General features: G+C 56.7%; 64 protein-coding genes and 1 other annotated feature (1 of these 65 cut by a window edge). Of the genes, 30 read left to right on the top strand and 34 right to left on the bottom strand.

The window, feature by feature from the left end; all coding sequences use genetic code 11:
* The first annotated feature begins 69 nt into the window (after positions 1-69).
* Positions 70-414: a hypothetical protein gene (locus tag PYL13_RS09635; RefSeq protein WP_275641144.1), complete on the top strand. Its 345-nt coding sequence runs from the start codon at positions 70-72 to the stop codon at positions 412-414.
* Positions 415-417: 3 nt separating this feature from the next.
* On the opposite strand, the gene PYL13_RS09630 is transcribed toward PYL13_RS09635, so the two are convergent.
* Positions 418-1677 carry a sensor domain-containing diguanylate cyclase gene (locus PYL13_RS09630; RefSeq protein ID WP_275641143.1) on the bottom strand — a complete coding sequence of 420 codons (1260 nt, stop codon included), beginning with the start codon at positions 1675-1677 and terminating at the stop codon, positions 418-420.
* A 586-nt stretch (positions 1678-2263) separates the two neighbouring features.
* On the opposite strand from PYL13_RS09630, the gene PYL13_RS09625 reads away from it, so the two are divergent.
* Together PYL13_RS09625 and PYL13_RS09620 are read left to right on the top strand one after the other, a co-directional pair.
* Positions 2264-2491, top strand: a complete 228-nt coding sequence (locus PYL13_RS09625; RefSeq protein WP_275641402.1) for a type II toxin-antitoxin system RelE/ParE family toxin — start codon at positions 2264-2266, stop codon at positions 2489-2491.
* Positions 2481-2810, top strand: a complete 330-nt coding sequence (locus PYL13_RS09620; protein WP_275641142.1) for a helix-turn-helix domain-containing protein — start codon at positions 2481-2483, stop codon at positions 2808-2810. The genes PYL13_RS09625 and PYL13_RS09620 overlap by 11 nt, the downstream gene beginning before the upstream one ends.
* Before the next feature lie 42 nt (positions 2811-2852).
* Here the strand turns inward: PYL13_RS09620 and PYL13_RS09615 are convergent, their stop codons facing one another.
* The 4 genes from PYL13_RS09615 to PYL13_RS09600 all read right to left on the bottom strand — a co-directional run bounded on the left by PYL13_RS09615 (position 2853) and on the right by PYL13_RS09600 (position 5199).
* On the bottom strand, positions 2853-3215 hold the full coding sequence (locus PYL13_RS09615) for a hypothetical protein (RefSeq protein ID WP_250982492.1): 363 nt from the start codon (positions 3213-3215) through the stop codon (positions 2853-2855).
* A gap of 144 nt (positions 3216-3359) precedes the next feature.
* Positions 3360-4115 (bottom strand): alpha/beta hydrolase family protein, encoded by a 756-nt coding sequence (locus tag PYL13_RS09610; protein WP_275641141.1) that lies wholly within the window; start codon positions 4113-4115, stop codon positions 3360-3362.
* Positions 4116-4138: 23 nt separating this feature from the next.
* Positions 4139-4687: a GNAT family N-acetyltransferase gene (locus PYL13_RS09605; RefSeq protein ID WP_275641140.1), complete on the bottom strand. Its 549-nt coding sequence runs from the start codon at positions 4685-4687 to the stop codon at positions 4139-4141.
* A gap of 41 nt (positions 4688-4728) precedes the next feature.
* Positions 4729-5199, bottom strand: coding sequence for an NUDIX hydrolase (locus PYL13_RS09600; protein WP_275641139.1), 471 nt, complete (start codon positions 5197-5199; stop codon positions 4729-4731).
* A gap of 214 nt (positions 5200-5413) precedes the next feature.
* On the opposite strand from PYL13_RS09600, the gene PYL13_RS09595 reads away from it, so the two are divergent.
* Both PYL13_RS09595 and PYL13_RS09590 read left to right on the top strand, forming a co-directional pair.
* Entirely contained in the window at positions 5414-6325 is a 912-nt protein-coding gene (locus PYL13_RS09595; RefSeq protein WP_275641138.1) for an NAD(P)/FAD-dependent oxidoreductase, read from the top strand.
* Positions 6326-6426: 101 nt separating this feature from the next.
* Positions 6427-6999 carry a DUF3885 domain-containing protein gene (locus PYL13_RS09590; protein ID WP_275641137.1) on the top strand — a complete coding sequence of 191 codons (573 nt, stop codon included), beginning with the start codon at positions 6427-6429 and terminating at the stop codon, positions 6997-6999.
* A 26-nt stretch (positions 7000-7025) separates the two neighbouring features.
* Here PYL13_RS09590 and PYL13_RS09585 read toward each other — a convergent pair whose 3' ends face one another.
* Complete coding sequence (locus PYL13_RS09585; RefSeq protein ID WP_275641136.1) at positions 7026-7757, bottom strand: class I SAM-dependent methyltransferase; 732 nt, start codon at positions 7755-7757, stop codon at positions 7026-7028.
* A gap of 197 nt (positions 7758-7954) precedes the next feature.
* On the opposite strand from PYL13_RS09585, the gene PYL13_RS09580 reads away from it, so the two are divergent.
* Positions 7955-8647 (top strand): alpha/beta fold hydrolase, encoded by a 693-nt coding sequence (locus PYL13_RS09580; RefSeq protein ID WP_275641135.1) that lies wholly within the window; start codon positions 7955-7957, stop codon positions 8645-8647.
* Positions 8648-8688: 41 nt separating this feature from the next.
* Here PYL13_RS09580 and PYL13_RS09575 read toward each other — a convergent pair whose 3' ends face one another.
* Positions 8689-11400 carry an autotransporter family protein gene (locus PYL13_RS09575; RefSeq protein ID WP_275641134.1) on the bottom strand — a complete coding sequence of 904 codons (2712 nt, stop codon included), beginning with the start codon at positions 11398-11400 and terminating at the stop codon, positions 8689-8691.
* A gap of 317 nt (positions 11401-11717) precedes the next feature.
* Between PYL13_RS09575 and aspT the strand changes: the two genes are divergently transcribed.
* Together aspT and PYL13_RS09565 are read left to right on the top strand one after the other, a co-directional pair.
* Positions 11718-13403 carry an aspartate-alanine antiporter gene (gene aspT / locus PYL13_RS09570; protein ID WP_275641133.1) on the top strand — a complete coding sequence of 562 codons (1686 nt, stop codon included), beginning with the start codon at positions 11718-11720 and terminating at the stop codon, positions 13401-13403.
* Between the two features lie 17 nt (positions 13404-13420).
* A complete protein-coding gene (locus PYL13_RS09565; protein WP_275641132.1) occupies positions 13421-15016 on the top strand; it encodes a bifunctional aspartate transaminase/aspartate 4-decarboxylase in 1596 nt (531 codons plus the stop codon).
* A 125-nt stretch (positions 15017-15141) separates the two neighbouring features.
* Here the strand turns inward: PYL13_RS09565 and PYL13_RS09560 are convergent, their stop codons facing one another.
* Together PYL13_RS09560 and PYL13_RS09555 are read right to left on the bottom strand one after the other, a co-directional pair.
* Positions 15142-16278, bottom strand: coding sequence for a GGDEF domain-containing protein (locus PYL13_RS09560; RefSeq protein ID WP_275641131.1), 1137 nt, complete (start codon positions 16276-16278; stop codon positions 15142-15144).
* Positions 16279-16587: 309 nt separating this feature from the next.
* Positions 16588-17748, bottom strand: a complete 1161-nt coding sequence (locus PYL13_RS09555) for a M20 aminoacylase family protein (RefSeq protein ID WP_275641130.1) — start codon at positions 17746-17748, stop codon at positions 16588-16590.
* A gap of 54 nt (positions 17749-17802) precedes the next feature.
* Between PYL13_RS09555 and PYL13_RS09550 the strand changes: the two genes are divergently transcribed.
* Complete coding sequence (locus tag PYL13_RS09550) at positions 17803-18858, top strand: GNAT family N-acetyltransferase (RefSeq protein WP_275641129.1); 1056 nt, start codon at positions 17803-17805, stop codon at positions 18856-18858.
* On the opposite strand, the gene PYL13_RS09545 is transcribed toward PYL13_RS09550, so the two are convergent.
* Positions 18839-19585: an SDR family oxidoreductase gene (locus PYL13_RS09545; RefSeq protein WP_275641128.1), complete on the bottom strand. Its 747-nt coding sequence runs from the start codon at positions 19583-19585 to the stop codon at positions 18839-18841. The two genes, PYL13_RS09550 and PYL13_RS09545, sit on opposite strands and share 20 nt — an antisense overlap.
* A 55-nt stretch (positions 19586-19640) precedes the next feature.
* The gene (locus tag PYL13_RS09540) at positions 19641-20075 is read right to left on the bottom strand and encodes a MarR family winged helix-turn-helix transcriptional regulator (RefSeq protein WP_275641127.1); all 435 of its coding nucleotides are present in this window, start codon (positions 20073-20075) and stop codon (positions 19641-19643) included.
* A 646-nt stretch (positions 20076-20721) separates the two neighbouring features.
* On the opposite strand from PYL13_RS09540, the gene PYL13_RS09535 reads away from it, so the two are divergent.
* Entirely contained in the window at positions 20722-22164 is a 1443-nt protein-coding gene (locus PYL13_RS09535) for an RtcB family protein (protein WP_275641126.1), read from the top strand.
* 86 nt (positions 22165-22250) lie between these two features.
* Here the strand turns inward: PYL13_RS09535 and PYL13_RS09530 are convergent, their stop codons facing one another.
* The 4 genes from PYL13_RS09530 to PYL13_RS09515 form a co-directional block, all read right to left on the bottom strand.
* Complete coding sequence (locus PYL13_RS09530; protein ID WP_275641125.1) at positions 22251-22991, bottom strand: hypothetical protein; 741 nt, start codon at positions 22989-22991, stop codon at positions 22251-22253.
* Positions 22992-23161: 170 nt separating this feature from the next.
* Entirely contained in the window at positions 23162-23389 is a 228-nt protein-coding gene (locus PYL13_RS09525; protein ID WP_275641124.1) for a DUF4287 domain-containing protein, read from the bottom strand.
* A gap of 94 nt (positions 23390-23483) precedes the next feature.
* Positions 23484-24047, bottom strand: a complete 564-nt coding sequence (locus PYL13_RS09520) for an NUDIX domain-containing protein (protein ID WP_368077678.1) — start codon at positions 24045-24047, stop codon at positions 23484-23486.
* A gap of 38 nt (positions 24048-24085) precedes the next feature.
* A complete protein-coding gene (locus PYL13_RS09515; RefSeq protein ID WP_275641123.1) occupies positions 24086-24652 on the bottom strand; it encodes an ankyrin repeat domain-containing protein in 567 nt (188 codons plus the stop codon).
* 135 nt (positions 24653-24787) lie between these two features.
* Between PYL13_RS09515 and PYL13_RS09510 the strand changes: the two genes are divergently transcribed.
* On the top strand, positions 24788-25042 hold the full coding sequence (locus tag PYL13_RS09510) for a hypothetical protein (RefSeq protein ID WP_192491337.1): 255 nt from the start codon (positions 24788-24790) through the stop codon (positions 25040-25042).
* Complete coding sequence (locus tag PYL13_RS09505; RefSeq protein WP_259146445.1) at positions 25039-25464, top strand: hypothetical protein; 426 nt, start codon at positions 25039-25041, stop codon at positions 25462-25464. The genes PYL13_RS09510 and PYL13_RS09505 overlap by 4 nt, the downstream gene beginning before the upstream one ends.
* Before the next feature lie 28 nt (positions 25465-25492).
* On the opposite strand, the gene PYL13_RS09500 is transcribed toward PYL13_RS09505, so the two are convergent.
* Both PYL13_RS09500 and PYL13_RS09495 read right to left on the bottom strand, forming a co-directional pair.
* The gene (locus PYL13_RS09500; protein ID WP_275641122.1) at positions 25493-25822 is read right to left on the bottom strand and encodes a nuclear transport factor 2 family protein; all 330 of its coding nucleotides are present in this window, start codon (positions 25820-25822) and stop codon (positions 25493-25495) included.
* A gap of 66 nt (positions 25823-25888) precedes the next feature.
* The gene (locus PYL13_RS09495) at positions 25889-26668 is read right to left on the bottom strand and encodes an SDR family oxidoreductase (protein WP_275641121.1); all 780 of its coding nucleotides are present in this window, start codon (positions 26666-26668) and stop codon (positions 25889-25891) included.
* A 148-nt stretch (positions 26669-26816) separates the two neighbouring features.
* Between PYL13_RS09495 and PYL13_RS09490 the strand changes: the two genes are divergently transcribed.
* The gene (locus PYL13_RS09490) at positions 26817-27749 is read left to right on the top strand and encodes a LysR family transcriptional regulator (protein WP_275641400.1); all 933 of its coding nucleotides are present in this window, start codon (positions 26817-26819) and stop codon (positions 27747-27749) included.
* A 37-nt stretch (positions 27750-27786) separates the two neighbouring features.
* Here PYL13_RS09490 and PYL13_RS09485 read toward each other — a convergent pair whose 3' ends face one another.
* On the bottom strand, positions 27787-28422 hold the full coding sequence (locus PYL13_RS09485; RefSeq protein WP_275641120.1) for a glutathione S-transferase N-terminal domain-containing protein: 636 nt from the start codon (positions 28420-28422) through the stop codon (positions 27787-27789).
* 151 nt (positions 28423-28573) lie between these two features.
* On the opposite strand from PYL13_RS09485, the gene PYL13_RS09480 reads away from it, so the two are divergent.
* Positions 28574-28903 carry a winged helix-turn-helix transcriptional regulator gene (locus PYL13_RS09480; RefSeq protein WP_275641119.1) on the top strand — a complete coding sequence of 110 codons (330 nt, stop codon included), beginning with the start codon at positions 28574-28576 and terminating at the stop codon, positions 28901-28903.
* A gap of 47 nt (positions 28904-28950) precedes the next feature.
* On the opposite strand, the gene PYL13_RS09475 is transcribed toward PYL13_RS09480, so the two are convergent.
* The 9 genes from PYL13_RS09475 to PYL13_RS09435 all read right to left on the bottom strand — a co-directional run bounded on the left by PYL13_RS09475 (position 28951) and on the right by PYL13_RS09435 (position 37294).
* Positions 28951-29175 (bottom strand): tautomerase family protein, encoded by a 225-nt coding sequence (locus tag PYL13_RS09475; RefSeq protein WP_275641118.1) that lies wholly within the window; start codon positions 29173-29175, stop codon positions 28951-28953.
* A gap of 27 nt (positions 29176-29202) precedes the next feature.
* The gene (locus tag PYL13_RS09470) at positions 29203-29946 is read right to left on the bottom strand and encodes a glutamine amidotransferase (RefSeq protein ID WP_275641117.1); all 744 of its coding nucleotides are present in this window, start codon (positions 29944-29946) and stop codon (positions 29203-29205) included.
* A gap of 167 nt (positions 29947-30113) precedes the next feature.
* Positions 30114-30803 (bottom strand): B3/B4 domain-containing protein, encoded by a 690-nt coding sequence (locus PYL13_RS09465; RefSeq protein WP_275641116.1) that lies wholly within the window; start codon positions 30801-30803, stop codon positions 30114-30116.
* Positions 30804-31015: 212 nt separating this feature from the next.
* Entirely contained in the window at positions 31016-31285 is a 270-nt protein-coding gene (locus tag PYL13_RS09460; RefSeq protein ID WP_275641115.1) for a hypothetical protein, read from the bottom strand.
* 90 nt (positions 31286-31375) lie between these two features.
* A complete protein-coding gene (locus tag PYL13_RS09455; RefSeq protein ID WP_259146452.1) occupies positions 31376-31909 on the bottom strand; it encodes a peroxiredoxin in 534 nt (177 codons plus the stop codon).
* A 42-nt stretch (positions 31910-31951) separates the two neighbouring features.
* Positions 31952-32440 (bottom strand): pyridoxamine 5'-phosphate oxidase family protein, encoded by a 489-nt coding sequence (locus tag PYL13_RS09450; protein ID WP_275641114.1) that lies wholly within the window; start codon positions 32438-32440, stop codon positions 31952-31954.
* 33 nt (positions 32441-32473) lie between these two features.
* Positions 32474-34321, bottom strand: a complete 1848-nt coding sequence (locus PYL13_RS09445; protein ID WP_275641113.1) for a PAS domain-containing sensor histidine kinase — start codon at positions 34319-34321, stop codon at positions 32474-32476.
* Between the two features lie 336 nt (positions 34322-34657).
* Positions 34658-36058, bottom strand: coding sequence for an MATE family efflux transporter (locus PYL13_RS09440; RefSeq protein WP_275641112.1), 1401 nt, complete (start codon positions 36056-36058; stop codon positions 34658-34660).
* Positions 36059-36280: 222 nt separating this feature from the next.
* Complete coding sequence (locus tag PYL13_RS09435) at positions 36281-37294, bottom strand: YeiH family protein (RefSeq protein ID WP_275641111.1); 1014 nt, start codon at positions 37292-37294, stop codon at positions 36281-36283.
* Positions 37295-37398: 104 nt separating this feature from the next.
* On the opposite strand from PYL13_RS09435, the gene PYL13_RS09430 reads away from it, so the two are divergent.
* From PYL13_RS09430 to arsK, 5 genes are all read left to right on the top strand, one after another.
* Entirely contained in the window at positions 37399-38265 is an 867-nt protein-coding gene (locus PYL13_RS09430) for a LysR substrate-binding domain-containing protein (protein ID WP_275641110.1), read from the top strand.
* A 119-nt stretch (positions 38266-38384) separates the two neighbouring features.
* Positions 38385-38942: a DUF2569 family protein gene (locus PYL13_RS09425; RefSeq protein ID WP_250982527.1), complete on the top strand. Its 558-nt coding sequence runs from the start codon at positions 38385-38387 to the stop codon at positions 38940-38942.
* A gap of 61 nt (positions 38943-39003) precedes the next feature.
* Positions 39004-39059: a sequence feature (sul1 is cis-regulatory element that is thought to sense ions involved in sulfur or methionine metabolism; They are found in Alphaproteobacteria), on the top strand.
* A 77-nt stretch (positions 39060-39136) separates the two neighbouring features.
* Positions 39137-40624, top strand: a complete 1488-nt coding sequence (locus tag PYL13_RS09420; RefSeq protein WP_275641109.1) for a SulP family inorganic anion transporter — start codon at positions 39137-39139, stop codon at positions 40622-40624.
* Positions 40625-40772: 148 nt separating this feature from the next.
* The gene (locus tag PYL13_RS09415) at positions 40773-41114 is read left to right on the top strand and encodes an ArsR/SmtB family transcription factor (protein WP_275641108.1); all 342 of its coding nucleotides are present in this window, start codon (positions 40773-40775) and stop codon (positions 41112-41114) included.
* Between the two features lie 20 nt (positions 41115-41134).
* Positions 41135-42334: an arsenite efflux MFS transporter ArsK gene (gene arsK / locus PYL13_RS09410; RefSeq protein WP_275641107.1), complete on the top strand. Its 1200-nt coding sequence runs from the start codon at positions 41135-41137 to the stop codon at positions 42332-42334.
* A gap of 80 nt (positions 42335-42414) precedes the next feature.
* On the opposite strand, the gene arsH is transcribed toward arsK, so the two are convergent.
* The 4 genes from arsH to PYL13_RS09390 form a co-directional block, all read right to left on the bottom strand.
* Positions 42415-43143 carry an arsenical resistance protein ArsH gene (gene arsH, locus PYL13_RS09405; protein ID WP_275641399.1) on the bottom strand — a complete coding sequence of 243 codons (729 nt, stop codon included), beginning with the start codon at positions 43141-43143 and terminating at the stop codon, positions 42415-42417.
* Positions 43118-43546 (bottom strand): arsenate reductase (glutaredoxin), encoded by a 429-nt coding sequence (gene arsC, locus PYL13_RS09400; RefSeq protein WP_275641106.1) that lies wholly within the window; start codon positions 43544-43546, stop codon positions 43118-43120. Before arsC ends, arsH begins: the two co-directional genes overlap by 26 nt.
* A 9-nt stretch (positions 43547-43555) precedes the next feature.
* Positions 43556-44602, bottom strand: coding sequence for an ACR3 family arsenite efflux transporter (arsB, locus tag PYL13_RS09395; RefSeq protein ID WP_275641105.1), 1047 nt, complete (start codon positions 44600-44602; stop codon positions 43556-43558).
* 190 nt (positions 44603-44792) lie between these two features.
* Positions 44793-45146: an ArsR/SmtB family transcription factor gene (locus PYL13_RS09390; RefSeq protein WP_275641104.1), complete on the bottom strand. Its 354-nt coding sequence runs from the start codon at positions 45144-45146 to the stop codon at positions 44793-44795.
* 60 nt (positions 45147-45206) lie between these two features.
* Between PYL13_RS09390 and PYL13_RS09385 the strand changes: the two genes are divergently transcribed.
* Together PYL13_RS09385 and PYL13_RS09380 are read left to right on the top strand one after the other, a co-directional pair.
* Positions 45207-45338, top strand: a complete 132-nt coding sequence (locus PYL13_RS09385) for a hypothetical protein (RefSeq protein ID WP_275641103.1) — start codon at positions 45207-45209, stop codon at positions 45336-45338.
* 296 nt (positions 45339-45634) lie between these two features.
* The gene (locus PYL13_RS09380) at positions 45635-46120 is read left to right on the top strand and encodes a TIR domain-containing protein (protein WP_275641102.1); all 486 of its coding nucleotides are present in this window, start codon (positions 45635-45637) and stop codon (positions 46118-46120) included.
* Here the strand turns inward: PYL13_RS09380 and PYL13_RS09375 are convergent.
* Positions 46104-46682, bottom strand: a complete 579-nt coding sequence (locus PYL13_RS09375) for a hypothetical protein (RefSeq protein ID WP_275641101.1) — start codon at positions 46680-46682, stop codon at positions 46104-46106. The genes PYL13_RS09380 and PYL13_RS09375 overlap by 17 nt on opposite strands.
* Before the next feature lie 2 nt (positions 46683-46684).
* Positions 46685-47845, bottom strand: coding sequence for a toll/interleukin-1 receptor domain-containing protein (locus tag PYL13_RS09370; protein ID WP_275641100.1), 1161 nt, complete (start codon positions 47843-47845; stop codon positions 46685-46687).
* Positions 47846-48385: 540 nt separating this feature from the next.
* On the opposite strand from PYL13_RS09370, the gene PYL13_RS09365 reads away from it, so the two are divergent.
* From PYL13_RS09365 to PYL13_RS09325, 9 genes are all read left to right on the top strand, one after another.
* The gene (locus PYL13_RS09365) at positions 48386-48946 is read left to right on the top strand and encodes a hypothetical protein (protein ID WP_275641099.1); all 561 of its coding nucleotides are present in this window, start codon (positions 48386-48388) and stop codon (positions 48944-48946) included.
* 5 nt (positions 48947-48951) lie between these two features.
* Complete coding sequence (locus PYL13_RS09360; protein ID WP_275641098.1) at positions 48952-49188, top strand: hypothetical protein; 237 nt, start codon at positions 48952-48954, stop codon at positions 49186-49188.
* Between the two features lie 3 nt (positions 49189-49191).
* Positions 49192-50877: a portal protein gene (locus PYL13_RS09355; protein WP_275641097.1), complete on the top strand. Its 1686-nt coding sequence runs from the start codon at positions 49192-49194 to the stop codon at positions 50875-50877.
* On the top strand, positions 50877-51230 hold the full coding sequence (locus tag PYL13_RS09350; RefSeq protein ID WP_259146471.1) for a hypothetical protein: 354 nt from the start codon (positions 50877-50879) through the stop codon (positions 51228-51230). Before PYL13_RS09355 ends, PYL13_RS09350 begins: the two co-directional genes overlap by 1 nt.
* A complete protein-coding gene (locus PYL13_RS09345) occupies positions 51214-51963 on the top strand; it encodes a hypothetical protein (protein ID WP_275641096.1) in 750 nt (249 codons plus the stop codon). Before PYL13_RS09350 ends, PYL13_RS09345 begins: the two co-directional genes overlap by 17 nt.
* 3 nt (positions 51964-51966) lie before the next feature.
* Positions 51967-53007, top strand: coding sequence for a major capsid protein (locus PYL13_RS09340; RefSeq protein WP_250982539.1), 1041 nt, complete (start codon positions 51967-51969; stop codon positions 53005-53007).
* A gap of 81 nt (positions 53008-53088) precedes the next feature.
* Positions 53089-53499 carry a Bbp16 family capsid cement protein gene (locus PYL13_RS09335; RefSeq protein ID WP_192491308.1) on the top strand — a complete coding sequence of 137 codons (411 nt, stop codon included), beginning with the start codon at positions 53089-53091 and terminating at the stop codon, positions 53497-53499.
* A complete protein-coding gene (locus tag PYL13_RS09330; protein ID WP_275641095.1) occupies positions 53492-53776 on the top strand; it encodes a hypothetical protein in 285 nt (94 codons plus the stop codon). Before PYL13_RS09335 ends, PYL13_RS09330 begins: the two co-directional genes overlap by 8 nt.
* Positions 53777-54170: 394 nt before the next feature.
* Positions 54171-55388: a hypothetical protein gene (locus PYL13_RS09325; protein WP_275641094.1), complete on the top strand. Its 1218-nt coding sequence runs from the start codon at positions 54171-54173 to the stop codon at positions 55386-55388.
* Between the two features lie 52 nt (positions 55389-55440).
* On the opposite strand, the gene PYL13_RS09320 is transcribed toward PYL13_RS09325, so the two are convergent.
* Positions 55441-55593: the end of an SDR family oxidoreductase gene (locus tag PYL13_RS09320; protein ID WP_275641093.1), read on the bottom strand. The gene runs 597 nt beyond the window's last position; only the last 153 of its 750 coding nucleotides appear in the window; the start codon falls outside the window, past its right edge; its stop codon occupies positions 55441-55443.

The raw sequence follows: 55593 nt of genomic DNA, 5'->3' as shown, positions 1-55593 counted from the left end.
AACATAGGAATGATGATCACATGGCAGATGCCATGACCGCAAAAGCTATGTTTGATGAGAGAGCCCAACATGAGCAATTCCTGTCCTGTGCTGACGCCCGAGGAGCGCAAACTCAACGACATTGTCGAACGTGCCAGTGCACAGATGATGCAGACGGTGCTGGAGGCGCTGGATGCAGCAAGCAGCCAAGTTGCTGCGGAGTGGAAGAGCGTAGAGACGCAGGAAACCCCGCCGCCTTACGACTATTTTGCAGCCGTCGTTCACCAGCGCATGTTCTTGCACCTGTGCGGTGCCGACGCCGAGACAATGACCGGTGGTGATGCGGAACTGGCCGGACATCTGATCCGCAACCAGCAGAACATTGTCGCGCATTACGGTTGGGCGAAAAAGGACAAAACCGATCCCGCCGTTTAAGGCTTAAAACTGCATGGCATCCTTGCCGGATGCCTTGGCATCATAAAGCAGCGCATCCGCCTCGTTGATCAGGGCCGTTATATCCCGTTTGGCAGCGCTCCAAACGCCACCAATGCTGGCGCGCACATGAGTAGAACCACCGGAGATCAGCACCGGTTCCCGCATTCTTTCAAGGATACGTTCTGCAGCCGCTATGCCCGCAGCACGGCTTCCGGCCACCACGACCACGAATTCGTCGCCGCCGGTTCTGGCAACGAGATCATGGCTGCGCACCGCACCCTTGATGCGCCGCGCGGTTTCGCACAGCACCACATCTCCAACGCCGTGGCCATGAACGTCATTGACCTGCTTGAAACCATCCAGATCCAGCGCCAGCACCACAAAACCATCGGCAGATTGCAGGGCGGTAAATTCACCAACCAGGCCGCGGCGGTTCAGCAGGCCAGTCAGGGCATCCGTGCTGGCGGTTTCCTCCAGCTGTTCAATGCGGCGGCGCTCATCGGTAAAATCAATGGCCATGCCGACGATCTTCAGCGGCCGGCCATCACCATCGCGCAGCAAGCGCCGGTCACAGCGCATCCACCGTTCTCCCTGAATGGTATCCAGCCGGTATTCAGCAACATTCTGGTCCAGTTCGCCTGAGATCAACGGCGTGAGATCTGCCTGCGCGCCGTCATTGACATTCACACGGCTGACGTAGCGCTCAAGATCAAGCCGGGCGGCGGTCTGCCCGCCGATGAACTGTGCAAGACGATCCGAGGTTTCAAACTTGCCGCTAGGGATGTCCATGTGCCAGAACCCGCCCCTCACCGCTTCCATGGCCAGTTCCAACTGTGCGGCGCGTTCGGCCAATTGCCGCTCATGTTCCTTATGGCGGGTAATATCCTCGATCTGTGAAATGAAGCGCACCACACGGCCTTCGGCATCGCGCATGGCGGCAACATGGATCATCACATCAACCACGTCACCGAGAGGCTGCACATAGCGTTTTTCAATGGTGTAACCATCCCGACGACCCTGCAAAACCTGCTGGAACTGGTGCATGTCTGCGTCGATATCGTCCGGGTGGGTGAAGTCCTTGAAGTGGGTGCCAATGACTTTCGTTATAGGCAGACCGACCAGCCTTGCAAATGCGGCGTTGCCTCGCAGGATCCGTCCCTCAAGATCGACAAGCGCAATGCCTATCGGTGCGTGATCGAACGCAAAGTCGAACAGCTCCAGACGGGTGGCAGGATCATCCGTTGTGTAGGCTTGCTCCGCCATATTTTCCTCCGCAAACAAGCGTGCATTCAACACACTAACATCTGTACGCTTAATCCCCTCAGCAGCGAAAGGTTTCGTCTGACACCAAGGAGATTGTGCAAATGGTTTACGGGCCATTGGTTTGGGGCGTTTTAAGGCGCAGACAGCGCATGAATTCAGCGACCACTTGCAACCATTGTTAGAAATGATATCTGCAAATGAACAAGGAGAAGAATAACTGGCAAGCTGGTTTTGCAGGGAAAGCGGCGAAGACGATGTGCGGGCGCTTGCAATTGAAGTGTCAAACGTCTTGTTTCCAAACACCAATTCAAGGTCACAATATTTCCAGGCACATTGTGAATGTGCGCGAACAGCGCTCAGCGTATTCAATCCTGACAACCTGATCGTATAGCGTTGCGTTATGTTTTGCGAAATCTTGACTTTATATCTTTGAAGATATATTTCTGAGGTCGATAATGCCCTATGACGTGAAGTTCCATCGTGAGTTCGTTCCAGAATGGAAGGCCTTGGAAATGGGACTTAAGAACTGGTTGGCGAGGTTTTGGACCACCTTGAAGATGATGGCCCGTTTCTTGGTCGTCCTGAGGTGGATACGCTTTCCGGGTCCGGTCATGCCAATATGAAAGAGATCCGCGTAAGATTTGGCAAGCAGGTCTGGCGTTTTGCCTTTGCCTTCGATCCTGATCAGGCTGCCATTATTCTGTGCGGGGCGGCTAAACAAGGCAAGAGCCAGGAACTGTTTTACAAACAGTTGATCGGCAAAGCAGACCAGCGTTTCAATTCGTGGCTGAAGGAGAAAAAAGATGAGCACTGACTGGAAAACACTGCGCGCCGAACTGCCGCAAGATGTTCGTGCACGTCTTGATGAAAAACGCGAAACACGGCGTCTGGGCAAGGCTCTGGCGGAAGTGCGCAAAGCCATGAATGCAACCCAGCAGGATGTTGCCGTACGCGCCGCCATGACACAGAACACGATCTCGAAAATCGAGAGCGCCGATGATGTGCTGATTTCCTCTATCGTGCGTTACATGCATTCGATTGGCGGTGGTGTTGAACTTATCCTCAAAACACCGGATGGCAATGCAAAGCGGGTTGATTTTGATCCTGAGATTTATGTGAAGCAATACGCATAATCACGCGGGGCCCAAACCAATATCACCACATGGAGACGCTGCTTAAAAGCAGGAATGCTCGGTTATGCGGTTGCCGACACGGTAGACCTTGCCGGTTGCTGGATAAGCGTTAAAAATCACATATCTGCGCTGCGGGCAGATAAGCTCGAGAGATTTTTTGTGGCAGGACAGAATGTCGGTTTTTCTGGTCACGCCATCACTCACCACGGTACGGCCCCTGTCAACGCTCTGATCACACAGAAATCCCTTTTTGACAGCCATTTCGCGTGCAGTATCGAGGCTGACGCCAACCGCATTGATCTTGCTGACTTCACGGGCATGGCCACGCTCTGATGCACGGGTGAAACCGCAACTTGTGAGGGTCAGGCTGAGGCCGGTTATCAATAACACTGAAATACGATTCACGTTTTTTCTCTTGATTCCATTCACTTAACATTGGCAGCGCGACGATAACGCCCGCAAGCGTGAAGCACAAGACAACACCTGTTTGCAACCATAGTGCCGTCCTCGTTGCATGGGTATTTTGGCAGCGTGGTGTGCGATCAGTCGCTAGTGAAGCGTCACGGCCGGTCTGAATATCCGTGTCAGGAAATCCTTGAGGATCGGCATGACTAGCTCGCCAGCCAAGCGATGTCCCGCATCCAATCTATGCAGGCTGACCGGCACACCGGCCTCTGCAAGGGTCGCTGAAAATAGTTCCGCTTGATCGACGGGGGCACGGTCATCATCGACACCATGCAGCAGCAAGGTCCCGGCCGTGATCTGCGGCGCGTGGTGCAGCGCCGAGCGGTCCGAAAAGGCGCGGTCAGTGGCACCACTCTCGGCCTTGATTGTTTGCTGCAAGCCTCTTGAACTGCGCTCATAGGCGTCTCGCAGGTCGTAAACGCCACTCGACAGGATAAGCGCCCTCAAGGTTTGAATTTTGGTGGCGACCATGGCCGATGCGACGGCGCCACGGCTGTTGCCGTAAAGCACGATGCGGTCAGGATCGACCATTGGTTGCTGCTCCAGAAACGCCAGCGCCGCGATGATCGCGTGCTGGGTGGCTGGGCCGCAGAAATCCGCTGGCCCGTCAGATGCACCAAACCCCGGCTGCGAGACCGCCGCGGCCGTAATGCCAAGACGCGAGGAGAAACGGACAAGCGAGCCGTTATCGGCGAATTCCCTGCCGCCCAGCAACAGCCCACCCTGATTGCCATGCACAAAGAGGATGGCACCATTTGTTGTGGCAGGCGGAGAAGACAGGAACAGCTCAACGCGCGCGCCGTCGTCCCTTTCAATGAAATGTTGAGTTACCGCCGTCACGCCATGATCTCCTCAAATCGCTTCTATCGAACTTTGGAATACAGAAATGCGTCTCTCGGCTCAGGCGAGACATTGGGATGAAGAATGTAACGGCGCAACACCGCTTCACGGGTCATGCCAGCCTTTTCCATGACCCGCGACGAAGCAATGTTTTCGACATCGCACATCGCCTCGGTGCGGAAAATTGCCGGGTGTGCAAGCGCATGATCAACCAGCCAGCGAACAACCTCGCTGGCAACGCCCTGCCCCCAATGGTCACGCCTGGTAATCCAGCCATAGGACACCCGCGCCTGATAGCTGCGCGGTTCCACCGTTCCAATAATCTCATCTGGTGCAGTGTGCGGGGCAATCAGCAACGGGAAACTTGTGCCCACCTGCCACGCACGCTCCGCACCTTCCAGAAAGCTTACCGTTTGCTCCATGCTGGAATGCGGTTTCCACGCCAGATACCGTGTTACCTCCCGGTCGGTCGCCCAGCCCCGATGCACGGACATGGCATCCGATACGAGCGCTTTGCGCACAACGAAACGTTCGGTGTTGAAAGTCTCTGGCACGCGATATGTTGCTGGCATCATACCCTCATGTTTTTGTTTCGTTGAGCCTGTCAGAGCACTCAATGCGACATTTCAAACAGCAGAAGGTGTTTGACGGGCTGGCGCTGCACAAATTCGGCTTCGACATGGCGCAACACGTGGCGCTGGCCGGCAAAGGGCACCATATCGACGGCGCTTGAAAACGAGGTCCAGCAGAACTCGCTGTGTTCTTCGTTCAGCACGACTTCAGCCGTCGCATCCACGATGCCGACGAACACCGGTGCCAGCGTGATGGCGTCGCGATCTGCCTCATAAAACTGTTCGCAGATATCGGCGGAATAAAGCCGTGTGCAGGAAAGCCCGGTTTCTTCCTTCACCTCGCGCAGTGCCGTTTGCCAGGCCTTTTCACCGTCTTCGATGCCACCGGCAATCTGGCACCATTCCCCAACCAGGGTGTGGTTGCGGCGCAGCAGCAGCACTTGCGTTTCCGCGCCGACTTCACGCAACACGACTACGGCCACGCCAAAACTGCGGATGGGTATTTCTGCCATGATCACATCGCTCCCGGTTCGCATCCCCCATGTCTATTTGCACAATCCCGGTGATATTAGGAAGCCGATAAATACATCCCTGACGGGAATTTCAAACACCGCCTGCTGCAACGGCAACTTCCCATCATCAATTCGTCACATCAAATGTATCATGACTATTGACTTCACAATATCACGATACTTATGTTGCGACGAAAGATTGATGAGGTATTCCATGACTGACACGATGTACGACGTTATCATCATTGGCGGCAGCTATGCCGGCCTTTCCGCCGCCATTCAGTTGGGCCGCGCGCGGCGCAAGGTGCTGATTATTGATGAAGGCCTCCGGCGCAACCGGTTTGCCGCCCACTCCCATGGTTTCATCACGCAGGATGGCGTCGACCCGGCAGTGATTGCCGCCAAGGCACGCGAGCAGGTTTTGAACTACCCGACAGTCACCTGGCTTTCTGGCCGTGCCGACAGTGCGCAAAAATTGGCGACGAGCGACACGGATGCGGGTTTTGAAGTGTTCGCCAAGAGTGCACGCCACCTGTCTCGCCGCCTGTTGCTGGCAACCGGCGTGAAAGATTTACTGCCTGCCATAGAGGGTCTTGCCGAGCGCTGGGGCAAAGCGGTGTTTCATTGCCCCTATTGCCACGGTTATGAGCTGAACCAAGGGCCGATTGGCGTCATTGCCGGGTCCGAACTGTCCATGCACCATGCGCTGATGTTGCCGGATTGGGGGCCAACAACGCTGCTGTTGAACGATGCCTTTACCCCGGATACCGAGCAGCTGGCGGCGCTGACAGCACGCGGTACAACGCTGGTACGCTGCCCGATTACCGCCATTACCGGCCATGCCGACATAAATCTTGCCGATGGCCGGGTGCTTTCCTTCGCCGGCCTGTTTGCCATGGCACCGTTTGAGCTGGCGAGCCCCATTGCCACTGATCTGGCGCTTGAGATGGAGCAAGGACCGTTAGGCGCGACCATCAAGACCGATGTCATGAAGGAAACCTCCCTGCCCGGCGTGTTTGCCTGCGGTGATGCCGCACGGCCAATGGCCTCCGTGGCGCTGGCGGTGGGTGATGGCAATCTGGCGGGTGCCGGCGTGCATCGCTCGCTGATGTTTGGCACGGTTTGACGGACCTGTTGCAAGCAGCGACCCATGATGCCGCTGCTTGCAACGACGTCACGCCGCGATATGCTAGATTGCACCATGGGAGTGCTGAGGCAGTTTTGGGCATGACGGAATTCAGACGCGAATGGACAGCATTTCACGGTGATACCGTTGCGCTTGCATTTGAACTACGGGACATCGAGGCAAAACCCTGGGTGCGTTTTCATGCCCTGCCGCACTCCCAGCGTTACGCGGACAATGATGCCGAACGACAGGAAATTCACAGACGGGCTGCCATTTTGGGCAATCAGGTTCTGCTAGCCGGTGCGCCCTGCTGGCTGGTGCAATACCGACAGGAATATGACCACGATAGCGACTGGCGAAAGCTGGAATCTGAGTTCGATCCTGACCTTGATCATTATGAAGACAGGCGCACCGCCTTTGATACCGAGCCGTGGGGCGTCAATTGGTACGGCTTTGCAAGGCAGGTGATCTGGGATGCCGAGGCGTTTCGCGACCTGCTGCGCGACGTGGCCGAAGAACGCACCGGCCCGACATTGTTCATGAGCCGGGAAACAGGCCAGATTTTCGCACCATACGATGGCGGTTTTGACATTTTCCCTGCAACGGCAGATCACGTTGCCGCACTGAAAAACCAGTACAGCAATTGGCTGTCAGACCATCCGTCTGGCCTATAAACGACCAAAAGCCACTGGCCACCGGTTCAGGCGCGGTGCGCCGATACCAGCAACATCATTGGCCGTTCCAGCTCTTCCGCAAGGGCTGGAACCTCCGCGATCTGTTCTGCTGTCGGGTAAAATTCCTTGATCTCACGGATGGTGAACCCTGCCGTGATCAGGCTGTTGAGCGTGGTGGCGATGGTGCGGTGATATTTGACCACACCCTTGGCGAACCAGTCCGTGCGGCGCTCTCCCTCCACGGAATAACCGTTGACCGGCCAGGTTTTGCGGCCGTCCTCATCTTCAATCCAGTGCGGATGGGCAGCCGCCATGAAGATTGGATGTTCTATCGTGAACACGAAGTCGCCACCGGGTTTAAGGGCCGCGTGCACCATGCGTGTGAGCCGGGCAAAATCCCTGACGTAATGAAAGGCCAGTGCGCTATAGGCAAGATCGAACTGCGCCTTCGGCAATTCGAGCGTTTCAAGGTCGGTTATGTCGTAGGTGATTGCGCTGGCGGACGTGTCCAGTCTGGCGCGGTTGATCATGTTTTCCGAGAGATCAAGCCCCAGAACGCTGGCCGCACCCTGCCCGGCCATCCAGCGAGATGCCCAGCCAAAACCGCAGCCGAGATCCACCACATGTTTGCCGGCAAGTGGCGGCAGCATGGCACGAATGGCCGGCCATTCCGGCGCGCCATCCAGCCCATGCACCTGACGCGGAAGCTGGCTGTAACCGGCAAAAAAGGCCGGATTGTCATAAATATTCTGCGCCACCCGAAACCTCATCCTGTGTGTATTGCCACCTATCCCTTGTCACGTGCGGAGTGGCGGTGTTTGCTGAACTTCGAAGCGCTCAAGGATAGTCATATCGATGACAATCGCAATATTTGCGCCTATTACGGGGCATCAGTAGCCAACTCATCTGTGTTGCGCTAACTCAGGAGCAACCACGCAATGACGATGGACTAGATATGTCGATGCTTCTGATACCCGGTTTCATGCTGGATGCAGACCTGTGGCGCGATGTGACGCCGGGTCTTGATGAATTCGGGCCATTTGTGCATGCCGATCTATTTCAGGACGGCACGATCAAGGATATGGCCAGCCGCGTGCTGGCGCAGGCGCCAGAGACATTCGTTCTGGTCGGGTTTTCGATGGGCGGTTATGTGGCGCGCGAAATTGTGCGCCAGGCACCTGAGCGGGTTAAAGCACTGGTGCTGATTGCCACGTCTGCGCGTGGTGACACGGAGGTGCAGCGCCAGCGGAAGGAAGCTGTGGCACACAAGCCGGACAGTGTTTCCTTCAAGGGCCTGAGCACGGCGGCCGTTGCGTCTTCACTGCACCCAGACAATGCCGGACGGCAGGACCTGATTGCCCGCATTCAGGCCATGGGCCAGCGGCTGGGCAGCGATGTGTTTCGCCGGCAATCGCTGCTGGAGCGGGTGGATGAGCGCCATTTGCTGGGCGATATCAGCTGCCCCTGCCTGATCCTTGCTGGTGAGAAAGACAACCTGCGCAGCCGTGCCGAGGCGGAAGAAATGCATGACGGCATCAGCGGCTCCAGCTTTCAGGTGATAGAAAAGACCGGCCACATGATACCGCTGGAAGCGCCGGATGAACTTGTAACAGTGATGCGGCAGTGGCTGGATGGCGTTGCGACGTAAAGGCAGCGCAACCGGTTTGCGCTGCCCTAAAATTTGCCGTTCTAGAATCTCGCGGTGAACCCAAGCGTGCCGCTGAGGCTGGTATTGCCAGAGAGGTCGCCAAGGCTTGTGTTGATGCCCGCCTGCCCGTGAACGGCATATTTTTCATTGTCCCAGGCATAGGTGCCGCCAAGGCCAAGGCCGCCCCACAGACGTTCCTGCGAATTGCGCAATGCAACGCCGGCCACGTCTGTTCTGGCGTCGGGCGACAGGTCATAATAGAGATTGGCAATGCCATAGACCTGCAGGCGGTTGCGGGTGCCGGCCTCACCCGTCCAGCTGTTTTCATAATCCGATGACAGTCCAAGGCGCAGTTTCAGGTCATTGTCCCTGCCCAGAGACACCTTCGCGCCAAAGGCGTCGGTAAAGTCACGGTAGCTCAGGCCGGAAAAGCTGAGCTGGGCCTGCGGGGTCAGGCTCCAGCCGGGGCTGATGGCAATCTGCTGGCCTGCCTCAACGCCCAGCGCGTAGCCGAAACCATTATTGCCTGAGGCAAGCCGGGTGGCTGCGGTGGTGGAGTTGAGGTCACTGTCAAACCAGGTGAGGTTGACCTGACCATCGACGTAAAAGCCGCCATTGCCATACCAGGTCAGCGTGCTGCCAAGGCCGTAGCCACTGCTGCTGATGGCGCCGTTGCCATAGGGCGACGTGATGTCACCATCAATGGTGCCGTAACGCAGGGACAAGCCGCCAACCAGATTGCCGCCGCTTGAGGACATGAGTTCCATGTCGGTACCGGCCTGCAATTGCCAGGTATCAACCGTATAATCCGTTGATGTGGTGGAGGAATGCGGTGACAGACGGTCATGCTGGCCGACAATGCGGCCCCAGATGCCGTAGTCAGCAGCATCAAGACCCTGCCCGGCATTTGTATCGCTGCTGCCCCAGACGCGGCTGCCGACGCGCTGTTGCAGCGTATCCAGCGTATTGAACCGTTGCAGTACCGATGAATAGGCTTCGTAAACCGGTGCACCAGCCTGATAAAGCGGAGTGCCTGATGACAACAGGGCCGAGCGCAGATACCAGTCGCCATCCAGTGGCGTGCTGGCGCCGCCCTGATACAGCCGGTAAGCGTAAGCGCCTGCGACCACGGCCTGATCACCCTCAAAAACATAACTGCCAAGCAGCGAGAAGTTGCCGGCGGACACGCCGCCGACATCGATGATCTTGATGCCTTCCACCGTCTGGTCGCCGGTGCCACCAAAATTGATGACCCGCACATTGGTGGTGCCTGACGTGTTGCCGGTGACAATCAACTGGTCGGTGGAAGACGTATCGTCGCCCAGCACCGTTTCAATTTCCAGCGTGCCGCCACTGCCGATATAGTCCCCCGCGATCGTGAGGGTGCCGATGGAGTTGCCCGGTGCAATGGTGCCGCCGGCAAAGTTGGTGGTGGTGCCCACCTGCCCTATGCCCTGTAAACGCCCGCCGCGAACTTCCATGCTGCCGCCCAGCGTGTTGTTGACCGACAATATGCCGGCGTAAACGCCTGATGTTCCAAGCAAGGCTGAATTGTTGGCGGTGAGAATTGTCTGGCCGGAGCCGACCTGCCGCACACCGCCGGAGCCAGTGATGGTGCCACCGAACGTCACCACATCAGAACGGTCAAAGGCCAGAATTCCATCATTGGCGACATTGCCCACGATGCTGCCAGTGGTGCCACCATTGCCCAGTTTCAAGGTGCCACCGGTAATGGTGGTGTTGCCGCTATAGGTGTTTTCGCCTGTCAGTGTCAGGGTGCCTGCACCCTGTTTGGTCAACGCGCCAGCGCCGGTCAATTCCGGTTCAATGCCGATGTTAAAACCGTTGGTGTCGAAGAAACCTCCGTCAGCGCCAAGCAAGACCTGCCTGTTGGAAAAGTTGACGAAGAAATTGGCGATGTTGGCATTGGCGCGCAGGATGCCGCCATTGAGTGTCACGTCAGCGGTGCCTACCCCGCCCCGCACAAAGCGGGTTTCCAACACGCCGCGCGCGCCAGCCGTGCCGTTTACATTGAGGGTGCCGACCGCATCTGTCGCGGAAATGCCGAGCCAGACGCCCGTTTGAGCGTAAACCTCAGCGCCATCTTCAATGGTGATCTCACCGGTGCCAAAATTTCCCAGATTGAGGTTGTAGTCAGTCATACGCCAGGTGGAACCGGCCCCCGTGACCACGACACTTCCGATACCGGATGCTGCCGCACCGACATACCCTTGCGTGCTGGACACGGTTGCACCGTTCTCAATGCGCAATGTGCCATTGGCAAAATTTCCCACGGTCAGCTGGTCGGAACTGGTCCAGCTGGCGGTGGGGCCGGAGATAACAGCGCCACCCGCAACAGACTCTCCGACAATGGCAAGGCCGCTGGACACCTGACCGCCGTTCTCGATGATCAGGCTACCGTCATTCAGGGTGATGCGGCCGTTACTGTCCAGCACCCCGGCGCCCGTGACCGTTAATGTCGCTCCCGCTTCCACGGTGACATTATTGGCGAGCGCAGCACCAGACAGGCTGACATTGCCCACAGGCAGATACACATCCGTTGATGTGTCAGGCACAGAACCTAAATCCCAATTGCCGGCATCGAACCAGTCATTATTGCCAGCACCGCCATTCCAATAGACATCCTGCGCAGAGACCGGACTGGCCGCGAAGGCCAGAACGAGCGGCGCGGTGGACAAAAACAGACGGTGACAGGACGGTCGAAGAGTGCGGAAGGCGTGGCGCTTTTGCATGGTGACCCAGGGGGCACGAGGGAAATGACGTTTATCAAACAATGAAGAAACATGCTTAACACTCCCCTAATATTCGCGCCAAAGCAGTAAAATAGTGAAGGACACGCAACCGGGATCAAGCGCATTCAAGTTTGAACCGGCGGCGGCATGTCGCTGATCTCCTGATGTCATTCCACCGTCTTGAAAGGTGATTACAGCAACCTTGTCGGGAAATTTTTAAGTTCCGCACCTAGACAAAACTGAAATTGTTTGCCTAGCTATGACCTGATTGCGCTTGTCGAGCATTACTCCACCTCATGCCACAAGAAGGAAAGCACATGTCCTTCATCGCAGATATATTCCGCCATTCTCCTGAAATTGCCTTGTTCCTGTCTCTCGCCCTTGGATATTGGGTGGGGAAATTCCAGTTTGGAAAATTCCAGCTTGGTGGTGTTGCTGGCTCTTTGCTGGCCGCCGTGCTGATCAGCCAATTTGGCGTGCAGATAGACAATGGCATCAAGGCCGTGCTGTTTGCGCTGTTCATTTACGCGGTTGGTTTTGAAAGCGGACCGCAGTTCTTTCGTTCGCTTGGGCGACACTCCATCCGTGAAATCATCATGGCGGCGGTGCTGGCAATCAGCGGTCTGGTGACCGTGGTTGTGCTGGCAAAAGTCATGGGGCTGGACAAGGGGTTGGCGGCCGGCATTGCGGCGGGTGGGCTTACCCAATCTGCCGTCATTGGCACGGCTGGTTCGGCGATTGAAAAACTGGGCCTTGCGGCAGATGAGGCGCAGCGCCTGCAAGCCAATGTCGCCATTGGTTACGCGGTGACCTATATTTTCGGCTCGTTCGGCGCGATCATCGTCTGCGTCAACTTTCTGCCCTGGTTCATGAAACGCGGCATTCGCGACGATGCCGTGAAAGCCGAAGCGGAAATGCTGCGGGGTGCGCGGGTTTACGGCGTTGGCGAAGCGCCTGCTCTGCCCGACCTTGTTGGCCGCGTGTACCAGATAGAGGCGGCAGCCGGCAAAACGGTGACCGAAGCGGAAGCGCTTGGCCCCGGCGGTACCGTGACCATCGAGCGCATAAAGCGCGATGGCAAGATCATTGGCATCGATGCCGCAACCACACTTCAATCTGGCGATCTGGTGCTGATTGTTGGGCGGCGCACTGGCGTTGTTGGGCTTCAAGACAGACTGGGCAGCGAGGTTGCGGGCGGCGAAGGCATGGAACTGGTGGTGACCACCCGCGACATCGTTGTGCAGGGCAAGGAATTTGTCGACCACACCGTGGCGCAGATATTGAGCGCCAGCGGCGAGTTGCGCCATGGCATTTACGTGCTGGCCGTGACACGCGGCGGCAGCAAACAGCAACTTGCCAATGACACGGTGATCAAGGCCGGTGACATTGTGACCGTGCACGGCGTGCAGGAAGATCTGCAACGGCTGGCCACACGGGTTGGCCCGGAAATCATACCCAGCGACAAGACCGACTTTGTGTTTCACGGGCTTGGTGTGGCGCTTGGCCTGCTGATTGGCCTTGCCGTGGTGCGCATCGGCTCCATTCCGCTGACACTTGGCTCTGGCGGTGGCGCGCTGCTTTCCGGCCTGGTGTTTGGCTGGTACCGCAGTCGGCACATGACGCTTGGCAACCTGCCGACCTCGGCCTCCACGCTGCTGCGTGACCTTGGCCTTGCCGGTTTCGTGGCAGTGGTTGGTCTGCAGTCCGGCCAGCAGGCCGTCAGCACAATCCTGCAAAGCGGCCTGCCGATTTTTGTGGCAGGGGTGATTGTGACCATACTGCCGCTGATCATTACCATGCTGGTTGGCCGATATGTGCTGCGCTATGACAATGTTGCCGTGTTTGCCGGTGCGCTGTCCGGCTCACGCAGTGCAAACCCCGCCTTTGGTGAAATTCTCGACAAGGCCGGAAACTCCGTTCCCACCACGCCCTTCGCCATTACCTATGCCCTGGCCAATGTCTTTCTGACATTGCTGGGGCCGCTGATCGTCGCGTTCGTATAATCCCTCGGAGAGACGTCATGACCGATTACAAGCAGTTTACCAAACTCAGCCCGTTTGAACTGAAAGACGAGCTTATCAAGCTGGCATCCGGCAAGGCCGGCATGGTTATGCTGAATGCCGGACGGGGCAACCCGAACTTTCTTGCCACGCTGCCGCGCCGCGCGTTTTTCCGGTTGGGACTGTTTGCGGCAACCGAATCCGAGCTGTCATTCTCCTACATGCAGCAGGGTGTGGGCGGCCTGCCGCGCATTGAGGGCATTGAGGCGCGGTTTGAACGTTACATTGCCGACAATCGCGACCAGGAAGGCGTGGATTTTCTGCGCCGCGCCATCAGCTACGTGCGCGACCAGCTAGGGCTCTCAGCCTCTGATTTTCTGCATGAAATGGTCGAGGGCATTTTGGGCTGCAATTACCCGGTACCACCACGCATGTTGCGCATCAGCGAGACTATCGTGTGCCAATATCTGATGAAGGAAATGGCGGCAGGTCTTATCTCGGCCAAGGATGTGGACGTGTTTGCCACCGAAGGCGGCACGGCGGCCATGACCTATGTGTTTGACACGCTGAAGAAAAACCACCTTCTGACCAAGGGCGACAAGGTGGCCATCGGCATGCCCGTGTTCACGCCCTATATCGAAATTCCTGAACTGGAGACCTACGGTCTTGAGGAAGTGGCGATCAATGCCGACCCGGATGCAGGCTGGCAATATTCCGATGCCGAGCTGGACAAGCTGAAAGACCCTGATATCAAGATTTTCTTCTGCTCCAACCCCAGCAACCCGCCATCGGTAAAGCTCGACGCGCGCAGCCTGCAGCGGATTGCCGACATTGTCAGACATGACCGGCCTGATCTGATGATCTTGACCGATGATGTTTACGGCACCTTTGCCGACAACTTCCAATCGCTGTTTGCGCTGTGCCCCAACAACACCGTGCTGGTCTATTCCTACTCCAAATATTTTGGTGCCACCGGCTGGAGACTTGGCACCATTGCCATGCACCATAACAATGTGCTGGACGGTGCAATTGCCGCCCTGCCCGACGGTGTGAAATCCGCACTCGACAAACGCTACTCATCCATCATCACCGATGTCTCGGCGCTGAAATTCATCGATCGTCTGGTGGCAGACAGCCGCACCGTGGCACTGAACCATACCGCCGGGCTTTCCACACCGCAGCAGGTGCAGATGGTGCTGTTTTCGCTGTTTGCGCTTATGGATGAACATGAAAGTTACAAAGCGACGCTGAAACGTGTGATACGCCGCCGGCAGGCCGCACTTTATGCGGAGCTGGGCATTGAGATGCCAAATGATGAAAACGCGGTTGATTATTACACGCTGCTGGACCTGGAAAAGGTTGCGCTCAAACTTTACAGCAAGGAGTTCGCCGCCTGGGTAAAACAGGAGTTTTCCGCCAACGAACTGCTGTTCCGCATTGCCGATGAAACCGGCATCGTTCTTCTGCCCGGCCGGGGTTTTGGCACCCAGCACCCATCCGGCCGCGCCTCGCTGGCCAACCTCAACGAGTTTGAATATGCGGCAATTGGCCGGTCATTGCGCAAGATGGCCGATGAATATCACGATGCATATGTGAAAAAACATGGGAAAGCGTAAGGCCATGATCTGACCGGACAGGCTGGGCTGCTCGGCCTGTCCGGTCCGTTTTTGGAGCATTGGCATCACGCCAGCGGCAGTCCGCGCGAACTCCTGCGAGGTACCGAAGAGGTTTAGGAACCGCTTTAGCCCACTTGCCGGATGCAATCGCGCCCTTCGTTTTTTGCCAGGTAAAGCGCGCGATCTGCACGATCCATTAACGCCGGCAGATTGTCCCCTTTGTTTGCAACCGCGATGCCAAAGCTCGCCGTTGGGCTCAATTCGTTAGAAAGGATACTGGGTGCCAATTCCTTGAAAGCGAGCCGGGCGGCCTCAGCAAAAATAGGTGCAGCGGCGGTCTGTCCCGGCGCAAGCATTATAGCAAATTCTTCTCCGCCCAAGCGGGCGATGATCGCATCACGAGGAGCCTTATCCTTGAGAACGTCGGAGAACGCTCGAATGACCCTGTCACCGCTGCTATGTCCGAAGCGGTCATTGATTGATTTGAAGTGATCGAGGTCGCTCATGATCATCGTGACGCGAGCATCAGTGGTCTGCCGCCCCAATGCCTTGAGGGCTCGCTCTTCAAATCCGCGACGATTCAATAATGCCGACAAGGCATCGATCTGTGCATCGGATTTGATCCTTTCCATCACGTCACTCGCGATCACCGCGAAAATCCCTACAGCTGTCATCGCGGAGATCAGAGCATCCGAGATCGAGACAACCAGCCAATACGCTCCTTCGAATCCGCCCTCCGCGCTCGCTGAAGCGAGCAAAAACAATGGACGAAGAAGGAAGCCGACACACGAAATGCTTATCAAGCCAATCAGCACGTGCTCGACCGGTGTGCGATCCGGGATCTTCGCAAGATCAAACAGCATCACAAGACCGACCGCAGCGAGACCGCTATTTAAGTAAATAACTCGTAATAGCAGGCTTTGCTCTACAAACTGATGGTAATAGAGCGCGCCCAACGCAATTGCGGCGATACACAACAGGATGAGATAGTGAGGGCGTTGCCCGCTTCGGTTGGACAGTCCAATAGACAACAATATCATTGATAACATCAAAAACACGTTGGCCATCAGCCTCAGCACCGGATCCTCCAGCGCAAAGGCAAAATAAAATATACCAAAACAGAGAGCTCTTATCCCGTATGAAAGAACGAAGATCCGAATATAGGTAAGGTGTCGGTGTTGGCGCCACAGCACGAGCATAGATGCGCAAAATAGTGCAGACATGCTCGTATTCAGCAGGCCTATGACGTCTTGATAGCTCATACTGACCGCCCCTGGTGCCCAATGGTCTGCACGGGTATCCACTCGTGAAAGTTGTGATAACACGGTTCCTGTAAATATCAAGTAAACTCGTGCGAACGCGAACAGCGCTGGCAATTCGGTGGTCGGTGCCTTAGCGGCCTGCCGCCATGCCGCACCATCAGCTTAACGGCGTCCTCCACATGAGCGCGGCGAGCGCTGGCGCGATCCGTGAGGTCGTCTCGCAACTCAGCGACCTGCCCTCTGTGTGGTGGGTCGGTTCAGACAGGCGGAGCCGCTCGGCCTATTCAGTACGCTTTTGGAGCATTGGGATCACACCAGCGGCAGTCCGCGCTCCACCAGCGCCTTGAAGTAAGCGATGCCAAAGGGAATGGCGGCGTCGTTGAAATCATAGCGCGCCTCATGGACTGACGGGCCGTTGCCATTGCCAATCAGCATGATGTTGCCGGGGCGTGCCTCCAGCATGAAGGCGAAATCTTCCGAGCCCATCAATGGCTCCATGGTGCCATTGACGTTTTTATCACCGACCAGTGACCTGGCGACATCAACCGCAAAAGCGGTTTGTTTGCCATGGTTTACCACCGGCGGAAACATGTGTTTGTAGGTCACGGTTGCCGTTGCGCCATAGGCGGTCGCCACATGGGTGGCGATGTCGGTTATGCGCTTTTCCATCAGGTCGCGGGTGGCGGGGTCAAATGTTCTTGTCGTGCCGCCCATTTCAGCCGTCTGCGGAATGACATTGCCCGCCTTGCCGCCGGCCATCCAGCCCACCGTGACCACCGCGCACTGGCGCGGATGCACATTGCGCGACACGATGGTTTGCAGCGCCAGCAGAATGTTGGCGCCGACCACCAGCGGATCCACACTGACATGGGGTGATGCGCCATGCGCGCCCTTGCCATCAATGCGAATGCGAAACCCATCGGCGGAAGCGGCCAAGGGTCCACTTGCTGTCATGAACTGGCCAATGGGCAGGCCGGGTTCGGTGTGCATGGCATAGACTTCATCAATAGCGAAACGGTCCATCAGGCCATCCTCCACCATGGCTCTGCCACCACCACCGCCCTCTTCCGCCGGTTGGAAAATGACCACGGCGGTACCATCAAAAGCGCGGCTGCGTGCCAGTTCACGCGCCGCACCCAGCAACATGGCGGTGTGGCCATCATGCCCGCAGGCATGCATGACACCTTTGGTTCTGGAGGCCCATGGCGCGCCGGTTTCTTCCTCTATCGGCAGGGCATCCATATCAGCCCGCAGGCCAATGACCCGGCCACTCACCTGTTTTTGCCCCTTGATGACACCAACCACGCCGGTTTTGCCAATGCCCGTGACGACCTCATCACAGCCGAATTCGGCGAGCTTTTGCGCCACAAAAGCTGCCGTACGGTGAACCTCAAACTGCAATTCCGGATGGGCGTGAAGGTCTCGTCGCCACTGCACGACATCGGCATAGTCAGCATCTGTTGCCTGCATCGGATACCCTCGACATGGTCATTCTCTTGATACCAGGGCACGACGATAAGAGTTTTGACCGAGGACACAACCTTTCTTAGCGGGGGGTGCGGAAACGGTGGCGTCGCGGCGGTTTCGCATCTCCCGCCCGAGCACGCGTCGCCGATAGATGCGGGCAAGTGCTGCGAGGTTGCATTTGAAACCCGACGACGGCGTTTTGATACCGCCCCGCAACGGCGATGGTGCCAGATGCCTCATCACGCAGCGATGGGCTTTAAGATGACACATGCTTTAAAAACACATCAAAACCAATATGACGTGGCAGCGATGCTGGCCAATTGTCGGCAATACTGGCTGAACTATTCGCAGGCTCCACACTCTGATGGACCTATTGCCGTTTACCGCACCGGTGTGCCGCACCATCAGCTTAACGGCGTCATCCACATGAGCGCGGCGAGCACTGACGAGATCCGTGAGGTCGTCTCGCAGCTCAAAGATCTGCCGTCTGTGTGGTGGGTCGGTCCGGACAGCTACCCAACCGCCGCTGAAGACGTGATCAATGCCGGTGCAAAACTGAGCGCAACATTGCCGGTGATGGCAATTCAGCTACAAAATCTCGCCCCCAGGCCAACACCTTCACCCCACTGGACGATCGTGCGGTTGCAGGAAGGTGCTGCTCTTTTCCCCTGGGTTCAAAGTTACAGCGAGTCTGTGGGTGCTCGGAAAGAAGATATCGCCACCATGCTGCGGGTGGAGCAAAACCGCTCTGACGCACCGGGCCAGTTGACGCGCTTTGCCGCATTCTCTGACGGAGAAATCGTTGGAACTTCGGAGCTTTTCGTGCACGAAGGGATTGCGGGCATCTACCTTGTCTCGACGAAGAAGAGCCATCGTTGCCGTGGCATCGGCACGGCCTTGACCCATGCGGCCTGCATGGCAGGGCGTGAACTTGGCCTTGATGTGGCAACACTGCAGGCCAGCAGCAGTGGATACCCGATCTACAAAAAACTGGGCTTCGAGGATGTGGCGTCTTACGACCTGCTGACGTTTGACACCGCTGAAGTTTTAGAAGAAGGCGGCAGTGTCGCCGCCGCCCCTTGCCCCGAGCCGACTACCAGCTTTTTTGGATGAGCTCACCTGATGGCCCGCAGGCAAAAAAGCCGCCGGTTGGGCCATAGGCATGGATTGTGGCCAGCGCGACAGCGGGGCGTGCGCCGACATCAACCGAATGGCCGGGGCCGTTTCCGGTCATGTCTGTCGAGGTCAGGCCGGGATCAACCGCATTGACCTTGATGCCATCACGATCCAGCTCTTTCGCCAGCTTGACAGTCAGCATGTTGAGCGCGGTTTTGGAACTGCAATAACCGCCAAAACCGACTGTCCAGGTTTCGCTGCGCATGTCCATGGCGTCATTGATCGAGGCGAGACCGCTGCTCATCATCACCACACGCGCGGCGCTGGATTTGCGCAACAGAGGCAAAAACGCCTGTGTGACCCGCAACACACCAAACACGTTGGTGTCGAACATCTGCCTGACCTCATCGAGACTTTCTTCGGCCAAAGATGGCGGCGGAGCGAACATGACACCGGCATTGTTGACCAGCACATCCAGCCGGTCCGTGTGGTGGGACAGCGTGGCAACGGCACTGGCGACGCTCGCATCGTCCGTCACATCCAGCTGCACGGCATGTGCTTTTATGCCTTCAGCACGCAGCTGATCGGCGGCCGCCTCTCCACGCGCAAGATCGCGGCAGCCCAGCCAGACGGAATGCCCCTGCGCGCCCAGCTGGCGGGCAATGGCAAGGCCAATGCCTTTGTTGGCACCGGTTACCAGCGCGATGCGGTTTAAATCGCTCATCGTAAAATCCCTGATCGTTTCATCGATCAGACAAATACTACGAATTTCGTATTATTCAATATTCGGATTTTGATATTTTTTGCGTCAGCCGCACAAATTCGTCCCGTTCGGCCGGGTCCAGCGCTTCCAGCATGGCGTGGCAGGTGGCACCGTAACCGGCGATATAGCCGGCAACTGCGCTCTTGCCCTGCTCGGTCAGGGACAATGCGACGGCGCGGCGGTTTTCCTCCGGCCGCTCGCGCAAAACCATGTCTTTGCGCACCAGCCGGTCAACGGCCGATGACATGGTGGTCAGCGGCACCTGCAGGTAACGGGCAACATCGCCCAGGCCGCAGCCCTTGTGGTCCGACACGAACAGCAGGGTCTGCACATCAAGCGCGCTCAACGCATTTTCCATGGCGGCCGTTGCCTCGGCCACCTTGAAACGACGCGTAAACCGCTCAAGAGCGTGGGTGAGTTGTTCTGTCTGTTCAGGCGTGGGTTTGGTCATAGGCGCTTTAAAGCATTTTCAAGGGATGGAGGTAAGGTGGTGCCTGGCATTCAATTTTTATGCCTTAATAATTAGATGCATTGAACCTCCGGAAGGTTTAGTCCTTCATACACGGTCGCTCGCGAAGTGATGGCTGTGCTGTCGCTTTTTGTGGACAACCTTTTCAACCCCTTGAAAAATTGACAAAAATATGGCACTTCGCTTCGACTGCGTTTGACAGCGGAAAGAGCAGGCGTAAGTCGCACTTGAAGCGAACCTTTAGGTTCTTTCCGCTGTCAAACGCAGTCGAGAGATACCTCGCGAATTTATTCGCGAGGTGCCCAAAACTGGGCAAGACCCGGAGAAAAATGCTCCGCGAAGCTTTAAATTTTGTTTTCTTATCCTTGCTTGGCGACATGGTCGTTAACCTCATCAAATGGTTGATATCTATGATATTTTAGCAAATTTATCATACTTTTCCAAGCACTTGGCGGCAAATTACTTCAATAAAAACCTCTATCATGAGCATGCACAAACTAACTTGGGCATGCATTAGCGGCAGCTTAAGATTCACCAATAATTTGACCTGCCGCCCCGTTTGTGGCAAAGGCCCCTCCTCTCTGTATTGCCGCGGCTGCTGAAACCCGCGCACTTACGGAGAACAGCAGTGTACGCACTCAATTTCAAATATCGCACCAGCCATGTTGCTGGGCATGTCGTCAGGTCTGTCGTTGCACACGACGAACCGGAACGATCTTTCACGCGCTCGCTTGATGACCTCGCAAGCGCCTTGCCGACGCCTGAGGCGCTTTCTCAGAAGAACGCGCGTTTAAGCGCTGTCGCCACCACGCCGGATTTTCACCCCGGCAAACCCGTGCCGGTTGGCGTTGTCGCAGATTTCGAAGGTGCGGTTGTTCCGCATCTGATCGGGTCCGACATTGGCTGTGGCATGCGCATGATGGTGCTGGGCAACATCACCGCAGAGCAGTTGGCGACACCGCTGCTGGAGCGGCATCTGCGGCATGTGTTTTTTCAGGGCGGGCGCGACATTGCGCTAACGGGCAAAGACCGCCACGCAATATTGCGCGATGGCTTGCCGGGGCTGCTCAGCAGCCTGCAGCACAAGGCAACCGGCCTGCTTGGCAGGCTGGATATCAACCACGCATGGAATGATCTGGAGCGGCAATGCGACAATGGCGTATTTGCCTGTTCCGGCGTCGATCCGGATTTTCAGGACTATGCGCGGATTGATGACCAGCACCGCCACGATGCGATTTTGGGCACGATTGGTGGCGGCAACCACTTCGTGGAAATCGGTCATGTCGAGGAGATTGTCGATGGTGCCTTTGCGACGGCGGCCGGCCTGAAAAACGGCTCTGTCGTGCTGGTGGTGCATTCCGGCTCGCTGGACTTTGGCCAGCAGGTTGGCACCTCCATCAAGGACCGGTTGAAGGCAGATGACAAACGCGGTCTCGACTGGCGGGTGCTTTCGAAGGATAGCCAGCCGGAGCTTTACCGACGTTACATGACCGGCCATGCCAATGCCGCCAATGCGGCCTTTGCCAACCGTTTCCTGATCGGGCTGGCGGCGGTTGAGGCCGTGTCACGCGCAATTAACCGGCCGGTTGAGCACCGGCTGGTTTATGACGCGCCCCACAACACCGTGTGGGAGCAAGGTGACATCGTGCGGCACAGGAAAGGCGCCTGCCCGGCCCGCGGGATCGGCGCGATGGCCGCCAGCCCTTACCAGTGGCTGGGTGAACCGGTCATTCTGCCGGGATCGATGGGTGATGGCACCTGGCTGCTGGCTGGCCGGGGTGCTGCCGAGACGCTGGAAAGTTCCGCGCACGGGGCCGGACGCAGGCTTTCCCGCCAGGAGGCACGCGCACAGGGCATTATTGGCAACAGGCTGCGCGTGGTTGGACCGGTGGACCCGACAAGTCCTGCCTTATTGGGCCGACCGGATATTCTGGCGGAAATCCGCGCCCGGTTGAATGAGGAAGCACCCACGGCCTACAAGCCGATTGACAGCGTGGTGGAGCCGATGGTCGCCGCCGGAATGGCAACGCGGGTGGCGAAGATAAAGCCTGATGTCACCGTGAAGGGATAAGGGTGTTTAACGGCAAAAACAAAACAGCGGGACGTTGATCCCGCTGCTTTGATAACGTCGTCTGCGGTGTTGATTGCCGTCCTACATCAGTTTGGTCCAACCGGCCGCCCTTCTGCATCGAACCATGCAGGATTAAACATCACCGTGCGCAGATAGGTCGCCCGGAGTTCCTCCGGAATAAGGTCATGATTAAAGAACCGACCCGCCAACCGACATGCCTCACCGTCGGACACGCCCGACGTATCTGACAACGTCTCAAATTCCTCGTCGGAAAACTCCAGGTTTTCACTCAGGATCTTTACCATATCATCTACCGTCAGCAGTTTCCCTGTGCGCGTGTTTTTCTTTCCGCTGTAATAAGTTTCGATAATGGTATCAGAAAAATATTTATTGGCAGCGGTCAGCAACGAGTTTTCCATAACATTGACATTGAACTGTCCGCGAAGAAATTGTTTGCAAGCCTCAGGTTTGTGGATCTTGAGCACTTCAATGAAAATCCTCAGAGGACCATAAAGTGCCACGGTCGTCTCGTCGCTTGCCCTCGCCAATGTCGGGATTGCATACTTCCCGGCGAGATCAAGTACCTTTTGCCGGGCTGCGACCTTATCTCCCGTTTTAAAATACTCGCGAAAAATCGCTTCCGTTTCCTCAATATGATCCATTAACACGGCATAGGTCGCCGGATCATTATTGCGCACCACAGCCATTCCTTCTTCGAAATACTCGCGCTCGCTTTTGGAAAAGGATTCCGCAGCAAATGCGGAAAGTGAAAAACCGCCAAATGCGCACAGGATCAGCACTGCGACGATTTTAAAAAGCTTGTTCATGTTGCCCCCAACCCTGCGCGGAAACCGATGCCCCGCAAACCCTTGCCCCGTTTAAATAAAAGCTGCTTTGGCAAGTCAACACGGTGCGGCGCATAAACCGGAGCGCGAGTGGAATTTCAGGCATAAATCCAGAGATGTTGACAATAACGACGACACTTGCCTGCGTTGCTTCAATCTTGAGCGGCCGGCAATAACTGTTCGCGCAGCGTATCTGCCACCAGCGCATTGGCGTGGCCGTGGCCCATGCCATGTTCCTGTTTCAGCCAGTTGACCAGTTCCATATGTTTCTTGGCCCCCTGGCTGCGGATCAGCTCTTTCCACTCGGCAATCGGCCGGCCGTATTTGGCCTCGATGGAGGGAAAGTAGGATGCGGGACCTTTTACAGGACTGGTTGCCATGGATGCCTCCCAAGCGCCAAGCGGTTGTTATGACACCTTGATAGCATGAAAGGCGGTATTGTCACCGCCCGTAGACGCCAGGCAGCAGCGCCAATCAGCGCGTGGTGTCTTCAGGAGCGAAAGACAAAAGGCCCTTCATCTGCAACAGGCCGAAGGCGGCAAGTGTTGCATTATCCTTGATTTTGCCAGCCTCAATCATCTGCCTGACCTCAGCCAATGAAAAGGCCTTGCAGACCAGCCCCTGTTCTTCCGGGTCGAGATCTTGTTTGCCTTGGGTGAGACCCGTCGCAAGGAAGATGTTGAAACCCTGACTGGAATAACCGTAGGCCTGAAACAGATGGCCGACATGCTGCAGGCTCTGTGCCGTCAGGCCGGTTTCTTCCGCCAGTTCGGCCTTTGCCAGCTCTGCCGGGTCCTTATCCGGTTCCGCCTCGCTGCTGCCCTGTGGCAGCTCCCAATAACGGCCCGACACCGGATAACGGTATTGCTCGACCAGATAGATGTGACCGTTTTCCAGCGGCACAATCAGTGCGTAATCCGGCTTGCTGACCACGCCGTAAAGGCCCGGTGATCCGTCCTCACGGGTGAACTCATCCTCGCGGACCTCCATCCAGCGGTTCTTGTAGGTGATGCGTGACGACCTGATATTCCAAACCACTGTAAATGCCCCTCTCCCTTGGCTGAAAATCCGCGACGCTATTTGGTCGCGCCGCCAGCCTTCAACACCTTTATGAAATCCTCGTCCCCGGTTTCAAGCGCGAAGGACAAGGCGGTTTCGCCGCCATTACCCTCAGCATTGGGGTTTGCGCCGTTTTCCAGCAGGGCTGCAACCACATCCGGCCCGTTTTGCTGATTGTTGGCCTGCATGATCAGCGGTGTCCAGCCATTGGCATCGCGCGCCTCAACATCTGCGCCCTTTTCCACCAGCGCACTGACGGCATCAGGATCGGTGATGATATGCAAAATGGTGACGCCCTCATCATTTCCCGCGTTTATATCGGCACCGGCCGTTAGCAGCAGATCGAGAATGTCCGGCTCGAAATACATGTCCATCAGGTGGATGGGCTGAAACCTGTATTCGTCCTCAGAGGTGGCCAATGCCGGATTGGTTTTCAGCATGGCGCGCACCTCGGCAACATTGCCTTCGTGAACCGCATCGTGGAAAGCCCGGACCGTGTCCACTTGGGGTGTCGCGGGACTGGCGGTGGCGACACCAAAGGGAATGCTTGCCATGGCTAGCAGGCTGATGAGTAAACGTTTCATATCTGCTCCATGCGGCAGGCATTGCGCCCGGGTTTATCACCGAGCTTTAATTACCTGCCACGGGCATGAGGTTGTTGCAACCTTTGACAAATTACGGAAATTCCGTATTTTAAAGAGAACATAAGGAGTTTGGCCATGGCTTACGCAATTCGGGTTGCCGCGACAACCTTCGCAAAAGAGTTTGGCAAATATAGCGACGAAGCGATGGTTTCCGGCGGCGTTGAGGTTACGTCTCACGGTCGTCCAATTGGCGCCTATATCAGCATGAAGGAGCTCGAAAATTATGAGCGCCTGAAAAGCAAGGAGCGCCGTGTCATTCATGCAAGAGACATGGATGACGATATGCTGGGCGCAATCATGAACGCAGAATACGGTAAAGCATCAGAGTGAATTATCCCGATCCTGTACCGGGTTTGGTGATCCGCTTCGATTATCTGTGGGACATTGACCATCAAAAAGGCCTCTCTACCAGCAATAAAGAGAGGCCTTGTGCTATTGTGCTTTACACAAAGGCCACCAACAAAACATTGGTTGTGCCTATCTCGCACTCATACCCCGAGCCTGGACAAGAAGACTATTCACTCGAAATCCCACCCGAAATTTGTGCTGAGATCGGCTTGGACAAAGACAGGAACTGGGTGCGGGTTTCAGAGGTCAATGAATTCGAATGGCCCGGTCCGGAATTACGCCCGCGTCCTGAAGATCCTTCACGAGTGGACTACGGAATGGTCCCCGAGGCGTTTTTTCTCGAAATCCGTAAACGCCTCGCCGAGGCGGTAGCGCAGCACCGACTTGGTCGGACAAAGCGATAATCTGTTGCCACACGCTGCAACGAACCGACTATAGCGTAATCTCCAGTTGCTCGATTTGATCGCCGCTCAGCACAAAGGCGTAACGCAGGTCCACAGGGCTGCCGGGAAAATTGCCGCTGAGATGGCTGGTGACCACGGTGCGGGCGCCATCCGTTGTGATGTTGAACGGGGTTGCGGTGTATTGGTATTTTGTTGACGCCTCCTCCTTCCATCGACGGATTTCATCGCGGCCGAGATAGGTGTTGCCCTCGTCCCGGACAAAGGCGGTATCGAGGAAACAATTGGCAATATCCGCGGCATGGCCCTCTCTATCTGCTGCGAAATAGGTGGCGATTGCCTTTGGTAGCTGAATTGACATGGTGTTCTCCTTTCAAACATTCGTGATGTGTTGCGGTTTGGTAAAATGTGTTCCTGGTGGCGACCACTAGACGGTGGGCACCGTGCCGCCGTCGATAATGTGTTCGGTGCCTGTGATGGATGCGGCGCGATCCGAGGCGAGAAAGGCTATGAGATCTGCGACTTCTGTCGGTTTTGCCGGACGCCCCAGCGGTATGCCGCCCAGCCCATCCATGATCATCTGTTTGCCGGCCTCGTAATCTCCGCCGATCTGCTCTGCGATACGATGGGCAAAACGCACCGATGCTTCGGTTTCAATCCAGCCCGGCGACACGCGCACCACCCGCACGCCCTTGGGCGACACTTCTTTCGACAGCGACTTGCTATAGGTGGAAAGTGCGGCCTTGGCTGCAGCGTAGGCGGTGGTGGATTCCGGCAGCGGCAGCACCCTTTGAATGGATGAGACATGCACGACCACCCCGTGGCCCTGCGCGACCATGGCTGGCACCAGCGCCCGGTCAAGGCGCACGGCAGGAAACAGGTTGAGGTCAAGTTCGCGGCTCCACTCATCATCACCCAGGGCAGCAAAGCCGCCGGCAGGTGCGGATGAACCGCCGAGCATATGCACGATGATATCGACGCCACCCAGGCGCTGCTGCACGGCCTGCGCCAGTGCCGTTGCACCCTCCGCCGTCGTCAGGTCGGCGGCCAGAAAAAGCTCTTCCGGCAGGTCATCCGACTTGGTGCGTGCGGCGGTGAGAACCTGTGCGCCCAATTGGCGAAACAGATCAACCGTGGCTTTGCCGGCACCTTTGGTGCCAGCGGTGATCAGTGCGCGTTTGCCGCGCAAGGTTAGAAATTCGGTCATGCTGTCATCTCCTGTAAGCGGCACCGACGCGGTCAAATTGCCCGGCGTGTTTCCGATGGAGTTAACGTAACACTCGACATTTATGCCGATAAGTGGGACAAACCGGGATGAGGAATTGCGAATATCGGGACAATTGACTTTGGGCATGATGGAAAAAACCAGCCTTGCGGATCTCAATGCGGTGATGGCGATAACGCGACGCGGCACATTCCGTGCGGCGGCCATTGACCTGAACATGTCGACGACGGCGCTTAGCCTTGCGATCAACAAGCTGGAGGCGAACCTTGGCGTGCGGCTGTTTAACCGCACCACCCGCAGCCTGTCTTTGACCAGTGCAGGCAAATTGTTCGTTGAGCAGATTGGCCCCGCCCTGCAAGGCATTGAAAGTGGGCTGGAGGCGGTGCGATCGGAGCGCGATACGCCCTCCGGCACCATCCGCATCAATGCGGCACCCTTTGCAGCACGCGAGATCATAACACCGCTGGTGCTGGAGTTTTTGCGCCGTTACCCCGACATGGTGGTCGACATTGTCACCGAAGGGAGACTGGTTGATATTGTTGCCGACGGGTTCGATCTTGGCGTGCGTGTTGCCGGGCTTATTCCCACCGACATGATCGCCGTGCCGCTTGGGCGCCCGCAACGCTATGCCGTTGTGGCGACACCGCAATACCTGGACAAACACGGGGTGCCGCTGGTGCCGCCCGACCTGCTCAACCACCCCTGCATTCGGGTGCGGTTGCCCGATGGATCGCTGTTTCGGTGGCGGCTGGAAAAAGATGGCGAGATCGTGCAACTCGATGTGCGCGGGCCGATCATTCTCGATGAGACCAGCCTGTCACGCACCGCCGTGCTGGAACATACCGCCATTGGCTTTTTCTTGGAGCAAAGCGTGCTGGCAGATATCGAGGCTGGCCGGTTGACGCGGCTGCTTGACGACTGGACACCGCCCTTTCCCGGCCTTTGCCTCTATTACCCTGGCCGACGAAACCTGTCAGCGGGCCTCAAGGCATTTCTGGCGCTGGCCCGCGTCCACGCCGCGGCGGCGCAGAAAGCGACGCGAAGCAGCCAGAATGCAGTTTAACGGCTGTTTTTCTGCCAAGCGCCGGGCGGGACCGTGGTCAGTTCAGGTCCAGACCTTCTTCCACGAGGGACTTTACAACCGCGTCGCGCGCCTTGACGCGCAGGTACCAGCCTTGAAGATGCTGAAGACCGTCAAAATGGATTGGCGCATCGTAATAGGACTTCAACCAGGGCGCCTGCCCCCAGCCGGTCAAGGCAAACAGATAAGCATCCGCGACCGAGAAGTTTTGCCCCATGAGGAATGGTCGCTCTGCGAGATGGTCGTTGAGCCATGAAAACCGTTTTTCCAGCTTTGGCCGCGCGGTGTTGATGTAATCACCGGCCTGCTGCGCATAAAGCAGCGGGATGAAGCCCTTGTGGACTTCCGTTGACAGGAAGCTGAGCATTTCCTGCAACCTGTACCGTTCAAAACTGCCATTTAGCGGCACCAAACCTGCCTGCGGCTTCAAGTCTGCCAGGTACTGAACGATAACTGGGCCTTCCCGCAAAATAGTGCCATCTGCCAGTTCAAGGGCCGGAATGTAACCGTGCGGGTTGACCTTGTGAAAGTTTTTACCCTGCTGCGTGGTGTGATCATTGTGATCCACCTTTATGAAGTCGACCTCAAGACCCAGTTCGTTTGCGACAATGTGGGGCGAAAGCGAGCAGGCTGCGGGCATATAATAAAGTTTCATTGCTGGTATTCTCCATAGAATTCAACACCATCCTCGCGCTTGCAGAAGGTGCGGACTCTATGTAATTCAGGTGGTATATAAACGTAAGAACGCAAAAGTTTGTCATCTAGGTACATAAATTATACCTGGTATGGCAAAGAGGTCATGCCCCATGAAAGACACGGTATCCGGCTGCTCCGTTGAAGAAGCGATGCATCTGCTTGGCGGGCGTTGGCGCCTGTTGATCGTCTCCTACCTCGTGGATGGCCCGAAGCGCTTCAACGAATTGCGCAGACTGATACCGGGCATTTCGCAGCGCATGCTGACCCTTGATTTGCGCACGCTTGGAGAGGCCGCGATGGTTCAGCGAACGGTGTATCCCACCGTGCCGGTAAAGGTGGAATATGCCCTGACCGAAGATGGCAAACGTCTGGAAAACGTGGTCAGCGTTGTCAAGGAGTTCGGCCTGTGGCTGAAAGCGCGCAACGGCGACGAGGTCTGACCTGCACCTTGAAACGGATTTCGTTCACCATGGCCGGAAAGCGCTGATCACGCCGGCTTCTGCGCCTTGGCCTTTTGCCGGCGCACGGTGATGGATTCACCGCCAATGCCCCAATTGTCCATAGCCACTTCGTCAATGACGACAACTGTCGTGGCCGCGTTCTTGTTGAGCACACGCTGCAAGAGATCGGTTACGCCACGGATAAGCTCGGCTTTCTGTTCGGCCGTTGGTGCTTCGGAACCGCCGGTGACCTTGATGTTGACATAGGGCATTTCAAAACCTCGTTTGCGCTGTTGTTGTCAGGCCGGCTCAGTGGTTGGCTGGTGGTTCAGCGCATGGGCAACGAAACGACGCAGCAGCGCCAGTGGCTCGCCCGCATGCTCAACGCCAGCCAGCAGATCATCGGGATCACGCCCCTCGGTACGCAGCACATCTGCTCGCATGCGAATGATGGCCGCGGAAATTTCCGGCGTAAATTCCGGGTGGAACTGCGTGGAAATGGCGTTGCGGCCATAACGCACGATCTGATGCGGATCATGGCTGGAAGCGGCCAGCGCTTGCGCGCCCTCCGGCAGGCGGATGACCGTCTGCATATGGGTGAGATGGGCCGGAAACTGCGCGGGCATGGTGCTGACCAGCGGATCCTGTTCGGCTCCCGGCAACAGGCGAACGGCCTGCGTGCCGATTTCGCGGCCCTCAGGGTGATAATCCACCTCGCCGCCCAGCGCATGGGCAATGAGCTGATGGCCGTAACAGACGCCAAACAGCGGCAGGTCGATGGCCATGGCCTGTCGTATCCACTCGGCCGTTGCCTCGCTCCATGGCAGACGGTCTGTCACCATGTCCCAGGAGCCGGTGATGATGGCGCCTTTCACGCTATCGGGCGCTGGTAGGCTTTCACCCGCAAACACCCTGATGACCGCAAGGGTTTGCGTGTCAGGGCCAACGGCACGCTGAAACCATAGCGGCAGATCGCCCAGCGGCTTTCTGATATCATCCGGTGGTGTGCCGACTTGAATGAGAAGCAAGGGATAAGAGGCCAAGGCTTGAATTTCCCTGATGGCAAGAGTTGAAGTCTGATTGGCCGAAAAGGCCAGATATCAGGTGTTATGGCCGGACTTTAGCGTGACACTCTCATCCTGAAAAATGAATAATTCTGGATGTGGCTTTGCGTGCAACGGAGCATCGCAGATGAAGCAGGAATGGTGGCTCAAGCGCCAATGCTGATTTGCTTGCTGGATATGGTACAGCCGGGCATCAGCACCTTCAATCCATCTACCAGCATCGACGCGGCATCATCCAGCGCCTGTTGAGGCATGGTTTCCAGGCTTTCCAACACGAACCACATGCACCCATGCGTATTGTCCAGCCGCGTGCGCACGCCCTGACGCCAGTTCCAGCGGCGGCAGGTCACACCAACCTCATCACGCCAGATCACCTCACCCGGTTCGGGATGTTCGGTTGTGGCCTCGCCATTCATGACAGTATCAAAGACCTCCGTGCCGTTGGCCAATGTCAGAAAGGGATGGCCGACATAGGCCTGTGCATTTTCGCCACCCACCGGAATGGCATAACGCAGGCTAACAGCATTATAGAGATCCACGACAGGATTGATGGACGGCATGCCGCCATCTTTCAGCACCCGTTTGCGCAGTGCCTGCGCCGAACACGGTGTGCGGTTGGGTTTTGCACCAAAACGCTGATAGGCATCCGCCCAACTGGCAAGGTGCGGCTCTGCCCAGTCCGGGCCGCCCGCCACCACAGAAGCGCAAGCGCTCTGCAAGATTTCCGGATCAAGCGCGCCACGCCCTGCGGACACGGCATCAACCAGAATGCTGACCGCCCTGAAACCAGGGGCAATGGTGCTAATGCGGCTATCGATAACAGGCAGTTCAAACATTCACATTCATCTCCAGCATGGTCTGATCAGGCGTGGTCCGCAGGAAAGAAATCGTAGATGCGACGCCCGCGCCTCCGTTCTTATGACCCAGCACTGGACTGAATATGAGAGCCAGTTGGCAAGAAAAATACCGGTCCAGTTTGGCAGCGACAATCAGCCTGGCTGATCGTTTGTACCGGCCGTCGCTCTATGGCCATCGTAACGCCGGATAGTCAGCTGGCAGCCTGCACGGCCTGGCTAACACGCTGCGCGATATCGTTGATGGTGTTTTCATCCCCCGATATGGACAGGCCCATATAGGTCTCTGCCTCAACGGTGATGTCCTGACCGGCGAGCTGCCAGAGAAAGGTTTCAACCTCCTGCGACCCGGCGACAACCCAGTTGCGGTTTTCCAGCACAGCACCCAACTGCAACATCACCTGCACGAGCGCGGCGCGCAAATGCTGGTCATATTCATCGCCGAGGACAACCGTTGTTGTCATGCCCTTCGGACGGCAGGAGCGGAAAACTGCTCATTTTGAAGGATCTCCTTCAAGGAGATAATGACAGGCTTTGGTGGCATGGGATGTATCTTACGTACGGCTGCGCAGCCAGTCGATGACGTCTTGCGCGTTTTTCTCCGGTGGAAAGACCGGGTAAAACACATGGGCGATGCGGCCATTTTCGATGATCATGGTCAGACGTTTGAAAAGTGTCAGGCCAGCCGCATCAAAGGTTGGCAGGCGCAAGGCATCCGCCAGAGACAGGCCGCTATCCGACAACAAGGGAAATGGCAGATGCAGCCTTTCGGCGGCCTCTTTCTGGTAGTCCGTTGTCTGGGTTGAAAGGCCAAACACCCTTGATGCGCCGAGTTGTTTCAGCTCCGCAAAATGATCCCGGAAGGCGCAGGATTGCGGTGTGCAGCCCCGGGCACCGGGTATGGTGTCCCAGCCATCAAGCGCTGCGCCATCCGGCGGACTGGTGCGCGGATAGGCATAGATGACCGTCAGGCCGGGTTGGTTGAGGGAAACGCTTGTACCATCGGTGGCTGGCAGCGTGAGTTCAGGCACGGCCATGCCCTTCAGGTGGGACGCTGCGCCATCATCCTGTGGGGCTGGTGTTGTCATTACCGTAATCCTTCCTCTTTTAGGCCTGCCAGAAGACAGTGCTTATTTCTGGATGGGCGCGACACCATAGGTATCATAGGCGCTTTGCATGCGCTGCTGCTCGCTGCGATCCGGAAACAGCTTGTAGCTGGGTGCCCAGATGCGAGAAATGCGGCTGATTTTGATGGCGATGACATGACGGATGGGAAAATCATCGCCCGCCATGCGCAGCAAGTCTGCGCCGAGTTCAGCAAAATCCGGGTCATCAGGCGAAATTATTCTGGCTGTGCCGACAATCTTGAAACCGCGCTGGCGAAACACATCAACAAAGCTGACGCAGGCGGTTGCATGGGCGTGGAGATTGCGCACCGTGTTGGTGGAGGCAATATCTGCCACCACAATATGGTCGTCCCCATAAGAGCCGAAGATTTCCTTGGGGCTGACATTGGGCGTGCCATCGGCATCGACAGTGGCAAGCCAGCAGAGAACGGAGTTTTCAATGTCCGTTTTCACCGCATCGTTTAACCGGTGGCCGCTCTGCGGTTCGTTCATGACAGTTTCTCCGACATCGGCCGTCAGCCAAGATCATTCGTGAAGAATCTTGCCGACCAGATTAAATCGTACACCTGACGGCAAGTAGGACAAGGTGCAGGCACCTTCAAAATACGGGGCTACACTGCGTTCTATCAGCCGCGAGCCAAAGCCCTTTTTCTTCGGTGCAACGACGGTGGGACCGCCCACTTCCACCCAGTCGAAGACGAAATCGCCATCCTCGCTGACCGACCACTGAATTTCTATGGTTCCTTCAATGACCGACAGCGAGCCATATTTGGTGGCATTTGTGGCAAGCTCATGAATGGCCAGCGATAATCCCAGCCCCTGCTGCGCCGAAAGGCGGATGGACGGACCAACAAAGGAAAAGCGGTCACCGCCACCGAGATAGGGTTTGAGCGCCATATCCAGCACCTCGCGGATATCTGCCGATGCCCAGTTGGTATTGGTCAGGATATCCTGCGCGCGCGACATGGCAGAAAGCCGTGCGGAGATCACCTCCTGTGCCAGGCTGGTGTCATCGGCATTGCGCAAAGACTGGCTGACAATGGCCTGCACCATGGCCAGAGAATTCTTGATGCGATGGGAAAGCTCGTTGGTGAGTTCCCGTTGCCGCGCTTCCACCGCCTTGGTTTCCGAAATGTCCTGCACCAGCGTGTAAAAGCCTTCAACCTTGCCACTGCCGCTGACACGCGGAATATACTCAACGCTGATGTCGCGGTGCGAGGTCGTGGAATACGGCATGCGCTGTTCAAAATGCAGTCGCTCTCCAGCCAGTGCTGCATCAATCCAGTGTTTGACCTTGGCGTAGGCATCTGGCCCGACCACTTCCAGTAGGGTCTTGCCGATGAGCGATTCCCGCGTTCTTGGAAACCAGGTTTCATAGAACTTGTTGACGAACTCGTAGCGCTCATTCTTGTCGACATAGGAGATCAGAACCGGAAGCGCATCGGTGAGTGTTTGCAGTTCACTTTCACGAACGGACAAAGCGCGCTGGGCTTCCAGATGGGCGGTCACATCGTGGCCACCAACAAAAATGCCGGTGACATGGCCGGTTTCGTCATGCAGCGCCTGGAAGACGAAATCGATAAATCGATCCTTTGTCTCGCCTGCAAGCCTGACCTTCATTCCGGTGGCGGAAAATGCATTGCCCTCTGCATAAACTCGGTCCAAGACCTCAAAAACGCCTTGTCCTTCCAGTTCAGGCAGTGCCTCCTTTGCCGGAAGGCCGATGAGGTGCCGTCCACCGGTAATGTCGCGATAGGCATCATTGGCATATTCATAGATGTGGTTTTCGCCGCGCAGAACGGCGACAAAACCCGGCATTTTCTGGAACATCGTCTGCTGTTGCTGCGCCCGTTGCGTGAGGCGACGTTCATTCAGCACAACATCCGTGACGTCAGAGACATTGATGAAGATACCGCCGATGCTGCCGGTTTCGGTTCTGATCGGCGTGTAGGCGTAGTCCCAGAAGGTTTCAACGCTTTTGCCTGACCGGCTCAAAGTCATTGGCTGCCGGCGTTCGCTCAGTCCTTCACCCGCCATGACACGCTTGAGCCTTTCGCCCACGGCAGGAAACAATTCCGGCCATACATCGGCAGCAGGTTTTCCCATGGCGGCGGGATGGCGCTCGGCCAGCACCGGCACATATGCGTCGTTGTAAAAGAGTATGTTATTTGCGCCCCATAACACCGCACAAGGCGCGCTGGAGCCGAGGCAGATAGACAAAGCCGCCTTCAAGGCCGCGGGCCATATGGACACATCTCCGACCGAGGTTGTCCGCCAATCATTGGAACGGATGAGTTGACCTGCCAGCCCGCCTGCCCCCATGAATGCGAAGACATCGTCCTGCCCGTTATTTTCCGCGTCTGATGTATTCATCTAGCAGTGGCGCTCCGTGGCCGCTCATGTGTGGCCGATTGTATAAAGTTTGTTAGCAGGAGGAATGCGTGCTGTCACCGCAGACCTTGATCACCCCTGCACCTTGTAATCCTGCGTACCGACAGAAAACCATACCCGACATCAGCCGCTTCGACACTGGTCAGGCACTGTGCAACCACTGTTCAACGACTCATTATGCAGATTTAAGACGTTGCAAAATAAGCTATTTTTTACCGCCCGCAACGGCAGGTGGTAGCGGTTGACAATTGGCCGCAGGGATTGGGTCAGGTTCCGGCGGCAGCGAACCGCCGCCGGAGGTCAAATCCAGCCGCTCCGCTAGCTGACAGCCCCGCGCCGTGCGGCTTTAGGGTATGTTTTTACAAGCAGCCAGATGGCAATTACCGTGACGATGGCCTCTGCTGCCGGATAGGCAAACCAGATGGAATTTGCCGTGGTCAACAAGGCCAATGCGACGATGAGTCCCGGCAACAGGACGAAGGATTTGGTCAGGGTGAGCATGCCAGCCCGGGCGGGTTGGCCAATGGCCTGAAAATAAAGCCCGAACATAAAGACCGGCCCTGACAGGAGGTAAAGCGCCATCATTGGCCGCACTATGCGGCTGACTTCCGCGATAACCTGCATGTCCGTCATGAAGATTGATGCCAACGCATGGGATTGGCGCAGCAGCACAAGTTCCACCACCGCGCCGTAAACAAGGGCCGTGGTGGCGGCAATGGCCGCCACGCGTCTGGCACGATGATAAAACCCGGCACCGGCATTGTTACCGGCGATGCTTTGCATGGACAGGCCAAGCGCCATCATGGGCAGGAAGGCAAAACCGAGAATGCGGGTGATGACACCATAGGCGGCAATGGTGTGCAATTGCGCCTGCCCCTGTTGTATCTCGCCCTGTTGTATCGCGCTTTGTTGCGACAAAACGGCCAGCACGCAAGTTGCGGTAAAGGCCATGCCAATGAAGCTGAGACTGACCGGTGCGCCAAGCGCCACAAATTGCCGCCAATTGCCAAACCAGCCGTGCTGCCACAGGCTGGCAAGCGGCAGTAATGTAGGGCTGCGTCTGCGCCCTTCCAGCAACAGGGCAAGGCCAATGATTTGCGCCAGAACCGTGCTGCCGGCCGAACCCGCCACGCCCATGCCGCACAACACGATAAGCACGTAATTGAGCAGGATGTTGAGCGCGGTGACGCCCAGTGACAGCAGTGCCATGCTGCCAGCCCGGCCTTCATTGCGCCAGGCATCGGCATGCAAGGCCAGCACGAACTGAACCGGGCTGCCGGCCAGCGATATCATGAGGAATTGCCAGACCATGTCTGCCACGACAGGATCGGCACCGGCCATGTGGCGGGCAAATGCCGAACCGCCCAGCAGAAACAACAGCGCAAGTACCAGGCCCAGAACCAGTGCAAGACCGTGGGCGCTGGCAAAGGTGGCCGCGGCGTCTGCCCGAGCGCCACGTCCAAGCTGGCGGGCAAAGATGCTGGACATGCCGCTGCTGACCAGTGTCGACAGGGCAATGCCCAGCATGAGCACGGGAAAGGATATGCCAACGGCGGTAATGGCATGCGCCCCGACAAAATGGCCGAGAAAAGCGGCATCAATGATGCCGAGCAGGCCGTTCATGGTCATGACCACAGCCATGGGAATGGCTGTTATGGCGAAGACCTTGCCCAAGGACGCGGTCAGAAAATGATTATCCGGTGATGGTCTTTGCGACATCACTCACTCCTCAGATGAGGCATTTCGAGATGTGATGGGAGCCTGCGTTGCCACCAACGAAATGCATCGAGGGTGAGAAGGGTTTTTAAATCGGGCTTCACCGGGACATTACGTCTGCAGGCGGCAGGTGCACGAAACCTTGACCACCGGAAAACCATTTTCCCCTGACTTTGTCAATTCCGCCGGGGCGGCAGACCGCCCCTGCCCTTGTTTCAGATACGCTTATTGCGCATGAAACATCATCAGCCCGGCGACACCGAGTGCACCCAAAGCGGCAAGCGACAGGATGCCGGCCACCAGCACCCGGCCGCCGGAGGCAAAGACCGTGCGCATGTTGACCGACAGACCAAGCGCCGCCATCGACACTGTGGTGAGAATGGCCGAACTGCCCTTGGCGACATCCACGGCAGCATCAGGAATGATGGCAAGGCTGCGCAGGCACATGGTGAGGAAAAAGCCAATGATGAACCACGGCACCAGACGGGCAAATGACAGGCGCTCCCCCTGCATGGCGGCACCGCCCTTAAACAGGCGCAACAGCAGCACGACCGGCCCCAGCATCAACACGCGCATCAGCTTGACCAGCGTACCGATCTGCACACTGGCGGCACCGACCGGTGCGGTGGCGGCCAGCACCTGCGGCACGGCATAAACCGTCATGCCGGCAAAAACGCCATATTGCCATTCACTAACCGGGAAAACCGGAAACAGCGACGGCAACAGCAGCACGACCACCACACCCAGCGCGGCGGTAAAGGCAATGGAGGCTGCGACATCATCCGACTTTGCACCGATGACTGGGGCTGCGGCGACAATGGCCGAATTGCCGCAGATGGAGGTGCCGCAGGCAACCAGCGTTGCCAGATGGTCCGGCAGGCCCAGCAAACGACAGAGGCTGTAACTGGCAATCAGCGACAGGATGACCGTGCAGGCCACCACGCCAATCATCAGGCTGCCGGCATCGGCAATGGTGGCAAGGCTGACCGACGCACCCAGCAGCACGATGGCAATTTCCAAGACGAACTTCGCGGAGAAATCGACCCCGGCCTTGAGGAACGGCGCAAGGCCGAAACAGGTGTGGAGCAGCGTGCCAAGAATGATCGCAATGACCAGGGCATCCACCAGTTCATGACCCAGCACGGCCTTTTCAACCGCAACCAGCCCCTGCGCGGCAAATGTGATGCCAACAGCAAGAGCAAGACCGGGACCGATTTCCAACACAGACCGAACAGACAAAATAAACTCCCAAATCACTTACATCTGAGAGAATATTCGTCCACTTCGTTTGCGTATATCGAATAATATTTGACATTTCATTCGATAAAAACGAACGATTGCTCATGACCTTTGAACAGCTGATAATTTTTGTCGCCACCGCAGAACGGCAACACCTGACGCAAGCCGCCAATGCGCTGCGGCTGACGCCCTCTGCCGTCAGTGCCTCCATCAAGGCGCTGGAGACGTTTTATGCGGTCAAATTGTTTGACCGTGTTGGCCGCGGCATTCAGTTGACCCGAGAAGGCAGAGTGTTGCTGAAAGAAGCCAAGGAAACGCTGGCGCGGGTGAAAGAAACCGAGTCGGTGCTGGCGGAGCTTGGCAAGCTGAACACCGGCAGCCTGGATGTTCAGGCCAGCCAGACCATTGCCAATTACTGGCTGCCTTCGCGGCTGCTTGGTTTTTCCGCCAGCTATCCCGGCATTCAGCTGAACATGACGATTGGCAATACGGCAACGGTTGCGGCAGCTGTGATCAACGGCGATGCGGAGCTGGGCTTTATAGAAGGTGCGCTGGATGAGCCCCTGCTTTCCACCGCCACGATCACCAGCGACAAGTTGGTGGTGGTGTCCAAAGCCGGCGCTGTCCAACCAGATGATGCGCTGACGTCGCTGAAATGGATCATGCGCGAACAGGGATCAGGAACACGGTCCGTGCTGGAACAGGCACTGAAAGAGCAGGCCATCGACCCGCACGCGCTGGACATTCGTTTCGTGCTGCCCTCCAACGAGGCGCTGTTAACCGCCGTTTTGCAAGGCGGCTGCGTGACGGCACTTTCACAGATGATCGTGTCGCCTTTCCTGGAAAACGGCCAGCTGCAGGTGCTGGATTTTGACCTGCCGCCGCGCCGTTTTACGCTGCTGCGCCACAAGGAAAGGCACAGAACGGCCGTGGCACGGGAGTTTGAGGCCTATTGCCACGTACATGCCTGAACCAAGGATTGAACCAACGATCGGTCTGATAACGCACGAACCCGCGCCAAACACATCCGCACGTTTGTGTTTTATTCACGGTTGCAATAGATGGTTGCGCTGATAATTTCGGGGGAATCATGGGCGCTTTTTCTATCTGGCACTGGATCATTCTGTTGGCCATCCTTGGCGGCATAGCGGTGATTGTCAGAAAATCGCGCAGCGCGCGGGCCACGGACAATACGGACCCCACCAAAGTCAACTCGGAGCTTGAGGGTATTGGCGGCTGGTTGGTTGTCTTGCTGGTGCTGCAGACCTTGGGCATTTTGAACATCGTACTTTCGGCGCATCTAAATTTCAAAGGTTATGACGGACTGTGGGACGTTCCCAACATAAGCTTTGTCATTTTTACCGACGTTGCCATGAACATTGTGCAGCTGGCGCTTGGGTTGACCGTTCTTTGGGCGGGCCTCAACAAAAAGCGGATCTTCGTTGATCTGTTTTTCTATCAATGGCTGTTAACGCCAGTGCTGTTCATCCTCGGCCTTGCCATTGCCGGTAGCCTGCTGGGCGGTAGTTTTTCCGATCTCTTGACCGTAGGCGAACTCCGCGAGCTGTTTCCACAGGTCTTCTTTGGCGGTCTTTGGGTCTGGTACACACGCGCCTCAGTGCGTGTAAAAAACACCATGGTGAACTGACGGACGGTCTGCACACGCTTTGTTGCATCCGCCCGTGATCCACGCTAATGAGGCACATCCACAAGGACCCGGTGAAATTCCGGGTGGCTCTTCTGGCCGCCGATCCGCCAGACAACACAGCAACGCAACTTCATCATTGTTTATGGACCCGACTTCGGTTTGGCCCGTTGCCCCTTACTGTGAAAACCAAAATCATGATCAATTTTTCAGCCTACCGTCGGGAATGGTTCTCGAACATTCGTGGCGATATTCTCTCTGGCATTGTTGTGGCGCTTGCGCTTATTCCAGAGGCTATCGGCTTTTCCGTTATTGCCGGCGTTGACCCGCGCGTTGGCCTTTATGCCTCTTTTGCCATTGCCTGTGTGAGCGCCATTACCGGCGGCCGCCCGGGCATGATTTCTGCCGCCACCGCCGCAACCGCCGTGGTGATGGTGACGCTGGTGAAAGAACACGGCCTGCAATATCTGTTTGCCGCCACCATACTGATGGGCATTATCCAGATCATTGCCGGGCTTGCCAAAATTGGCCGGGTAATGCGCTTTGTTTCCCGCTCCGTGATCACGGGTTTTGTCAATTCGCTGGCCGTGCTGATCTTCATGGCGCAGTTGCCGGAGCTGATTGGCGTGCCGGTTGCCACCTATGTGATGATTGCCGGGGGACTGGCCATCATCTACCTGTTTCCTTACGTCACCAAGGCGGTGCCCTCGCCGCTGGTTTCCATCGTCATCATTACCCTCATCGTATGGTTTACCGGCATGGATGTGCGCACGGTGGGTGACCTTGGCGCCCTGCCCGACAGCCTGCCTCACTTCATGATACCGGATGTGCCGTTTACGCTGGAAACGCTGCAGATCATTTTCCCATACTCGATAACGCTTGCGGCGGTTGGCCTGCTGGAAAGCCTGCTGACGGCGCAGATTGTTGATGACATGACCGACACGCCGAGCAACAAAAGCCAGGAATGCCTTGGCCAGGGTGCCAGCAACATAGCGTCGGCCTTTATTGGCGGCATGGGGGGCTGCGCGATGATTGGCCAGTCGGTCATCAACGTGTCTTCCGGCGGGCGTGGCCGCCTTTCCACTTTTGTGGCCGGTGCGTTTCTGCTGTTTCTGATCGTGGCGCTGAATGACCTGGTGCGGATTATTCCGATGGCCGCACTGGTGGCGGTTATGATCATGGTTTCGATCGGCACCTTCAAATGGCGCTCGGTGCTGGACCTGCGGAAAAACCCGCTTTCCTCCTCCATCGTGATGCTGGCGACAGTGGCCACGGTTCTCATGACCCATGATCTGGCCAAGGGCGTGATTGTGGGCGTGATGTTGTCCGGCATTTTCTTTGCCGGAAAGGTCGCCAAACTGTTCAGCGTCAAGGCGTCACCGAAAGACGCAAATGGCACCGTAACCTATACGGTTGAAGGGCAGATTTTCTTTGCCTCGGCGGAGAGTTTCATATCCGCATTCGACTTTGCGACACCGGCCGACAAGGTGAAAATCGATGTGAGCCAGGCGCATCTGTGGGACATTACCGCGGTTGGCGCACTGGACAAGGTGGTGATCAAATTCCGTCGCAACGGCACGGATGTCGAAGTTATCGGCTTTAACCGCGCCAGCGCCGACATGATTGACCGCTACGCCCTGCACGACAAGGCGGAGCGCGAAGCGGCCAGCGCTTCGCTGCACTAAACCAAGTGGCGGTTTGAGAGATGAAACCGGGGCGGATTTCGCCCCGGTTTTTGTTTCCTAAAATTGCTTGAGCCCAAGCCGTCGGCCACTTGCCGAAGACCATCATCTTCGCTAAATCTCATTTCAATAGTTCAAGGATTATTGAAAAATGGAAGAAATGCAGGCGCTGGCCGCATTCGGGGCTTTGTCTCAGGAAACACGGCTGAAGATTGTGCGAATGCTGGTGGTGGCTGGGCCTGAGGGCATGGCAGCCGGAGCAATTTCTCAGCAGCTGGACGTATCGCCCTCCAACCTGTCCTTTCATCTCAAAGAGCTGGATCGCGCCGGGCTGATTACGCAACAACGCGAGGCCCGTTCCATTATCTACACCGCCCGTTTTGATGCGCTGGGCGGGCTGGCGCGTTTTCTTCTGGAAGATTGCTGCGCGGGAAATCCGGATATTGCCGGGTCGTTCGAGCAGGCCCCAGTCTCTAATTCCAACGACTTATAGACCGGCAAAGGAATAGGTCATTGGCCGCAAACAGGGTTCCGGCAGGTGTTGTTTCTGCCCTTGGTGTCACGCAGATCGTCGGTTATGGCACCCTTTACTACTCCTTCAGCATTCTGGCGCCGGCAATGGCGAGTGATTTGGGCATAAGCCTGGAGCAGGTGTTTGCGATCTTCTCCATTGCCCTGTTCATTGGCGGCCTGTCTGCCCCGTTCATTGGCAGGCATATGGACCGCATTGGTGCGGCAAGCGTGATGACGCTGGGCTCTGCCCTTGCAGCGCTGACCCTTGCAGCCTGCGCATGGTCGCCTTCCGTTGCAATTTTTGCGCTGACGATCGTGCTGATGGAGGTGTTTTCAGGCATGGTTCAATACCAGGCCGCCTTTGCAACGCTTGTGGAAAGCCAGCCCCGCACAGCCTCGCGCAGCATCACCTACCTGACCCTTGTTGCCGGCTTTGCCTCCACCATATTCTGGCCGATTGCCGCCATGCTGACGGCCTATCTATCCTGGCGGCAAATCTATGTGGTTTTTGCCGTTCTGAACCTCACCGTGTGTATGCCGTTACATTACTGGATAAAACGAAGCGGAAAGAAAGACGACCAGCAGAACAGAATTGGAAACGGCAACGCAGTGCCCGGCGCGCTTGCGCCACAGGCCCGACGCCGCGGCATTGTGCTGGTTTCCATTGCCTTTTCCCTGACGGGTTTTACCATTGCGGCAATTCTCGCCCATATGGTGCCAATGCTTGGCGCAATCGGCCTTGGAAGCGCTGCGGTGGCCATTGGCGCGCTGTTTGGGCCCGCGCAGGTGCTGAGCCGCCTGATCAACATGGTGTTTGGACAACGTTTATCACCGCCGGCGCTCGCCATAACCTCTGCCAGCTTTATCGTGCTGGGTGTGATTGTGCTTGGCCTGTCTGGCGACTGGTTGCCCGGCGCTGTAGCCTTTGCAATATGCCTGGGGCTTGGCTCCGGCATCAACAGCATCGCGCAAGGCAGCCTGCCGCTTTATCTGTTCGGATCTGCCGGTTACGGCGCAATAACCGGCAAGATGGCCGGTGCGCGGCTGGCAACGGGAGCAGCGGCACCATTTTTATTTGCCGCCGCCATGGACCGAATTGGAACCACCCTCTCCCTGTTTGTGATATCAATGATTGGCGTGCTTGGCATCATCGCCTTCATGGCAGTTGCCGCATCTGTGCGCGACAAAAGCACCATCTGACAGGCGGCTGGAGCGACGGTTGGGCGCGCACCCCGCGCGCCGGCATCTGAACAGATCAGGTGCCGGCTGACACTGTTTGCCTATATTGACTTCAGCGACACGCGCTTTTCCAGTTCCAGCGCCTGTTCCTTGCGCTCGCTATAACGGTCTGTCAGGTAGGACGAGGCATCCCGCGTGAGCAGCGTGAACTTGACCAGTTCTTCGCAGACATCCACCACCCGGTCATAATAGGACGATGGTTTCATGCGGCCATCGGCGTCAAATTCCTGATAGGCTTTGGCGACCGATGACTGGTTGGGAATGGTGATCATCCGCATCCAGCGGCCGAGAATGCGCATCTGGTTGACCGCATTAAACGACTGGCTGCCGCCGGACACTTCCATGACGGCAAGGGTTTTGCCCTGTGTGGGGCGAATGGAGCCAAGCGACAGCGGAATCCAGTCTATCTGCGCCTTCATGATGCCGGTCATGGCGCCGTGACGCTCCGGGCTGACCCAGACCTGGCCTTCCGACCACTGCGTCAAATCCCGCAATTCCTGCACCTTGGGGTGGCTGACCGGGGCTTCATCCGGCAATGGCAGGCCGGCGGGATCAAAGATTTTGACCTCGCAACCCAGTTCCTCCAGCAGGCGACCAGCCTCTTTCGCCAAAAGGCGGCTGTAGGACACCTCGCGCAGCGAGCCGTAAAGGATGAGAATGCGCGGCTTGTGCGTGGAAAAGGCCGGGCGCAGGGCATCAAGGTCTGGCTGGTGGAGATGCGGCGCCTGCAAAGCCGGGAAAAGATCAGACAAGGCGCTTTCCTTCCTGATCGAGAACCTGTTCGCCGTCTTCCTTGAAGAAGGCTCCGCTGAAACTGTCCGGCAGGATGTCCAACACCAGTTCGGACGGCCGGGCGAGCCGTGTGCCCAAGGGCGTGACGACAAAAGGACGATTGATGAGAATGGGATGCTGCAGCATGGCATCCAGCAAATCACTGTCGGTCACATCTGGATTATCCAGACCTAATTCGGCGTAAGGCGTGCCCTTCTCTCTCACCGACTGACGGACGGTCAGGCCGGCATCCGAGATGAGCTTTTCCAGCTGCTGGCGCGATGGCGGGTTGCTGAGATAGTCAATCACGTCCGGTTCAATGCCCGCAGCGCGGATCAAGGCCAGCACGTTGCGGGACGTGCCGCAGGCCGGGTTATGATAAATCTTGGCGTCCATGATCATGTCCTTCTTTCAAGCTTTGTTTCTGCGGACGGCGGGCGAAGCCTCGTACCAGTGTTTGCTGCGGTTTACGGCCCAGACGACGGTCAACATGACCGGAACCTCGATGAGCACGCCGACCACGGTTGCCAGTGCTGCGCCGGAGTGAAACCCGAACAGGCTGATGGCCGCGGCAACCGCGAGTTCAAAGAAATTGCTGGCACCGATCAGCGCCGATGGGCCGGCAACGCAATGGCGCTCACCCACCAGACGGTTCAAGAGATATGCCAGCGCCGAATTGAAATAGACCTGAATGAGAATGGGAACGGCCAGCAGCGCAATGATCATGGGCTGCGCGATGATCTGCTGCCCCTGAAAACCAAACAGCAGGACAAGTGTAACCAGCAGGGCAATGAGCGACAGCGGCTGCAGCTTTGCAAGCGTCGCATCCAGTGCGGTGGCCGTTCCATCCCGCGTCAAGCGGGCACGCAGAACCTGCGCGATGATAACAGGCACAATGATGTAGAGGCCGACAGACAGAATGAGCGTGTCCCACGGCACGGTGATGGCCGACAGGCCCAGCAGCAAGCCGACAATGGGCGCAAAAGCCACAATCATGATCGCGTCATTAACGGCGACCTGCGACAGCGTGAACAGCGGTTCACCGCGTGTGAGGTTGCTCCACACAAAGACCATGGCGGTACAGGGGGCGGCTGCCAGAATGATAAGCCCGGCAATATAGGAATCGATCTGATTGCCCGGCAGATACGGCCGGAACAGCCAGCCGATAAACAGCCACGCCAACAGCGCCATGGAAAACGGTTTAACCGCCCAGTTGATAAACAGTGTGACGCCGATGCCTCGCCAATAGATGCCGACCTGCGCCAAAGAGCGGAAATCGATCTTGATCAGCATCGGGATAATCATCAGCCATATCAGAATGGCGACGGGCAAATTGACCTTGGCCACTTCCAGCGCACCAACGAAGTGGAACATGCCGGGCAACAGATGGCCGAGGGTGACACCCACGATGATGCAGAGAAAAACCCAGAGGGTGAGATAACGTTCAAAAGTCGACATCAGACGGAGTTTCCGGAGTTGTTATGCGGGCCACAGCAAACGAGCGTGATCCGGTGAAAATGAACACACGGCCATGAGCGCCGCGGTGACGGCGCGCGGTGATTTTTGGTGGGTCCTCGTCGTCAAAACGCCTGAGGTGATTTTCGGTGAGATTGTTCGAATGCAGCAACCTGAACCGGCTAAACCCCGCTCATGACGGTTTTGCCTCTGGCACGCAACAGGGTGTCAGCTCGGCTATCAGCGGTGCACAAAGCTCGGCCGAGCCGCCACAACAATCCTTCAGGAGAAACAGGGTCAGCTCTTTCAAACCTTGCAGATCTGCCCGGTAGATGATCGAGCGGCTGTGCCGCTCTCCCCGCACCAGCCCGGCCCGCGACAGGGTGGCCAGATGCGCGGACATGGTGTTTTGCGGCACCTCCAGAAGACGTGCCAGCTCACCGGCCGGCACGCCTTCCGGCTCATGCCGGACAAGAAGACGAAATGTGTCCAGCCTGGTGGGCTGGGCCAAGGCGCCAAGCGCCGCAATTGCTGATGTGCTATCCATACATCCAGATTATTGGATATGTTGTGGTGGAGTCAAGGGTGATTGGTTGGGGCGCGGAAGGTGGCGATCAAATTACGCCACTGGACCGAAGTCGAAGTCATCGGCTTTAACCGCGCTAGCGCCGCCATGATCGACCGCTACGCCCTGTTCGACAACCCGGAACGCCACACGGCAAGTGCCTCGTTGCAATGAGACGTTTTACATTTTTGAGAGATGGAACCGGGGTGGCTTCGTCCCCACCTGATTGCAGCGCACAAGCCATCGCGAGAAAGCCTTAGGAAGCGGAGTCTCTCGCGATTACTCGGACGACAGCGAAGGGAGGAAATACCCTCCTTTAGTATCTACGCGCCACACAGAAAGTAGGAAGTTTGATCATTAGGCCTTATTCACCGTACGCACTAAATTGTAATCTAATAAATAGATGACCACAGGTTGAAATAGATTTTATTTTGTCGCAAATTACGGCTGTAGTTGACGGAGGATGTAACTTGGCAAGACGTACTTTTTTGAGTTTCCACTACAAAAACGACAACTGGCGAGTATCGCAAATCAAGCAAATGGGCGTCATTGAAGAACAGCCATTGCTGAGCGCCAACAAATGGGAAGAGGTAGAGAAGGCTGGCGAGGCAGCTATCAAAAAGTGGATAGATGACAATCTAAGTGGAAAGAGTTGTCTCATAGTATTGATCGGCGAAAAAACAGCAGGTCGAAAATGGGTAGACTATGAGATTAAGTCGGCATTTGATGCCGGCAAGGGCGTACTCGGCGTTTACATTCACAACCTTAAAGACTCGGGCGGAAATAAATCCCCGAAAGGAACGAATCCTTTTGACAAGTTCACTGTTGGAGACAATCCACTTACAAAGTGGGCCAAAGTCTACAATCCGCCCCAGACAGATAGCAGCGAAGTCTATAAGCACATTAAAGACAATTTAGCATCATGGGTTGAAACCGCAATTAACCTTCGCGGATAAGCGGACGAAGATGACGCCTGAAAAGGGTCGAGTAGGTTAGTTCAGTGCTCAGGTCGTGGCTGAAATCTCCTGATTTGTAGATTTCGGCCGCAGCCGCACCAGTGGTTGATACCGGAAGCATCTTTGCACGAGGATGTAGCTCAGAGAACATTTCTGCCTCCTCAATTACGCCCTCCATACCGCCTATGAACACTCCAGCACTGAAAGCGCGACTTCTTAGCATTTCATTTCGCATCGTCTGCAAGCTTCTCTCTCTGTTGTTTTCCACCTGTGCAATCGTTCGCACGTTGAGAAAATCACCCAACTCTGGAGGGTACTCCATCGCGAAAAGCTTGCTTTGAAAAATGGTCACCCTGTTGGACTGCAATCCAGCCTCACGCACAAATAGTGCGAGCAAGGGAGTGATGGCGGGATGTCCGCCACAAGTTAGACGCCCAATTGGCAGCACCACTTCAATGAGAGATTTAATAGATTCCCTAATAGCAAGTACGTCAGCAGTCTCGTAAAATCGAGGATGGCGATTTGCGTAAGGGACACTCGCGGATACGAACACGTCAATCATTATTACGCTCCTGCTAAGGTGTCATATGCCGAAGCCATTCTAACAGTCCGGATGGGCAGATGTTTATCCAGCCAGTCCAGATGCTCCAGCCATGTATCAAGTAGTCCGCGATTGTCATATATCAACCACATCTCGGAAGGTGAATGTGTCATTAACTGCGTGAAGGTCTTGTGAAGTCGGTCTGATGTCGGCACGCCCACGGCAGGTATCACACATAGGGTGCTCTTGTTTCGCTCCAATGAAATCCAACGGTCCGGATGTACGTTTGGTAGAAAGCCAAGGTCTCTTGCTGCGTCACAAAATCCGTCGACTAGGTAGCGATACCTAGCGGCTATCGCTCTAGCTCTTAGACGCTCGACTCCATCGCAGATCGCAATAAGCGCTGCGTCACTGAGAGCAGAATTTCTACCTAACTGAGGACCGGAAAAATCGTACTCTTCCAAAGGATGAAAAAAACTGAGCGAAGACGCCCCGTCATCATTCTGTCCAGGCCAAAGAACATGAAGCACCTGAACATTTGTCGCATTTGCCCTTGCCAGCTCTTCTGTTGTCCACCGACTGGAACGAAACCCCGGCGTGTCTAAAAGAACAATCACATCAGCGTCTGCGAGGCGGTGCCACAACTCATTTTGAAAATCCTTTGCAGGAGGGACAGATCGAGTGTCCAAAAAAACATCGAATCCCCGGCGATCCAGTTCGTCGTAAAGGGTGTTTGCGATAGGTGTGGAATCATCACGCTTGTAGCTAATAAATAATTTACGTTCCGCTCTAAGAAGCCGAAAGTGCTCCAGCACTATCGAGATTATTCGATCCACCGCTCCAGATGTACGACATTCCAGTGCATTAATATGCCGCAAAGCTTCAGGAAGCTCGTGTGATACAAGGTCAAGCGATGAAACGACGGTGACTATCGTAATCGAGTCGTCCAGCAACTCAGCAAGTATCGGATGATCCAGATTATCGGCGCCTTCGTAGCCGCAGAATACAGCAATTGCAGGTAATTTTCGGTCTCTTGTCAGAGCATTACTTTCATCAAGTAATTTGATGACCCCAATGGGCATTCCCAGGTCGCCCACCCGGGTATTCAGGGCCTTCTCAATTTCGACGAAGAGTGAGCCCTGCTTACCAATTAGCATCAACTCATAGAAATGTTGCTCAGACATCGTTGCTAAAATCCTGTTCAAGATGCCTCATAGTGGGTTATTTTGAAAACCGTGCAAAGATTGCCAGACGAATTGTGTTGTGGAGGAACGCATTATTAGCGTCTAAGTTGATTGAGGTTATATTTCCGACACGGTTAAAACTGCAAAGTTTTGCGAGTCGCAGCTCTCTGCATTGGGTTCTTGCTGTTAGGCCTTGCCCAATTACATCCTTACGACGTGACTAATATATCTCTTCTGCCTTCGCTGGTTACGAACCATTTGAGATCGAGGTACCTGGTATCGTCCTTAGTATTATTCAAATACGAAATTTTTCTTCAGGTTTTTCGATCATTCGTCTCTCGTCTTGCTTCAGACGCCGTAGATACAACACATACCTTTATCTATCTGTATTTAGGATCTGAATGCTTAGCACAATCTGCACAGCATAATTGCTGCCCCAGATATCCAATTTAATCTCAGTTCACCCTCCCATTCCAACCTCACAACCATTGACAGCTAACACTCCACCCGATGGCCGAAGTGGCCGGTGGAGCGGAATTTATGGATTATGGGCAGGCCAGTGAAAATGGTCAGACTGATAGCGGCCAGACAGACAACAGCAGCAACATTGATATAAAATTCAAAAGCCCGGTTGCGGTGCGTGACGTGCTGGCGGTGAGTATTGCCCGCCGGCAGAATGCCGCCGCCAGTGGCCGGCTGTTCTGCGTGATGTTATTTTGCGTGTGCCTGCTTTTGTGGCTGTTCAGCCCCGACAATTTTTTCCTGTGGCTTGCGATGTTTTCCACCCTGCCCGTTGCCGGTGCTGCGGTGGCTGACAACGTGGCGACAAGCCACGTTGGCAATTTGGCGGCGGGCCCGACGGCCCCTTTTGTGGCAGGTCAGGTTCAAAGTCAGCCCGGCAATAAGGCCGGCAACGTGGCTGACATCCTGGCTGGCAATGCCGGCAGCTTGGCTGTCGATCCTGCTGGTGCATCCCTCGCAAATCCCCACCAAAACTCAGCCGACTGGAGGGCGGATGGCGCCCTGCATGCGGCCCTTTGCGGCATCAATACCGGCGTGCCGGTTGCCGTGTTCATCCTTATTCTTCTCAACATCGGATAACGCTCATGTGCATGTTCAAGACCCCGAAAACCCCGACTGTTCAGGCGCCGCCGGAATACGCGCAGCAGAAGACGCCGGATTATGCCGTGGGCCAGAGTTCTGCGGCGCGGCGCACCTCCGACCGCATTCGTGGTTCTGCCAGCACCATTCTGACCTCCGGTACCGGCATTGGCACCTTTGCCAACACGCTGTCGCCGACGCTTTCCGGCATGGATGGCAAAAAGACATTGCTTGGAGCCTGAGACATGGCAGACACCCGCCGAACCGACGAAACCCAGATTGCCTACCACCGTCGCCGCCTGGAAGAGCTGAAGCAGCTTCGCCAGCCTTGGGAAGCGGAATGGCGGTCGCTGGCCGACTACATTGAGCCGACCCGGTTGCGCCTTGGTGGCGACCGCGAGGGGCCTCGCACCCGCGCCAAGATTATTGACAGCACAGGCACACATGCCTGCGACACGCTGAAATCTGGCATGCATTCCGGCCTGACCTCGCCTGCCCGGCCGTGGTTCCGGCTGACGACCTTTGATCCAACCTTGAAAAAGGTAGATGCGGTAAAGGCCTATCTGGCCGCCGTGCAGGACAAGATGCGCGAGGTATTTGCCGCCTCCAACCTCTACCGCGCTTTCCATGTGGGATACGGCGACCTTGGCCAGTTTGGCCAGTCAGTTGCCATTCTGGTGGAAGACGAGGAAACGGTTATTCGCGTGCAGCAGCTGGTGCATGGCCGGTTCTGGCTGGCGCGCAACCACAAGGGCCGCGCGACGACGATGTACCGGGTGTTTCGCTGGAACGTGCAGCGCATTGTCGAGCGCTTCGGTTACGAGCAGGTGCCACAGCGCATTCGCGGCCTGTATGACACGGCCAAATATTCCGAATGTTTCGACGTCTACCACGCCATTGAGCCGCGTTACGACCGCGACGAGACGATGCGTGATAAGCGCAACAAGCCGTTCCTTTCCAATTACTGGGTGGACGAAATCGGCACCGAGCTTTTGGAAGAAAGCGGCTTTGACAGCAACCCGATCATTGCGCCGGCCTGGGAGCTTTCCGACGACGACCATTATTCCCTTTCACCGGGGCAAAAGGCGCTGGCCGACATCAAGATGTTGCAGCTGGAACAGATGCGCAAGCTGGAGGGCATCGACAAAAAGGTGCGCCCGCCGATGAACGCGCCAACCTCCATGCAGAACAGCCCCAACTCGCTGCTACCAGGTGCTGTGAACTATGTTGACGACCCCGCCGGCAAGGGTTTTCGCCCGGCGATGGAAGTGAACCTGAGCCTTTCCGAACTGCGCGAAGACATCCGGGAAACGCAGATCCGCATTGATCGGACGTTTTTTGCCGATCTGTTTTTTGCCATTACCAACATGGAAGGCGTGCAGCCGCGCAACCAGTTTGAACTGACGCAGCGCAAGGAAGAACAGCTGCTGCAGCTGGGACCGGTGCTGGAAAACGTGTTTGGCGACCAGCTGGGCCCAACCATTGACCGGACCTATGACATTCTGGTGGCGCGCGACGAACTGCCGCCGCCACCGGAAGAGCTGCAGGGGCTGGAACTGAAGGTGGAATACATCTCCACCCTGGCGCAGGCGCAGCAGGCAGTTTCCACCGGACCTATTGAGCGCGGTGTGGCCTTTATTGGCCAGCTGGCCGGGGCACGGCCGGAAGCGCTGGACAAGCTGGATGCCGACGAGGCGATTGACCTTTACATCGAGGCTATCGGTGCGCCGCCTTCGATGATCCTTGCCGATGACAAGGTGGCGGCGCTGCGTGAACAGCGCGCGCAACAGGCGCAGGCGCAGCAAAGCGCCGAAATGGCCGCGACCATGGCACCGGCGCTGAACCAAGGTGCACAGGCCGCAGAACTTTTGGCCAGCGCCAATGAAAACCCCAATGGCAACGCGCTGCTGCGCCAGCTTGGACTAGGCTAATGGACCATTTTAACGAACAACCATCTCACCCCCATACCCCGGAGCGTGATGAAATCACGACGGCGTTTCGTGACGTCTTTGCCCTCGATGCCGGCAAGCGTGTGCTGTTCTGGATGCTGGAACAATGCGCTGTTTACCGCGATGCCTATTCCGGGGAACTGACCAACGCAACGAACTACATCCTCGGCAGGCAGGGGGCCGGGCGAACGCTGATCGCCAAGCTCGATAGCATCGACCCCACCATGTACCCGAAGCTGTTGCTGGCGATCGCTGATTTCAAGGAAGCAGAAAAGGTGGCGGCGAAACGCCGTGCCGACAGCGAGGAAGGCGAAGACTATGACGTTGATGCGTAACAGGTGGCTGGGCCGCGCCGCATTGCTGTTCAGTGCCGAAGGCGACAGCTTTGGCGGCGGTGGTAACGAGGCCAATGCGCCCTCACCCGAGGCCGTGCTTTTTCCCGATGATAAGGCCAATGCGGCTGATGACTTTGACGACGACGATCGCGACAATGATTTCGGCGGCGATACATCAGATGGCAATGGCAAAGGCAAGGACGGCGACAACGCCACAAAGGATGATGCCGCCAAAGACCCCGACGATACGGTGCCCGATGACGGAAAATATACGCTTACCATGCCTGACGGCGTGGAGGTGGACCAGGAACTGCTGGATGCGATGGGCAGCGACTTTAGGGAGCTGGGCCTGACGACACGCCAGGCGCAGCAACTGGCCGACAAGTTTATTGAAACGCAGGCACGACGTGGTGCGGCGCAGGCGGAAAACTGGGCCAACCGTGTTCAGGGCTGGGCCGATGAGGCCCGACGCGACCGCGACATTGGCGGCCACAAATGGCAGGGCACAGTTTCCAGCGCCCAGCGCGCACTTTCCACGCTCGGCACGCCCGCCTTGAGGGAATACCTCAACGCCAGTGGCGGCGGCAACCATCCCGAGCTTATCCGCATATTCGCAAAGGTCGGATCGATGATCCGGGAGGACAACCCACCAACGGGAGGCGCAGACGGCGGGGGCAGAAAGGCCGAAACCGCTCACCTTCTTTTTCCAAACGACGCACCGAAGGGCAAATAACACATGGCTATCATTGGTAGCACCGTACCTACCCTCATTGACGCCCACAAAGCCTCTGGCGAGGGCATCGTTCTTGAACTGCTGGCACAGAACAATCCCATCTTGAAAGATGCGATTGCCACGCAGTGCAACCTCAAGGGCATTCACCGTCACTCCATTCGCACCGGTCTGCCGTCCGCTGGCTGGGGCCGACTCTACAAGGGTGTGCAGAAATCCAAGAGCACGCTGCAGCAAGTGGATGACACCACCGGTTTTCTGGAAGCGCGCTCTGAAATCGACACCCGCCTGTTGAAGCTGGCGCCGGACCCGGCCAAGCAGCGACTGGTGGACAGCGCCCCCTTCCTGGAAGCGATGAACCAGGAAATGGCGACCGGCCTTTTCTACCACGACACGGACAAGACGCCGGAGAAGTTCAAGGGTTTTGCGCCGCGTTTCAGCGCCTATAACAGCAACATTCCCGACCCGACGCGGCCGAACGCCGCCAACCAGGTGATCAATGCCGGTGGCACCGGTGGCGACAACACCTCCATCTGGTTCGTGACATGGGCAGACCATGCCGCATCCCTGCTCTACCCCGAAGGCACCAAGGCCGGCGTGGAAGTGATGGACAAGGGCGAAGAGCCGGTAAAGGACGATGACGGCAACACCTATTACGCCAAGGTCACCGCCTTTGAATGGCACATGGGTGCCTTCGTGAAGGATTATCGTTACATGGCGCGTATCGCCAATATCGATGTGTCCGAGATGATGGCTGGCAATGTCGACCTGTGGAAGCTGCTGCGACAGGCGTATTACCGCCTGTACATGACCTACGGCATCAACGCCAAGGGCGGCCGCACCGTGTGCTACATGAACCGCCAGGTCATGGAAATTCTCGACGAACAGTCCACCGACCGTGGCCTGACGACGGGACGCGCCAACACCGTGCCGCTGAAATCTGCGACGCTGGAGGGCGAAGAAGTGACCACCTACCGCAACATTCCAATCCGGATTGCGGACTCGCTGCTCAGCACCGAAGCGCCGGTACCGGCAGTAGCCCTGTAAAGGCACCCGTAAGGCCTGCCGCCACGGGCGGCGGGCACCTTCTCCCTTCCTTTGCTTTGACACCTATCACGGGGAAAACGCATGATTTTCGATACTCAGAGCCTGCTGTCCAATGCGCAGGCGATTACTGCCACGGCAGCCTCCACCAACATTCTCGACCTTTCACCCATTGCTGGCGGCGTTGTGCGCGATGTTGGCCAGGGCAAGCCGGTGCCGCTGCGCCTGCAGGTAGTGGAAGACTTCAACAACCTGACAACACTGACGATTGCGCTGCAGACCGATGATGCGCCGGCCTTTGCCTCGCCCAAGGTCGTGTGGTCGCAGGCCGTGCCGGTGGCAGAGTTGAAGGCGGGCAAGGTCGTTCTGCCGGACTTTCTGCCGCGCGGCACGGCGGAACGGTATGTGCGACTGAACTACACGGTGACTGGCACGGCGCCGACCACCGGCCGCATTACCGCCGGTGTGACCATGGGCAACCCTTCGAATGGTTAAGGTGGTTGCCAACACGCGTGGTTACATTGACGGGGAAATCCGCGAAACCGGCGAGGTTTTCACGATTTCCGACGCGCTTTGGCAGGATGAAAAGCGCCGCCCTAAATGGGTGGATGCCGCTGATGCGCAGTCGGTGACGGTGCCACAGACCACAAAGGCAAAGCCGAAACCGAAGCCGACGGCCGCGAAGGCGGAACAGCCTGAGGGTAACGGCGTTGCCGAAGCGCTGGGCGGCCCGCCACCGGACTGGCTGCCTGCGCAGGGTGACGACAGTTGAGGCACTAGTGCCTGCAGACACAGTTCCATACGGGCGGCTTGTTTGTTCAAGGCCGCCCGTTTCTGTTGAAGCCGCTTGTCGACCTTTGCACAAAGGGTCACTGTTTTAGGCCACCGCCACTGCCTTCGTCATTCTCTCCCTTGTGGCGAGAATCCAACCACGTCGCGGGTTTGCACAACGATCACCATCCTCGTTCCGTCGCATGTCAAAATACCCTATCGGAGTCGCGTATGTGGAACCGGCTTAGATCATAGGGACAAGCCCTAGGAAGACGGTTGAGAGGGATGCAGCCGTGCTTATCCCCTAGCCAGAAATTAACTGCCGACACCCTGCCCAGACTTGCGATTTTATGCGCAAGGCCGTACCACACAACCGGGAATAGAGGGGTCTGGCCATGGAAGAATTCGCACGCGAGCTGCTTGAGCTCAGCATGTTCATGAGGATTTTGTGGTCGTGGCCCGTGATGGTGTTTTCAGCCTGGGCAATCCTTGCGATAACAAAACCGACATGGAAAATTGGCGGTGGCGCTTATTTCTTCGGCTGCTGTCTGGTCTTTGTCATACTTTACGCTTCTACCCTGCTCTACCTGCCGGAACAGCTGGCAATCGAACATGGCTATGCCCAGGTTATCGTTGGCATACACATTGCCATGATGATGCTCGCTGGCGCTGTGGCCGGCCTGTTTTCGGCAGCGCGTTCCCGTGATGCCTATGGGGAAAATGACCGATGGTTGATGGGCCTGATGCCCGTCGCCAATCTCGCGCTTGTGTTCGACAAAGGTCAGGAAAAGACCAAGCCGATTGACGACACGATTTTAACAAACATCATCATGACGCTGGCCGGTTTGGGCGTTTTGATTTCTGCGACGCAGCTGGATCGTATTGCCGAGAAGCGTTTCGAACAATTCAGTTTCAGTCTGGTGCTGCAGGCCGCACAGCCGCCGCCTCCGCCCCCTCCGCCGCCAGAACCTCAAACACAGAGCGAAGCGATACAAGCGGCCCTGAAACGTTATGCGGCATCCCGCACCATTCCACAAAACTTCGACAGAAATGTCAGGCTGACCGCCGTTGTAGCGGATGGTTATACCCTGACCTATCGCTACCGGATTGGGAACGACAATGAGGCCGAGCGGCAGCAATGGCAAGATTTGACGGAGTTTACCTGGTGCAACGCCAACGACTATAAAGAACTGTTTGCATTTGGCGCGACATTGCAAGGCGAGCTGCTGGACCGCACAGGCAATATTGTGCGCAGTGCCAATGCCGACGCCATGGGGTGCAACCTCGACAACCTGAAAATCGATGCCGAAATGACAGAACGTGCCAAGGCGGATAAAACCTTTGCGACCACCAATGGCGCGCTGGGCATATCCGGTGCCAGCTATGCGAACCGGGTTTATACCATCACGATATTTTCCCCTGATCCCGTGCCGGCGCTGGCAAAGGACGTGATGCGCAAAAACTGGTGTAACCGCGAAGAATACAAATCGATGCTTCTCAAAGGCGTGACCATTCGTGGTCAGTTTGAAACCAAAAGCGGACGTCCCTTGGAAACGGTTGACGTCAATGTCATTGAATGCGGAATTGCCGGCGATATTAAGCCCAGCAATTAAGCGAAAACACCGCCACGCCAGGTGGCGGTGTTTTATCAGGTGAAGTGCGGCCTCACTTCACCGCCGCATTGCCACCATCGGCAAACAGCGCCGAGCCGGCAACAAAGCTGGCCATGGGGCTGGCCAGAAACAGCGCGACATTGGCAATTTCTTCTGGTTGGGCGATACGTTTCATGGCGTGCAAACCGGCTGCCCATTGTTTTTG

The organism is Agrobacterium sp. Azo12, from assembly GCF_029193765.2.
Taxonomy (GTDB): domain Bacteria; phylum Pseudomonadota; class Alphaproteobacteria; order Rhizobiales; family Rhizobiaceae; genus Agrobacterium.
The sequence above is the reverse complement of the archived record's forward strand: the minus strand, read 5'-3'. Positions and strand labels throughout refer to the sequence as shown.

Coding starts and splice junctions, on each gene's coding strand:
- PYL13_RS09575 (WP_275641134.1), bottom strand. CDS start 11,400: ATGCAAAAGCGCCACGCCTTCCGCACTCTTCGACCGTCCTGTCACCGT.
- PYL13_RS09565 (WP_275641132.1), top strand. CDS start 13,421: ATGACCGATTACAAGCAGTTTACCAAACTCAGCCCGTTTGAACTGAAA.
- PYL13_RS09500 (WP_275641122.1), bottom strand. CDS start 25,822: ATGTCAATTCAGCTACCAAAGGCAATCGCCACCTATTTCGCAGCAGAT.
- PYL13_RS09545 (WP_275641128.1), bottom strand. CDS start 19,585: ATGAGCGATTTAAACCGCATCGCGCTGGTAACCGGTGCCAACAAAGGC.
- PYL13_RS09330 (WP_275641095.1), top strand. CDS start 53,492: ATGGTTAAGGTGGTTGCCAACACGCGTGGTTACATTGACGGGGAAATC.
- PYL13_RS09600 (WP_275641139.1), bottom strand. CDS start 5,199: ATGGCAGAAATACCCATCCGCAGTTTTGGCGTGGCCGTAGTCGTGTTG.
- PYL13_RS09345 (WP_275641096.1), top strand. CDS start 51,214: ATGACGTTGATGCGTAACAGGTGGCTGGGCCGCGCCGCATTGCTGTTC.
- PYL13_RS09355 (WP_275641097.1), top strand. CDS start 49,192: ATGGCAGACACCCGCCGAACCGACGAAACCCAGATTGCCTACCACCGT.
- PYL13_RS09390 (WP_275641104.1), bottom strand. CDS start 45,146: ATGGATAGCACATCAGCAATTGCGGCGCTTGGCGCCTTGGCCCAGCCC.
- PYL13_RS09420 (WP_275641109.1), top strand. CDS start 39,137: ATGATCAATTTTTCAGCCTACCGTCGGGAATGGTTCTCGAACATTCGT.
- PYL13_RS09525 (WP_275641124.1), bottom strand. CDS start 23,389: ATGGCAACCAGTCCTGTAAAAGGTCCCGCATCCTACTTTCCCTCCATC.
- PYL13_RS09415 (WP_275641108.1), top strand. CDS start 40,773: ATGGAAGAAATGCAGGCGCTGGCCGCATTCGGGGCTTTGTCTCAGGAA.
- PYL13_RS09360 (WP_275641098.1), top strand. CDS start 48,952: ATGTGCATGTTCAAGACCCCGAAAACCCCGACTGTTCAGGCGCCGCCG.
- PYL13_RS09495 (WP_275641121.1), bottom strand. CDS start 26,668: ATGACCGAATTTCTAACCTTGCGCGGCAAACGCGCACTGATCACCGCT.
- PYL13_RS09630 (WP_275641143.1), bottom strand. CDS start 1,677: ATGGCGGAGCAAGCCTACACAACGGATGATCCTGCCACCCGTCTGGAG.
- PYL13_RS09335 (WP_192491308.1), top strand. CDS start 53,089: ATGATTTTCGATACTCAGAGCCTGCTGTCCAATGCGCAGGCGATTACT.
- PYL13_RS09430 (WP_275641110.1), top strand. CDS start 37,399: ATGACCTTTGAACAGCTGATAATTTTTGTCGCCACCGCAGAACGGCAA.
- PYL13_RS09365 (WP_275641099.1), top strand. CDS start 48,386: ATGGATTATGGGCAGGCCAGTGAAAATGGTCAGACTGATAGCGGCCAG.
- PYL13_RS09635 (WP_275641144.1), top strand. CDS start 70: ATGAGCAATTCCTGTCCTGTGCTGACGCCCGAGGAGCGCAAACTCAAC.
- PYL13_RS09595 (WP_275641138.1), top strand. CDS start 5,414: ATGACTGACACGATGTACGACGTTATCATCATTGGCGGCAGCTATGCC.
- PYL13_RS09475 (WP_275641118.1), bottom strand. CDS start 29,175: ATGCCCTATGTCAACATCAAGGTCACCGGCGGTTCCGAAGCACCAACG.
- PYL13_RS09480 (WP_275641119.1), top strand. CDS start 28,574: ATGAAAGACACGGTATCCGGCTGCTCCGTTGAAGAAGCGATGCATCTG.
- PYL13_RS09370 (WP_275641100.1), bottom strand. CDS start 47,845: ATGTCTGAGCAACATTTCTATGAGTTGATGCTAATTGGTAAGCAGGGC.
- PYL13_RS09580 (WP_275641135.1), top strand. CDS start 7,955: ATGTCGATGCTTCTGATACCCGGTTTCATGCTGGATGCAGACCTGTGG.
- PYL13_RS09465 (WP_275641116.1), bottom strand. CDS start 30,803: ATGTTTGAACTGCCTGTTATCGATAGCCGCATTAGCACCATTGCCCCT.
- PYL13_RS09540 (WP_275641127.1), bottom strand. CDS start 20,075: ATGACCAAACCCACGCCTGAACAGACAGAACAACTCACCCACGCTCTT.
- PYL13_RS09425 (WP_250982527.1), top strand. CDS start 38,385: ATGGGCGCTTTTTCTATCTGGCACTGGATCATTCTGTTGGCCATCCTT.
- PYL13_RS09490 (WP_275641400.1), top strand. CDS start 26,817: ATGGAAAAAACCAGCCTTGCGGATCTCAATGCGGTGATGGCGATAACG.
- PYL13_RS09340 (WP_250982539.1), top strand. CDS start 51,967: ATGGCTATCATTGGTAGCACCGTACCTACCCTCATTGACGCCCACAAA.
- PYL13_RS09530 (WP_275641125.1), bottom strand. CDS start 22,991: ATGAACAAGCTTTTTAAAATCGTCGCAGTGCTGATCCTGTGCGCATTT.
- arsC (WP_275641106.1), bottom strand. CDS start 43,546: ATGATCATGGACGCCAAGATTTATCATAACCCGGCCTGCGGCACGTCC.
- PYL13_RS09515 (WP_275641123.1), bottom strand. CDS start 24,652: ATGAAACGTTTACTCATCAGCCTGCTAGCCATGGCAAGCATTCCCTTT.
- PYL13_RS09350 (WP_259146471.1), top strand. CDS start 50,877: ATGGACCATTTTAACGAACAACCATCTCACCCCCATACCCCGGAGCGT.
- PYL13_RS09440 (WP_275641112.1), bottom strand. CDS start 36,058: ATGTCGCAAAGACCATCACCGGATAATCATTTTCTGACCGCGTCCTTG.
- arsB (WP_275641105.1), bottom strand. CDS start 44,602: ATGTCGACTTTTGAACGTTATCTCACCCTCTGGGTTTTTCTCTGCATC.
- PYL13_RS09590 (WP_275641137.1), top strand. CDS start 6,427: ATGACGGAATTCAGACGCGAATGGACAGCATTTCACGGTGATACCGTT.
- aspT (WP_275641133.1), top strand. CDS start 11,718: ATGTCCTTCATCGCAGATATATTCCGCCATTCTCCTGAAATTGCCTTG.
- PYL13_RS09445 (WP_275641113.1), bottom strand. CDS start 34,321: ATGAATACATCAGACGCGGAAAATAACGGGCAGGACGATGTCTTCGCA.
- PYL13_RS09325 (WP_275641094.1), top strand. CDS start 54,171: ATGGAAGAATTCGCACGCGAGCTGCTTGAGCTCAGCATGTTCATGAGG.
- PYL13_RS09555 (WP_275641130.1), bottom strand. CDS start 17,748: ATGCAGGCAACAGATGCTGACTATGCCGATGTCGTGCAGTGGCGACGA.
- PYL13_RS09620 (WP_275641142.1), top strand. CDS start 2,481: ATGAGCACTGACTGGAAAACACTGCGCGCCGAACTGCCGCAAGATGTT.
- PYL13_RS09375 (WP_275641101.1), bottom strand. CDS start 46,682: ATGATTGACGTGTTCGTATCCGCGAGTGTCCCTTACGCAAATCGCCAT.
- PYL13_RS09450 (WP_275641114.1), bottom strand. CDS start 32,440: ATGAACGAACCGCAGAGCGGCCACCGGTTAAACGATGCGGTGAAAACG.
- PYL13_RS09455 (WP_259146452.1), bottom strand. CDS start 31,909: ATGACAACACCAGCCCCACAGGATGATGGCGCAGCGTCCCACCTGAAG.
- PYL13_RS09560 (WP_275641131.1), bottom strand. CDS start 16,278: ATGAGCTATCAAGACGTCATAGGCCTGCTGAATACGAGCATGTCTGCA.
- PYL13_RS09460 (WP_275641115.1), bottom strand. CDS start 31,285: ATGACAACAACGGTTGTCCTCGGCGATGAATATGACCAGCATTTGCGC.
- PYL13_RS09485 (WP_275641120.1), bottom strand. CDS start 28,422: ATGAAACTTTATTATATGCCCGCAGCCTGCTCGCTTTCGCCCCACATT.
- PYL13_RS09605 (WP_275641140.1), bottom strand. CDS start 4,687: ATGCCAGCAACATATCGCGTGCCAGAGACTTTCAACACCGAACGTTTC.
- PYL13_RS09510 (WP_192491337.1), top strand. CDS start 24,788: ATGGCTTACGCAATTCGGGTTGCCGCGACAACCTTCGCAAAAGAGTTT.